Here is a 57,671-nt window from a genome sequence, read left to right as displayed (position 1 = left end):
TTTAAGCATGATAGATCCCTTAACCAGTTTGTATAATCGTCGTGGTCTGGAGAACAAACTCGAGACACTGTTGGCGCAATCCCCTGGCAATCATTATGTGCTGCTGCTCGATATCGACCACTTTAAAGCCTATAACGACAACTATGGTCACACGATGGGCGATCAAGCGCTGGTGCGGGTTGCTGCGGCAATTCGTGATGCCGTGCGTTCGCGGGATATCGTGGTGCGCTATGGTGGCGAAGAGTTTTTGGTGTTGCTGACACATGTGAGTGAAGAGTATGCCAGCCAATTGGCTGAGCGGGTGCGCCAGCGTGTATTAGGGCTTGATATACCACATGTTTTCAATCACAAAGTTTCCACGACTGTCACATTAAGCGCCGGTATTTCCCCACTGCAAGCCTACGATTTGGCCTCTTCACTCAAGGCAGCAGATGAGGCGCTCTATCGGGCTAAAAAAGATGGTCGTAATAAGGTTGCTTTTGCCGGGAAGAAATTCCCAAATGTGGAGTCTTCACCCTGATAAAACAGCAAAGCATGGCACTCGATTATTATTTTCTTAGTTAATAGTTGAGCTTAATAGTGCGACATTACTTTTCACTCTCATTTTGTTATTAAGCCGTGCCATCGCATATATAAAAATAAATTATTGGCTCATCCGTCGGCAGAAAACATCTATTTAAGCGAATCATTCCAACCCTCCAAGGGCAACATAATTAGTTATTGAATGATAGTGAATCTATTAATTCCATACTAATACCACCTGATCAACCAAGTAATTCACCCCTATCCCCTCAGTGCCGAGACTTGAATAGAACTCACCTTCTGGAATACCGTGCAATAATGATTATCATTTATATTAAAGCGCGATATTTCAAGGAAAGGGAGAACAACAGACAGGGGAAGCACAAGCCCAGCAGATGATTAACACACCGGGCTTAGCCAGACGGCTGAGTTAACAGCCGATTATTGTGAGGTCATCAGAAGGCGACAGACCCCTGCACGAAGAGGGTGCGTGGCTCGCCAACATACTTGCCGGAGTTGTTATCATTGGAACGTGTGAAATAGCGCTGATCAAACAGGTTTTTCACCCCAGCCCCCAGAGTCAGATTTGACCAGGCAGGCCCGAAGTTATATTCAGCCCGTGTATTCCATACCATATAACCTGGGATATCACCGAACTGACCATCCGCACTCTCCTGCGTAATGTATTGTGGGCCAGCCCCCGGAGAGCGTTGCTGGGATTGAGCATAGCTGTCCAGATTCCAGACCCAATTACCGGTTTCGTAGCGCGTCCCGACGGTATAGACCTGGCGGGAGTAGAAAGGTAAGTCCTTACCGGCAAAGTCACCGCTTTTAGTGCTGGCTTTGGTGTAGGTATAACTGGAGTAAACACTTACTCCATTCAGTACACGATTGAGTTCACTCAAGTCATAGCTAAATGCCAGCTCTACCCCTTCATGAGTGGTCGCGCCCATATTGGTCCAGCCGATATCATTGCTGATGTATTGCAGCTGGTTATCAAAATCGATGTAGAACAGTGTCAGTTCGCCGGTCATGATGGTGTCATCAAAGCGAGTACCGACTTCATAACTATGGGCTTTCTCCGCCGTCAGACCCGGTGCTGGCGCATTGCCACTCCCGCCCTTGCTCAACTGGAAATACTGCATGCTGCCAAAAGAGGTGTTGGCATTGGCAAACAACTTCCACTCGTCGGACACGTGATACATCACGTTCAGTGATGGCAATGGCTCGCTGTAGTGCTTCTCACGATGAGTATTGGCAAATGAGTCATCCACATTGGTGCGAATATTCTCATAGCGAATACCGGGAGTGATGGTCCAGTCAGAGATGTTAATGGCGTCATCGATATAGACCGCATGGGCTTCAGTGCCGCCCGAGGTGTGCTGATAATATTGCGGCGTGGAGGGAGTTGAAGAAACCGTGGCCGGATTATACCAAGCAGAGCGGTATGCCTTTTCGTCCATGGTTTCATTCAGGTATCGGTAACCCAAAGTGACTTCATGGGCGCTGCTACCCATTCTAAATAACTGTGAATAGCTTGGCTCGATAGCATAAGTGGTGTAATTGCGAGGATAAGCCACCATGCGTTTTTGACCGAGGCTCGCCCCCGTCCCTTCAGATTCAATGTTGCTGCCACGGAAACTTTTGGTGAAATAGGTCAGTAATTCAAACTGCTTATCATCTTCCTGATGAATATATTTGAATGACATATCACGGCGGCGGCCATCAAACTGATCGAAGGGGCGGGTTGATTGGAAAGGGTTGGCTGCATACTGCGCACTGGTTAACCCTCCAGGCATCCCGGCGTGTGCTTCGTAATAGTGGAAGTTAGCCTGCAACTCATCGTGTTCCGTCAGCTGATAGCGGGTTTTCAGCATAAAATCATCGATATCGGTGTTGTCATTGCTATCGCGGTATCCCTGCCCATGTAAGCCGGAATAGAGCAATGCTGCGCCAAAACCATTATCTGCCGTGCCGCCTAAGGAGGCGCTGCTCAGGGTTTTTAAGCCGCCATGGCTGGCACCTTGAGTTTGTGCGCTGACTGCACCGCTGAAATCTTGCGGGATCGCTTTGGTATTAAAGTTGATAATCCCGCCCACGTTTTGCGGCCCGTATCGCACGGCACCGCCGCCACGGATCACATCAATCGATTGCAGATTACCAATGGAGAGCGGAGCCATGGAGAGCTGTGGCTGACCATAAGGCGCAACCGCCAGCGGGATGCCGTCCATCAAAATGGTTGAGCGTGGAGATAAGCGAGAGGTTAATCCGCGTACACCCACATTCAGCGAGATGTCGCTGCCGCCGGTACCATTACTTTCGCGTACCTGTACACCGGGGATACCCCGCAGCGAATCTCCTACCGTCTGAGCACCCTTTTCGTGAATACGTTGCTGGGTAACAATGGTACGAGCGCCGGGGTGATTCAGGACCACAGTGCTGTTATCCGTATTATCAAGCCAGTTACCCACCACCGAAAGCTGGTCATTTTTATTAGTTTTGGTTTCAGCTGACGATTCAGTCACTGACGAAGAAGATTTTTCTGCGGCAAAAGCAGGCAGTGCCAGCACGACTGAGGCGGCCAGCAGGGACAGACGGGAAAACGTTAACATTTTTGGCCTATTGCGAAAGGAGCTGTGTCTAATTGTATTTTTTGGAAACGCTAATCTTAATGATTAGATTTCCCATGTAAATAAATTTTGTTGCAGCTAGGCAGCAAATGAACGAATCCCGATGAGCTTACATCAGTAAGTGATTTGGGTGAGTGAGTGCCGCTAACAACGCTGCGGCGTCAAGGACGAAGGGGAGTTGCCCAAAACACCCCACTATAACCAATAGCAGTAAACTTCTGATGAATCATTTCCAAATCAGCTTGCGGGTCCAGATCTGCGAACAATTCTGGGTGGAGGAATTTGGCGATGGCTTCTACCGCCACCACATTCAGTGGGCTGTCATAGAACTGGTGATAAACCGCCATCACTTTTTTGTCCTGCACCGATTTCAGCACACTGACACCGGTTCGCGTCATCAAGTGCGCTAATCTTGCCTGCGTGGCGGCAGTATCTGTACTGTAACCCAAAGGCACAGCGACGGAACCTTTGTGGCCACGGCTCCAGTCTGCACCAGTCATCAGATAAAAATCAGGGTTGCTGGTAATCAACTGTTCGACGTTAATCTCGCCACCCATTTCGGGGAACAGTCGGCTACCGATATTATTGCCACCCGCTTCGGCAATAAATTGCCCGAAACTGCCTTTGCCGAACGTAGAGCAGCAATCCTCACCAGTCATGCCAGCATGGCGTTCAATGAAAACAGTCGGGCGCTGCTCTGGTTTGAGTGTGGCGACCCGCTGACGGATCAGATCCAGCCGCTGCTGATAAAACTGAACAAAATCTTCGGCATTCTTCTCTTCACCGAATACCTTACCCAGCAGTTGCATACTCGGCACTGTATTGGTCAATGGTTGTTGGCGGAAATCAATAAACAGCACTGGAATGCCTGATTTATCCAACTGCGCTAATACCCCACTGGCTTTCAGCTTTGCCAACAGCCCAGTGTCAAAAATGATTAAATCCGGTTGCAGTGAGACTGCCCGCTCAACACTGAAATCAGTGACATAGGGATTATCGAACAGAGGGATATTATTCACTTCAGGGAATTTTTTGGCATAGGCATCCACCAGATCAGCAGCCTTGACCTTGAGTGAGTTATCCCAGGCAATAATCCCTTTTAGCGGAGTCTGCGGATGGAGAATATTCAATGCCATCAATGCCCTGGCATCGGCCAATATCACTCGTGAAGCGGGCTGGGCTAGTGTCACCTGCCGGCCTGCAATATCGGTCACCACTATCGGTGCGGCCAAAACAGAGCATGATGCCGTTAGCGTTAAAAATAGGGTGACAGATGATAGAAACCTGCTGAGAGTACAACCGAGCATGAAATGTCCTTGGGTAAAGTTGAACGCTAATGATAATCCATATCTTTTCATAAATTGAATCATTGTCTTCGGTGTCGCGATTAAATATTTTTTAATGTCGTCAATACCCTTACTTTTCTAGATTCTGGGGATGCCACGCAGTGAATCCCCTACCGCCTGTATTTGTTGGTATAAATATCAGCTAGTTACACTTTTAAACTGTCTGATTCAGGAGATCGCTGAGAACTTTGCACTGGCCTATGAGGGTAGCTATCAGTACATGAATCTGGGCCTAACTAAATATAAGCTACGTACATGCAAGGAATTACCGAAGCGGCAATTTTCGGGATTAACCTGCGCTTTATCAAATCCTTCCTGGCGAGGCAGGGGGCAGTTACAACTGCTTTGCGATCGTTGCAGCATCGAGATTTTTATCAATCAAGGCGGAGGGGTCATGACCTCATGCAACTTCCCGACAGAAGAACCGATAGTAATATTCAACGGAAATGCCGAACTGTGTGTGCGGCACTAGTTGTTGTCTTCACCCATGTTAGAATGAGTTATCTTTCAAGGCGACAGATTCACCCAGTGAAAAACAAGAAACGTATTACCATCAACGAGATTGCAACACAGGTAGATGTGCCGAAGTCCGCCACCAACCTAGTGCAGCCTCAATTGGATGATCTGATTGTCACCTCCAACCAACTCAATGATAGCGAATATCAAAAGATCCATGCCCATTTACCGATGGCCAAGATGGGCCAATTGAGTGATGAGCCAGAGTTGCCGCAAGTCATCACCGACGTAGTGGCCTTAAGTACCGCCTTGGTTGCCGTTGATACACCTGCGCTGATTGGCTCTTGGGAGCGCTGCCAAAAACTGATGCAAGCCCAGCAATGGCGAGCACCTCACCGCGCGGCAGGGGCCACGTTTCAGTCAATTTGTCAGCGCAAAAATGATCTATTGGTGTTAGGTCAGGCCGCACTGGAAGATGCTTATGAGTACATGGAATCACGCCACTGCGTACTATTAATTCTCGATGAAAGCGGCTGTACCTTATGGCAATGCGGCCATCCGCAGACCCTAAATCAGTTGCGGGAGTTGGGCATTGATTGTGGCAGTTATTGGACGGAAGGATTAATCGGTACCAATGCCCCCGCGCTGGCAATCGCTGAAGGGCATCCGATACAAGTCAGTGGGCAGCAACATTTTAAGCAAGCACTACATCCGTGGCGTTTTTGTGCCACTCCAGTGTATGACAACAGTGGTCGCCAACGCGCGGTGATTGTTTTGGGGAGCTTGCTGGCCGATAACGCCGCCAGTGACTTGCCGCTCACCTTGGCGATCGCCCGCGAAATTGGCAACTATCTCCATGCCGATACCTTACTGGCAGAAACCAACCGCCATCTAAATGAACTAAATGCCCTGCTAGATGGGGTGGAAGATGGGGTTATGGCGTGGGATCAGCGCGGCTACCTGCTGTATCTCAACCACCGCGCTGCCGCAATTTTGCAGCTTGATGAAACCAGCAGTCTCGGCAAGCCGGTCACGGATCTATTGACCCTCCCCGCTCTGCTGACCCAAGCGATTTTGCATCGTAACCCCCTCAGCCATGTGGAAGTGACCTTTGAAAATCGGCAGCAATTTATTCCCGCGCTGTTGACCCTCAAACCCATTCCCGATGGTGATCGCTGCGGTTTTATCGCCTTGTTGCACCCACAAGAATTGCTGCGGCGCATGGTATCCAGCCAATTGTGGCGAGCCAGTTATACGTTTGATGATATGCCGGTCGCGTCGCTGGAAATGCGCCGCTTAGTACGTTATGGCAAGCAGGCCGCCAAAGGCCATCATCCGATTTTACTGCACGGCGAAGAGGGGGTGGGTAAGCAGCAACTGGGGCAGGCGATTCATAATGCCAGCAATCAAGCCGATGGCCCTTATATCGTGCTGAATTGCCAGGCATTGCCACAAAACTTGATGGCGCGAGAGTTTCTCGGCAGCGATGCCAGCGAAGGTGAATCCGGCCAGCCCAGCAAGTTTGAACTGGCCAATGGCGGCACTTTGTATCTGGAGCAAGTCGAATACCTGTCGCCCGAAATGCAGTCCGCGCTGCTGCAAATCGTCAAAACCGGCATGGTGATGCGGATAAACTCCAATCGGGTCATCCCGGTGGATGTCCGAATTATTACCGCCACTGGCGCCGATCTGCCACTGTTGGTGAAACAAGGGCGTTTTCGTCGCCAGCTATTTTATACCCTGCAAGCTTTCGAGTTACATATTCCCCCTCTGCGCCAGCGCCAACAGGATATCCCACTGCTGGTCCAGCATACGCTGGCAAGTCTTGGGCAGCATTTCCACTGCCAGTATCAGCCTGATGACAGTGTTATCCGCCAGCTATGCCAATACCCATGGCCGGGTAATGATCAAGAGCTGAAAAGCGTGGTCGAGCGAGCAGCCATGGCCAGCCACAACAACCGCATTAATCTCAATGACTTGCCAGAGCACTTACTGGGGGAAAAACTGGTATTGGAACCCGATATGCCACAACCTCAGCCAGTCTTATCACTGCAAGAATTAGAAAGGCAGGCGATTATTCGTGCCGCGCTGGTGTGCCAAGGTCAATTAAATGAGATGGCGACCTTATTAGGCATCAGCCGCACCACATTATGGCGAAAAGTTAAACTTCACCAAATGGATATCCAGCAATTTAAGAGTGGTGAATCACTACCAGCTTAACCTCAATTCTTCTTCAGTTTAGGAAAATCATTGGCAAATTAGCGAGGGCATCTATTTCCCTTACCTTGCTTATTTCTAAGCATTTTATAGCAGTAGTAAATAGAACAGCCCATAGTAAAATATTATATATTAAGCATAATTAGCTTAATATACTGGCAAGTATGTATTTATAAATGCTTGCTGAAAATAAATCTTTGGGATATAAAAATACAGAAATAAAAAAACATGAACATATAATAAAACACATATGCATTAACCCATGATATTTCCGTGCTTTATATTAACTAGTCTAACAAATAAATAACACACTATTTTAATAGGATATTTTCGCCATGCAATTAAAGTATAAAATAATTAAATTTAATACAGATGAGTTTGGAATAAAGACAGAATCAATTAAAAACGAGATGCCATTTGAATTATTAATCTGGGATGTAAATGATATAAAAATATCTCAATTAAAACTATTAATAGAGCTCTACCCTGAAGATAAAGATGTCATTTTACAGGAGGCACAACACTACCTTGATAATCAATTAGCGCCAAAACATATCCAAAATTTGATATCAAGGCTATCAGATGTTGCTAGAAAAAAATTTTATGCCTATAAGCCCTTTAGGAAAAGGAGCATGAGTCGATTTATCGCTGAGCATATTAATAATCAATGGGAAGTGAATAATATTGACCTACTCGAATCAATCGGCTTTACTCAGCGGGCTGACCACCCATTAGATTTAAGGCAATTAATCCGAAAGTTCCCCCCCATGGCGCTGGCGACACGTCACTCGCCTATATTGAAAGCGCTAATTAAAAACTTCGTGGCGATAATATCTGAATGTGAACCCCAAAAAAAACCAACAAAAATTGAAGTCACCTGTCATCAGATGTCTCTACTTATTGATGGCTCAACACCTTCAGTTTGTAACTCACCTGAAGGCTTACATCAGGATGGAAGCGACTATATCGTATCCGCACTCGTTATTGATAAATACAACATTGAAGGCGGAATCAGTCAGCTCTATTGTGCTGAAAAAAAGGGGTTTATTAAATCGCATACATTAGAACCAGGTGAGGGATTATTCCATATTGATAAGAACTCGACAATTTGGCACCAAGTTACGCCGATAACACTAAGAGAACCCTCAATAAAAATTGGTTATCGGAACATACTCGGTTTTGATTTCAACTACATAGCGTAAATATAACATTATTCGAAACTAAACTAATGAATATTGAAAGTCCGCAGAAGAAACAAAGCATAATATTATCACTCCTTTTTTTCATTCATGGGATGGTCTATGCGAGCTTAGTCCCTTGGCTTCCTGAAATAAAGGAGCGCTTTGAGCTAAGTAACTCTATGGTTGGGATCATGGTATCAGCGATTCCAGCAGGCTCTATTACTTTTGGTTTACTCTCTAAAAAATTTATAAACTTAATCGGATTATACTGGGCAACAAATATAACTTTTCTATTTTTAATTATTTGTATATCAATAGTCCCTTTTTCATCATCATGGTATGGAATAACACTAACGCTTTTTCTATTTGGTGTTTTTGACTCTTGGGGTGATACCTGTATCAATGTGCAGGCCATTAATGTACAAAAATTATCGGGGCAGAGCCTTATTAATCGATTTCATGGTGCAGGCAGTATTGGCACAATTTGGGGGGGGTTAATTGCCGTATCTGCAATTGGCATTGGCCTCTCAATGGCGAAATTTAACATCATCGTACTTTTAATAAACTCAATAATGTTAATGGCTTATATTGTATTTTTTAGAAGTGAGAAAACACAAAGTGAAATATTTATTCGTGGAAATATTAAAGGGAATATAAGTTACTCAGAAAACCAACTGTACATCATTGCATTAATTTTACTTGTATTCACATGCGGCATAGAAGAAACAGCAAGTATCTGGGGCGCAATCTACATGAAGGACTATTATGCTGTCTCAGCAACTGTTTCCGGCTTGCCCTATTTAGGTTGTCAAATATGTATGGTTATTGGTCGTATTTTTGGTGATTATTTCACCAACAAATTTGGTAAGATAATCATATTAAAATGTGGGGTCATCATTGCTGCATTGGGCGTGTTAACTGTAATCAGTATTTCTTCCGCTGTTTTTACAGTACTCGGTTTTTCATTAATAGGATTGGGAATATCAGTTGTCTTCCCATTAATAATCTCATTTATTGGTCAACTACCGAATATCAATGCCACCAACGGGATCACCTTCGCCACTTGGACATCAAGAATTGGTCTGCTGCTCACCCCGCCTCTACTCGGTATGCTGGCAGACAGCACATCATTAAGAGCCGCACTAGTGGCAATACTTGTCGGCTGCTTATTTATTTTATTGTTAATCAATATCCTATCCGGGAAATTGAGTCAATTAGACAGTTAACCTCTGGAGATAGATAATGAAAAAAATGAAGTGGGCTATTATATCAGGAGATGGACTTCCAACGAGTGGGCTGCTAACCATATTTAGAAATGTAGCAGAGATAGCCATAAAAAATAATATCATTATTAACGAAATACCAGCAGATTTAGGGTTTTCATGGCGGCCGGATAAAAAACACTTTTTCCCGAACGGCAGTGAGAAATCGCATTATCCAACATGGATGAAAACCAGCTCTATTCATCAATATTCAACCTGTAATGATATTCACGAGAATAACTTTTCAAATATCAGATGTCAGATTGCAAAATATGATTTATTGACAAGCACAGAGATTAATGATGTTAAGGAGAAAATAACTTCAATTTCTGGGTTATATAAAGATTACTTTATTCATTGGTTTGAAAATAATACAGTTGATTGGGTATTTGCATTAAATCTAACGCTTTCTGATGCGGCACCGGTTAGCCTTGCACTCCATAACGCCGCAAAAAAATATTGGGGTAGAAAAGATGATGGCGGCATTATCTTCTGGGATCATGACCTCTTTGGCAGTTATGCCATTTATGAAAATGAAGAGAGATTATACCCGAAAGAGCCAAATCCATTGACACCGATCCCCCAAGATAATGCTTATACTAAATGGATAGTCGCCTCTGAAGCACTGGCAAATGAGAGCAGTCACTACCCAACAAAGATTAAGCCCGATGTTATCCCAAACATATTGCCAACAATTGAATTATCTGGCCTCAAAGAGGCGCATATTGCATTTTTAAGCCAATATAATATATCGCAAGGTTCAACTGTTGTTATTGTTCCTGTTCGGGTATTCAGAGTCAAAGGGATCGAAATCTCAATAAGCGTATTTAATGAACTAATTAATATTTATCAAGAGAAAACACTATGCGCACCAAAGTTACTGATATTCGGCAATATGAATGAAGATCCCGAGTATGCATCTGAGTTAAAAGCACAGGTAGAACACCTCAATCTTACGAATGAAATTATTTTCCTGGATGAAGTCCCGTTGCAAACTTATAGAGACAACGATAATAAGTGGCATTTAGATGAAATAGACTTACTGACTATTTGTCATGCTTTGTCTGGGGCGGTTTTATTTACGCCTAATGTAGAAAACGTCGAAAGTGTTGGTTTAGGCCCCGCTCTTGCTGCCATTGCCGAACTTCCCTGCGCAGTGACGCCGTATTCAGCCTTCACCGAGTTCTATGGTACTGGATATCATCATATAAAAGTAATTCCAAATCATCCAAGGGATGCTGCGCAGCAGTTGTTTGAGTGGATGCACCAGCATGCGGCTGGAGAAGAGAAGATTAAAAATTTATTAGCTCATAATAAGCAGCTTGTTCAAACAAAATTCCCTCAAGGTCCATGGGAAAAATTTATATATCAATTGCAGTAATGCCACATAGTTTCAGTAAAAAATAATTTTCAGGAAAAACACTGACTATTAAAGGAGAGGTAATGAATATTATAGATACTAATAGACTGAATAATATCCCCTCTGAAATAAACATTTTAATTCTCGGCGGTGGGATGTCAGGTTTGGAGTTAGCCAAGCATTTAAATCATCGAGCAGTTGAGAATATTGTCGTTATTGACGTGGGGCCAATGACCGATTGTCGCCATATAAATGCAGGTGACGAATATCAGCATGCCGATAAATTCTGGAAGAATGAGGAGTCAGATCAATACGCCTTCCGATCATGGCGATCGCTAAGTGAACCTCACTTCTCAAAAGGGAGCTGTCTCCGTCGAAGAGTAGGCGGCAGATCACTCTATTGGCATGGCGTGATTCTGCCAATAGAAGCCGATGCCCTTAAATTTTGGCCTTCACAGATTGTCAAAGATCTCACTGAGGATTGGTTAGGTGGCCCCTCACTCTATACTCAAGTACAGTCTGAAATATTGGCATGGGCCGAGAAAAGTTATCATGCTGACGACTCATTTATGTTTGCTGATTTTGAATTTAAAGTCACACCTCAGGCCACCCGTAATATGGGGTCATCTGACCGCTGGGAAGCCTATTCACCCTTATCCTACTGGAACGAAGCTGACCCATCAGAATGTCGCCCGCCCATTATTTCGGGATATGAAGCTATCGCGATTATGATTAAAAATGGGCACTGCATTGGCGCTAAATTACGAAATATTGAATCAAATGAGATACATCACGTATTAGCCGATAAGTGTATTCTCGCCTTGGGCACCATTGAAAACTCACGTTTATCCGCACAGGTACTTTATGATTCAGGGCATTTGATAGAGAAGAAAATGACCGGCCTTGTTGATCATATCGTACAGGGATTTAATGTGACGCTTGAGTCCCACACCGTGCCTGCAATGTTCAAGGCATTAATTGAAAAGCACCCCGATACTCTCTTTTTTAGTCGCAGTCTGTCAGGCGAACGATTCAATCTGTTCTTTACACTTAGCCAATCAAAATTTGGCGTTGAATTAGAAGTTTGGGCCATGGGTGAACAGATTCCATCGGTTGATGGGTATATCAAGGTGGAGAACCATGATGAAGCTATTCCGTTGTCAATTTCATGCCATCTCAGTAATGAAGACAATATATTAATCCATAAAGAGCAAGATGAATTAAATATGTTTTGGCATGAAATCTGCCAAAAAATTAATACACCCTTTTCTCCTTTAGTTTTTGATAGTGGTTTTAGTGTCCATGCCAGAACGATGGGGGATGTCTATTATGAGCTTCACTCTCCATCAAGAGTCGTTAATTATAATATCCCTGCAACATGGATAAGTCCGCTTGGAACAGAGAACCATGAAAGCAGCACCCTTCCTCTGGGAGAAATATTGAATGAAAAACATGAGTTTAATCATATCAATAACTTATATGCCATTGGGCCGAGTACCTTCTCGCGACCTGGTGCCGCTAACCCATCGTTAACGACACTCGCCCTATCCCGCCGGCTCGCCTATATTTTAGACTAATGCGATAATAAATAAGGATATTAATTATGTGCAAACCCATTTACATTCTCGGCACGGCCTTATCTCATGATGGTTCAACCTGTTTAATGAAAGACGGAGAGATTATCGTTGCCATCGAGAAAGAAAGATTATCCAGAGTAAAACATGATGGTTTTAATGATAATGCGACTATCCAATACTGCTTAGATGCCGCGGGTATTGAATATCATGACCTCTCACTAATCGTAGAACAAAACTCTTATAATCCACTCTTTTGCGAGCAATTAGAAAAGAGAAAAAATAGAGCCTTACCCCCAATGGTACCTACTGTGAGTATTTCTCATCACTTAGCGCATGCTTATAGTGCCGTAGGGACATCACCTTTTGATGAGATGGGCGTGGTGGTGATTGATGGACATGGCGGCAGTTTAGATAGCTGTAATGACATCACTGAGAATATTGACGCCGCAAACAGCATTCATATTAATAACCATTATCGCTACTGGGAAACCTGTAGCTACTATGTTTATCAAAATGGCAAGATGACGCCCATATGCAAAGACTTTTCCCGCTGGGTTAATCGAAAGGACCGCAGCAACTACCCTGTTTCAACCTGGGAGATAGAGAACTCTATTGGTGAGTTCTATGAAGGGATCGCGCAGTATATTTTTGGCGAGTTAGATTGCGCGGGTAAATTGATGGGGCTGGCCCCTTACGGCAGACCTCATATTATTGATTGGCAACCCTTCTTTTTTGACGCGGGCAAAATTGTACTGCGTAATGATTGGTGGGCGAATATCGATCCACTGCTCAATACCAGCCCGACTCATTTTAAGGATAATTTCCAATACTATTCAGATCTGGCCTATTGGGCACAATCTAAACTTGAGGAAGCGTTATTCTATCTGTTTGATTATTACTATCATCTTCATCCAATGAAGAATTTTGCTTATGCTGGGGGGGTGGCCTTAAATGCCACTGCGAATGAAAAGCTGATAAAAGGATGTAATTTTGAAGATCTCTATATTCAACCTGCGGCGGGTGACAATGGGCTGTCTATCGGTTGTTGTTATTATGGTTGGTCAGAGGTACTGAAAAAAGAGCGGGTAAGGCATTCGGGTTCAACCTATTTTGGTAAAATCTATGACGATATCACTGTCGCGCAAGCAGTTGAGGAGCATGCCGCGAGTATCGAGTACAGTTATTATGATGACATTGAAACTGTTGCGGCTAAATCCATTGCGGCTGGCAATGTTATTGCCTGGTTTCAGGGGGAGTCTGAATTTGGACCTCGCGCCTTAGGCAATAGAAGTATTTTGGCCGATCCCCGCAGTGCACATATGAGAGATCATATTAATGCTAATGTGAAGTACCGAGAGGACTTTCGACCTTTTGCACCAGCGGTTTTACACGAAAAAGTGCATGATTATTTCGAGTTAAATCATGACAGTGATTACATGTTATTTATCGCCTATGTCAAAGCGCAATATCAACCTGATTTACCCTCAATTGTCCATGTCGATGGCAGTGCGCGTGTGCAGACGGTCAAAAAGGAAATCAATAAAAAATTCCATAAATTGATAACGTCTTTTTTTGCAGAGACTAGAATACCGATCCTGCTGAATACTTCTTTAAATACCAAAGGGATGCCTATCGTTGAAACCCCCGGTGACGCCATCAATTTATTTTTAAGCTGCGGTTTAGATCTATTGTTTATCAATAATTACAGGATAGCCAAGAAAAGACCGACTTGATGACACCGGAAAAATCAGGCTATTAATCATATGACGTGATAAAAACATGAGGTTTTTATGTCGGGTAATAGGTTATCGGATAACGAAACAAAAAAACTGAAAATTGGTGTTATTCATTTAGCCACTGAAGGCATTCAACTGTTCGTGGGTGGCGTAGGTTCTTATATTCGAGGGCAGATTCAAGCATTGCCTGATATTATTGATTTGTTGGCTGATAATAATATTATTCTGGAACCTCATTTTATTGAGATTGCCTATAGCAGATATCATGTTTTCTTTGATAAGAATTGTCGCGCCCACCATATCAACCAGATTAACAAGATGGGGGGCACTTTTTCTACTCTACCCAATATGACTCAGGGGAAAGAAGCGGGTTGTTCATGGCCTTATGGTGATGCTTTTCTTGGTAACTTACAAAACTGGCAAATATCCTCTGCCGCAGGGGCAGCAAAAATTATGGATATCAGCGCAGATTATGATATCACTTTGGCTTTTTGTCATGAGATCCCCTTCTCGTTTACCCCTTTAATTGCGCGTCTGCATGCAGCGATGGAAAACGTAAATTTAAAAATTATCTATATCTCTCATGGCACTGCATTTAATCATGAAATGCCACTGCCTAATCCAGAACGTCTGATGGCAGAATCATTACCTATCCACTGGGCCAAGATCGATTCGAATATCAAACTCGGCCAGATTAGCCAGTTTATGGCTGCACATTTAGTGACAGAGTACGGTGCGGACCCGCAATCATTTGTACCTGTTTATGCAGGGATTAATATCGACGACTCTTGGTTTCGGATTCGCAGTGATCAGGAGATTAGCCACACACTGTCGCGCCATGGAATACCACTGGAACGCCCATTAGCCATAACTCTCGGACGAGGAGTGCCTTACAAGCGCCACGATTTATTACTCAAAGCGAGCTGTTATCTGGGTAATGACATTCATCCGGTTATTGTCAGCGCCCCTGTTTTGCCTGAATTATCGCTATTAGCCAGCCAGCTCACAATACAACCCTCAATCATAAATTCGTTCGATCGAGAACTTATGGCGTGCCTTATTCAATGGCGCAACACCCGTGTTTGTGTGCTTTCTGCCGAGAATGAACCCAATGGGTTAATTCCCATGGAAGCGCGGTGGTTAGCCAGAGAGCAGGGAGCTTTGTTAATTGTTGCCGACTCGGGAGGACTAAGTGAGCAAATCGAGCAAGGTATTGATGGATATCGGCATATTGCTGGAGATGCAGAAAATCTGGCAGAAGTGATACATCAGATTTGCCAATTATCTGAAGTTGAAATAGATAAAATTCGGCGGGCCGGTGCAACACGAATAAAAACTCAGTATCAGTGGAAAAAACAAATTTTGGCACCACTGGCATGTCTAATCCCTCAAATAGCAGCCCTTGATTGATGCTGGACTGCCTATTGAATTGACTATATTGGCGGTTATTTCTTACTGGAGTTTCAATACCCCAAGTGCAGTATCTAGTAAAGCGATTTGCCCATTACGGCTCGCCTCAAGGCAACCCACGGCACCGACGAGCATGGGAATATCCAGCTCTTTCGCCAAAATAGCACTATGAGACATAATATGCCCTTTACTTAAACAGAGACCTTTTACCTGTTCGGGATTTAGCCCAATCATCTGGGATGGCAACAACTCTTCCGCTAATAATATAATTTCGCCATCAACTGAAAGTGGAACCGGTGGTAGCCCCGTCAGGTGGCCTAATGCGCGATTGAGAATATCGCGGATATCCAGTTCACGGACGCGTAAATATTCATCATCTAGCGCTAAATAATCTGCCACCATCGCCAGCAGTTCATCCTGTAACGCGGATTCAGCACAGACGAGCTGACTCACGATCCGTGCATCCATCGCCTGATGCAGTTCTTCATCATCGATCAACATCCCGTGAGCATTGAAGATCGCCGCGGCCTCAGCGCTGATCTGCTGTTCTGCCAGCCGCATCAATTGTTGCAAATCTTCCGTTGTTTGCGCTAAAGCTTGGTGTAACCGCTGCTGCTCATTTGCAATTTGTCCGGCATTGATGGTGCGCGGCAAAAATACTGGGACTGCGGGTAGCCACTGCAACAGTGGTGCACTAATTGCCCGGCGAGGAACCATTACACCCGTGAATCCACTGTCGCTGGTTGTCGTCACCGACTCACCAAAGTGCTGTTGAGCCAGCTGCATAAAGGCATCCAGCGCTTCACCGGCTTGCGGACCACTGGCGAGCAATCGGATGGTATCGCCCTTACGCACTTGCAAAATCGCCAGTTGATTCAGGCTGCGTGGATTGACGCACTGCCCATTCTTCTCCAGCAGTAAATCAGCGGCGAAAGGGGCCAAGACTTCGACCAATTTAGCCGCAGGCCGCACATGTAAACCATTGGGATTGCGTACCACCCAACTGACACTCTGGGCATCTGGTGCTGATTTAGCCACCGCGCTACTGACAGGTTCCGCGACACTTTCCCCTAACTGCGCGGCCTTAGCCGTCAGCGCCCCCATGGCTTCAGTGCGAACATCGGCCAGTGAAGCGCCAGATGATGCTGCTACCACTGCGGCCAGCGTCCCTTCAACCAGTGGTGCGGCGCAGAGTTGCACGTGCTGCGCGATGTCGGGATCCAATAGCTCAAGTGCGGTTTCTGCACTGAGCAAGGCACTGCCTAAATCCATCAATACCAGCACACCCGATGGGGTATAAACCGATTCAATGGCTTCCATCACTTTAATGGCATCCGTGCCAATCGGATGATCTAGGTCGTCTACACCGGCGGCAACCGCCAGCTGGCAGCCCCCTTGTGTCATTTGCTGTGCCAGTTCGGCCACACCCTGAGCCAGCAGCGCGCTATGAGAAACTACAACGAGATTGACCATCTTTCCTCCTGATAAAGGTGTCGGTTGCGCCACATTAATGGCTGGCAACCTGCCATAACGCCTGCATCATCAGCATGGCTGATGTCGCCCCTGGGTCTTGATGGCCAATGCTGCGTTCGCCAAGATAGCTGGCGCGCCCCTTGCGGGCCTGCATGGTGATAGTCCCAGCCAGTGCTTGCTGGGCGCGATCAACCGTCTGTTGCAAAGCATCGACCAGCGGCACACCTTGCTGATTTGCCTGCTCAAGTTGCGCGACCACTGCCCACCAAACATCACACATGGTTTTATCACCCGGCTCAGCTTTACCGCGCATCACCACCCCTTCAACACCATCTTTGAACATCTGGCACAGGGCTGCCAGATCCAAACTCTGCTTAGCATTGGTGCTCTGCGCGGCGCGGATAAAGAAGGTGCCGAACAGCGGGCCACTGGCTCCCCCGACACTTGAAAGCAGGGTCATGCCGGTATTTTTCAGGATAAAACCAATGTCTTTGTCGGCAAAAGAGGGTAACTTTTCGACCACTTTATTAAAGCCGCGATTCATATTCAGGCCGTGGTCACCGTCGCCGATTTCGGTATCTAACTGCGTCAGAAAATCGCGTTGTTCACTGAAAACCTCAGCGCAAAGCTGTAACCAACTGACAATTTGTTGTTTGGTGAGTCCCATGATGTTCTCCAGGCACATTGTTGTTTTATAAAAATTTTCACATAAAAGAGTGCTGATTATGCCTAATAGATTTTAAAGGGCGGGTGTATTTACTGGCGCGTCCCACAACCCCAACAACTCATCATCCACTTTCAGCATCGTAATCGACATCCCCTGCATATCCAGTGAGGTGCAATAGGAACCAATCAGCTTACGTTCAATGATCAAACCAAAATCTGCGCAGCAAGCAGCCAGTCGATGCCAAACCCCATAAAGCTCTGACAGGGGGGTAGCCCCCAGATTATTCACCAGCACAATCACCCGATCGCCTTTTGCCAGTGGCTGCTTACTTTGGCAAGTCTCACACCAGACGCCAGCTTGTCGATCCCAATGGCGTAAAGTGCGCTGATAGCTACCGTGCTCAATCAGAGTCTGGAACATGGCATCAACGGTGTCATTTAGAGAGGTAAATGGCCGCCGTTCAATCCCAGGTTCGCCATGAATGCCAACCCCAAATTCCATCTCATTTTCAGCCAGCGTAAATGAGGGTTTACCCGCCGCTGGCACGGTACAAGCGCCAAGCGCGATGCCGATAGAGTGGCCCTGATTATTAATTTTCTGGCCGAGTGCGGCACATTCATCCAATGAATCACCACGAACCGCCGCGGCACCAAGTAATTTCTCAATAATGACGGTATTCGCCACTCCACGTCGCCCAGCGGTATAAAGGCTATCTTTAACCGCCACATCATCATCAATCACTAATGTCGCGACCGCCGTGCCATCGGCATGCAGCAGTTCGGCGGCAGTTTCAAAATTGAGAATGTCGCCGGTGTAATTCTTAATCAGCATCAGCACACCCTGCCCACCATCAATGGCTTGGCCGCATGCATACATTTGATCTGGGGTTGGCGAGGTGAAAATCTCGCCGGGGCAGGCGCCGTCCAGCATGCCTTCGCCGATAAAACCACAATGCATCGGTTCATGACCACTGCCACCACCGGACATCAAGGCAACTTTGCCCATAACGGGCGCATCTGCTCGAGTAATAAAAAGCGGTTCCTGATGCAATTTCAGCTCAGGATGAGCCTCAACGAGCCCCTGAATTTGTTCCTGTAACACACTCTCTACGCTGTTAATTAATTTTTTCATTTTATACTCCGCGAACGGGAATGGCTGGAGAACAGAGCTGCCGATGATGAGGGGCACCGGCAGACTCAGTCAGTTAACTTGCCTGTCTATCAATCAACTGGCTTGTCGAACAGTTTAGTTAAGAAACGCCTGGCCCAAGCTGTCAGCCACAATAATTGCGGCATAAACGCTGTCTGGTGTCACGGCAAACGGCATGTTGTGGATGGTTTCACCTTCCGCGCAACTGGCCTGTGCCACAGCCTGAATTTTGCGTTCGATATCCTGTGTGACACCCATTTCAGCCAATGTAATTGGCAGACCCAGTTGCTGACAGAATGAGAGCACGGTTTCGATCTCTTCCATGCTGCTGTTTTGTAACACGAGTTGTGTCAGCGTACCGAACGCCACTTTCTCACCGTGATAGAGGTGGTGGCACTCTTCTAATACCGTGAAACCGTTGTGAATAGCGTGAGCGGCTGCCAGACCACTGCTTTCAAAACCGATACCACTCAGATAAGTATTGGCTTCGATGATGCGTTCCACCGCTTCAGTGACCACTCCCGCTTCTACTGCCAGTTTGGCTTTGTAGCCTTCTGCCAGCAGGGTTTCGTAACACAAGCGAGCTAAGGTGACGGCCGCCAAGGTGGATGCGCCCCCCGCCATGCTGATGGCTTTGGCATCAAAACAAGCTTGCGCTTCAAAGTAAGTGGAGAGTGCATCGCCCATCCCTGAGATCAACAAACGCACCGGCGCTTTGGCGATAATGGCTGAATCCATCAGCACGATATCGGGGTTTTTCGGGTATATCAGGTACTCGGCAAACTCGCCTTGTTCGGTATAAATCACTGACAACGCACTGGTCGGTGCGTCGGTTGAGGCAATGGTCGGCACCACAATGACGGGGATATGCTGATAGTGAGCAATGGCTTTAGCCGTATCGAGGGTTTTCCCGCCACCAATACCAATCACCCCATTGCAGTGATGCTTTTTCAGCTCAACTGTCAGGCGTTCAATTTCCTGACGAGAGCATTCACCGTTAAAGCGGCTAAAGTGGTTTTCCAACTCACTGCCATGCAAGCTGGAACTGACTGTATCCGCCGTCAGCTTCATGACAAAATCATCGGCGATGATAAAATATTTATTAGCCAGTAACTTAGCAAACTCACCAATGGACTGTAATGCATTGGCACCTTGGATATATTTAGACGGAGATTGAATGACTTTCAGCATATCTTGCTCCTGTAGCGTAAGAGTTAAGGCAATAATGAATGATTTTTAGATTAATTAATGAAACTGTCATTACTATAAGCGCAAAAAATAGGCTGAGAATCGTTAGCGAAAACGTTCCATTATGGAACGTGGTTGCCTGAGTGAGGTTTCATATTGGAACGTGCGGAGTACCGCGTAGGGGCAGGAAGAGAAGTGGCGCACAGAATTATAAATGCTCACATTCAAATAACGTGCGCTTATCAAAGGGGGATGACGGGTTCAAGCTTGCGGGGCTGGATTTTAGGTATAAAAAGACGTCAGTCGCTGATGATAGTCATAAAAGATGATTACGATGTTGTTGGGTGGAAGTGCCCATCTCATTAGCCGCCCCGAAGGGCAGCTTTAGGTGGTTCTAACGCGATGCTAGCGGTTATTCGCTGACCGGCTCATCATGCGTCTTTTCTTTAGGTTCCGGATTCATGCTGCTGTAAATCACTGGCAGCACCAGTAATGTCAGCACGGTTGCAAAGCCCAGACCGAACATAATCACCACCGCCATACTTTGGAAGAAAGCATCGCTTAGCAGCGGTGCCAGCCCCAGTACGGTGGTAAATGCGGTCAGCATGATAGGTCGCAGACGGGCGGTAGAAGCATCGATAATGGCCTCGCGTAGCGGTTTTTCCTGCCGCTGTAAGCCAATCTCTTCCACCAACACAATGCCGTTACGTATCAACATGCCGCTTAGACTGAGCAGCCCCAGCAAGGCCATAAAGCCAAACGGGATACCGGTGAGCAAGAAGCCAAAGGTCACGCCGATTAATGCCAACGGGACAGTCAACCAGATCGCCAGCGCGTTACGCACTGAACTGAACATCAATACTGTCACCACAAACATAATCAGGAATGCGATAGGTAGACTGATGAAAATGCCCCGTTGCGCTTCCTTGGTACTTTCGTAGTCACCGCCCCATTCCAGTTCATAGCCGCGTGGCAGTTGAATCGCGTCAACGCCCGGTTTGATGCGCTGCAACAACTCGGAAGAGGTTTCGCCGCCCTGTTGAGTCGGGTCAGTCTGAACCGTCAGTGTGCGTTTACGATCCAGGCGCATAATCAGCGGATCTTCCCACTCGGTTTCAAAACTGGTGACCACGTTGTCGATCGGGATAAAGGCTTGTCGCGCTTGACTCCACACCATCACGTCGTTGAGCCGTTCAGCATTGAGCCGCTCTGAGTCTGGTGTGCGCAGGACAATCGGCATCAAGCGGGTACCATCACGGTATAGCCCGACCGGTAGGCCGCCAAAACTCATGCGTAATGTGCCATCAACCTCGCGTTTATCCACGCCCAGTTCACGGCCGAGATAATCGGAGAATTGTGGCCGGATCATTTTGCTACGATCCTGCCAGTCATGCCTTGCTCCATCGGACATCGGATCAGCAATGATCGCTTTCTCCGCTTGAGCAGCCAAAGTCCGCAGCACATCTGGGTCCGGCCCAATAAAGCGGGCTTCGATAGAGCTGTTGTTTGACGGCCCGAACATGATGCGCTTGATCTGCGCGTCAACCTGCGGGTATTCGTCATGCATGTAGGACTCGATTTCACTCACCAAGCCCGGTATTTGGTCCAGCTGTTCGGCACGAACCATCACCTGCGCATAGTTCGGGTAGTGGCGTTGGGCATTGTAGGTCAGCATAAAGCGCATCGCACCCTGACCAATGGTCGCCATGGTGTCCTCGACGCCTTTCTGCTGTTTGATATATTGCTCAACTTTGGCCGCAACATCTTCGGTATAGCCGATATCTGTGCCGTACGGTAGCCAGATATCCACGAAGAAGATTGGGGTGTTCGATGGCGGGAAGAAGCTTTGGCGAACATGACCAAAACCCACCACCGAGGCCACCAGCAGTGCCGCCAGCAACACTAAAGTGATACTGCGGTGTTGCAGTAACTTATTCAGGATGATGCGGTAGTAGCGGAATAACCAGCCATCATAAGGTTGCTTGGCCGGTTTGTCGGCTTCCTCTTTCGCCGGTTTTTGGCCCTGAAATGCCCATTTGGAGAAGACTGGCGTCAGTGTCAGCGCGGTAATCCAGCTCAACATCAGCGAGATCAGCAGCACCTGGAATAGCGATTTACAATATTCACCGGTCGCATCATTGGACAGGCCAATAGGTGCAAAGGCCAGAATCGCGATGACTGTCGCCCCGAGCAGCGGCATCATTGAGCGCTTCACCACATTGCCGATGGCCGTCGAGAGGCTTTCACCTCGCTGGCGACCCACCACCACGCCTTCCACTACCACAATGGCGTTATCCACCAACATACTGAGCGCGATAATCAACGCCCCTAGCGACACTCGCTGTAGCTCGATATTGAACAGCCACATAATCAGCAAGGTGCCGAGTACGTTAAGCGCCAGTGAGATGGCAATCACTACGCCGCTGCGTACCCCCATGAAGATCAGCAGAGTGACAACAACAATCAACAGCGCCAACAGGAAGTTAAGGATAAAGCCGTTAACCGCCCCTTCCACTTCATGAGATTGGTCGTAGAACACGTTGATGTGCATACCTGACGGGCGCTCACCTTCGAGCTGTGCCAGTCGGGCTTTGATGGCATTACCCACATTCACTACGTTGACGTTCGGGGCAAAGGAGATCCCCAAGGCCAGCGCGGGCTTACCGTTAGCACGATAGATATTGGTCGGCGAATGACCGAAGCCCTGCGTTACCGTCGCGATATCACGCAGATAGACGCTTTTTGGGCTGCCCGGCTGGCTGACTAATAGATTTCCCAGCTCTTGTACGCTTTGGAATTCACCGGTCGGATGCAAACGAATCGACTCACTGCCGACCTGTAGCTGACCGGCATCGGACACCACGTTTTGGCGGGCCAGTAAGTCGGATAATTGTTGTGGCGTGATACCAGCAGCGGTCATCTGAGCACGAGAGATCTCCACCTGCACTTCTTCCGGCAGAATCCCCACGATGCCCACTTTACCGACCCCCGGCACCAGTACCAGTTCACGGCGCAGTTGTTCGGCAAAATTGCGCAGATCCTGATTACTGTAGCCATCGCCAGTTAGCGAGAAGAAGAAGCCGTAGACATCGCCAAAGTCGTCGTTGACCATCGGCGCACTGGCACCCGGAGGTAAACGCACACTGTTATCATTGATTTTGCGCCGCAATTCATCCCAGATTTGCGGTAACTCATTCGCACCGTATTGTGCGCGGATATTGATGGTGATTTGCGATAAGCCAGCACTGGAGATCGAGGTCACGTCATCAACATAGGATAGCTCCTGAATGGCATTCTCCAGTGGCAGCGTGACCTCCTCCTCAACTTGTTGCGCCGAGGCACCATCATAGCGGGTGACAACCACCGCCGTTTTGATGGTAAAAGCCGGATCTTCCAGCCTACCTATATTGAGATAGGCAATAACACCACCAATACCCAGCAACAGAATCGTTAGCCAGATACGGGTGTTATTACTGATAAAATTATCAAGAACTTTCATCAGAGACCTCGCTCACGAACCCAAGCCCGGACGACTTGATTTGGGCGAAGTTCACCGGTGCCTGCGGCGACGATCTGTTCGCCATCAGCCAGGCCGGAAGTCACTTGAATACCGTTCGCTGTCAATTGGCCTACCTGCACTTTGCGTTCTTCCACGTGCATCTGACCATCATCATTTTTGATGACCCAGACGCGCGCATCATTTAGCTGGGCGCTGTCAGGGTTAAATACGGCTTCTACCGGCACCACAATGGTCGGATGGTCAGTGCCAGCCAAAGTACCGGAGTTGATTCTGACCCGACCACTGATACCCGAAAGCAGCGGCATATCAGCCGGGCGCTTCATGGTCAGTGTGACCTGGAAGGTCTGCGAGGCGGAGCTGGTCGAAGTGGTATGTTCTTTATATTCAGCAATAAATTCGCGCCCTGGCATATGATTGAGCAATACCGTTGGCTTGTAGTTGCGATTGCTGATGTCCAGCGTGGTAAACAGGCGCTCTGGCACACTAAACACCACATCCAGTGTGTCCAGTGCACTTAATGTTGCCACCGCCTGACCTGGGGCCATCACCTGATGGTTACGGGCCGTGACATTGGCGATAATGCCATCAAAGGGTGCGGTGATGGTCGCATCGCTGAGTTCTTTTTGTGCAATTTCCAGACCTGCACGGGCAGATTCCATCTCAGCGCGACGAACATCTAATTCGGCACGAGAGACAGCACGTTGGCCTTGCAAGGTATTGAAACGGTTGAATTGATCACGCGCCAGATTAAAGGTTGATTGGCGATCGCGAACACGTAAGTTGAGATCAGTGTCGTTCAGTCTGGCGATAACTTGGCCTTTCTTCACCTGCTCACCTTCACGCACCAGCAGTTGTTGCAGCTGCCCACTGCGTTTAAAGGAGAGTTGGGTTTCATCGCCAGCTTGTAGCCGTGCGGGGAAATATCGAGTCCCATTTTGTCCGCTGTCTTCGACGATAAATATCTTTACCGGACGTACACTTTCTACGACTTCAGGGGGAGTTCTGTCGCAGGCCGCGAGTAGAAACGTTACTAGCAGAGTGACTATTGTTTTTATCTTCACTATAAGATCTCATTGAGTCAGATTTTAAAAATTATTGCAGATTAGTTATTCACACTTTTTTTATCTGTTTTCTGGGCTACTTTGTCTGTGACAGACGGCGCACCAGCGTTTTATACCCTAAATAATTCGCGTTGCAGGAAGGCGATAATTGCGCAAATCCCCAGAAGCCGACTCAAGTCAGTGACTGGGGTGAACGAAAGCAGCCAACGCACATGCAGCTTAAAGTATGACGGATATATCAGTGTGATTAATAATCCCCCTGTAAATATTCCTAAAAGTAGATCAGCACAATTTGCACCGAAATGGGTAGTGTTATTTACGTGAAAAGTAAAGATAAGTTAACCGAACCGCTGTTTTGGAGGGTAAACAGTGTTGTCAGTGTCACTATCAGCAAAAAACAGACGCCATAAACCTATTTCAATCGAAAATCCTTTTCATCTCAGTGCATCACATTTCAACAGTAAAATGCCGATAGCAAGATAGCGCTGCGCAGCTACTCACCATCGGCTATTTTTTTAAGCGCAATCCAACTCGATGACCAAAACCCTATTGACGTTGCAACTGACGACTCTGCAACGTCAAGGGCGAAGGATATTAGTAATCAACGGCATCGCGGATAATCGGACAAGTCATGCAGTGACCGCCCCCGCGCCCACGGCCCAATTCGCTGCCCACAATCTCAATCACTTCCACCCCTTCTTTACGTAGCTGGGTATTGGTTTTTGTGTTGCGGTCATAAGCCAGCACCACACCCGGTGAGAGTGCGACCATGTTATTGCCGCTGTCCCACTGCTGACGTTCGGTGTCGTAATCGTTACCTTCGGTCTCAACCACACGCAGTTTTTTCAGGTTCAATGCACCGGCCACCGCTTCAACAAAGGTGCCTTTATCGCGGCTTAACTTGATGCCGGTCGGGCCGTTGTCTGGGCGCAGTGAGAAGGTTTGAATCTGATTAACAATCGCCGGATACAACGTCACCACATCGCGGTCGCAGAAAGTGAACACCGTATCCAAGTGCATGGCGGCACGCAGTTTAGGCATGGCAGCAATCATGACTCGCTCCACCTGCCCTTCGCTATTTTTAAACAGGGATTGTGCCAACTGAGTGATCGCCTGATGCGAGGTGCGCTCACTCATGCCGATTAACACTGTTTTATTGCCGATTGGCATCACATCGCCGCCTTCCAATGTGGCGGAGCCATGATGCTGTGTCGGGTCACCCCACCACACTTTCACATTGGCGTCGCCAAAATCTGGGTGGAATTTATAGATAGCGGAGGTCAGGATGGTCTCTTCGTGACGCGCCGGCCAATACAGAGGGTTCAGTGTTACACCGCCGTAGATCCAGCAGGTGGTGTCACGGGTGTAGAGGGTATTGGGCAGTGGTGGCAGCAGGTATTCAGTAATGCCCACCGCTTCGCGAATCAGCTTCAGCTCTTCTTTGTCGCATTTACCGTCATTATGCAGCTCAGTGGTAGATAAGCCGCCAATCAGCACTTCAGCTAATACGCGCGGTTCCAGACTCTCCAGATAGCTACGAGTTTCATGCAGAATGCCCAGTGACACTTCATTAGGGACAATTTGCTGATCCAGAATCCACTTTTTCGCCGCCGGAATTGCCACGGTTTCGGCCAGTAGATTGTGCATCTCAACCACATCGACACCACGTTCGCGCATTTTGGTCATAAAATCGAAGTGGTCGCGCTTGGCTCTCTCTACCCACAGCACATCATCAAATAATAATTCATCACAATTACTGGGGGTCAGGCGGTTATGGGCGCGGCCAGGAGCGCACACCATCACTTTATGCAGTTGCCCGACTTCAGAGTGAACGCCAAACTTGGTCTTGGCGTGAGCTTTCTTAGCTTTATCTGACATAAGAACTCCAATTAATTATATGGTGATAATACCGGTGGCGATGCTATATATCGCGGCAACCGCAGCAACAATCAGAACAATAAACAGTATTCTTTCGTAGCTATTAAAGGCTTTTTGATGCTGTTCACGTTTGGCAATCAGATACAAAATGGTGCCTGGGCCGTAAATAATGGCCGACAGCAGCAAATACTTCATGCCACCTGCGTAAATCATGAGAGCAGAGTAGAAAGTTGCAATGAGGGCAAAAATTAAGTCTTTTCTGTGACCCCGTTTGTTGGTTTCGTAGGTCTCGCCCGTCCATGCCAGTTTTAACCCGTAAGCCCCGACCAATAAATAAGGAATCAGGGTTAATGAGCTGGTTAATTCCAACGCCAATTGGAAAGCATAATCGGTAAACAGTGTCAGAATTAAGAACACTTGAATAAAGATATTGGTCAGCCAAACAGCTGCGGAAGGTACCGCATTGCTGTTTTCAGTCCCGAAAACTTTTGGCATACTTTTACTCTTAGCCGCAGAGAACAGCACTTCTGCTGCCAACAGTGACCAAGATAAATAAGCTCCCAATACTGAGATAATCAGGCCAATACTGATGAAGATTGCCCCCCAGCGGCCCACTATGGCTTCCAGTACACCGGCCATTGATGGCTGACGTAGTGCCGCCAGATCAGGGCGCAGCAGTACACCGTAAGACAACATGGTAATCAGCACCAACAGACACAGCACACCAATGAAACCGAGAACGGTGGCGATACCTACGTGGCTACGCTCTTTGGCATAACGTGAATAGACGCTTGCCCCTTCGATGCCCAAGAAGACAAAGACGGTGACTAACATGGTGCTACGCACTTGGGAGAAGAGAGATTCAGGCTCAACCGCCGGAGCCATGACTGCGGCAGCATGACCCACATAGCCATAATCATTCAGGTGGGACAAATCCACACTTTTAACGACATCAGGTGTGCCCCAGAAGTTCAGTGCGAACACATCACCTTTAAAGGCAAAAATCAGCACGATAACAAAAATGAAGATAGGAATTATTTTTGCGAAGGTGGCAATGGTATTAATGGCAGCCGCTTCTTTAACGCCCCGCAATATCAGGATATGGAATCCCCATAAAATAACGGAGGCGACTAATACGGCAGGAATGGTATTACCATCACCGAATATCGGGAAGAATGCCCCTAGCGTTGATTTGATCAGAACGAAGTAAGAGACGTTACCAATACAAGTCCCTGCCCAAAAACCTAATGCGGAGGCAAAACCCAGATAATCGCCGAAGCCCTCTTTGGCGTAAATGAATACACCGGAATCAAGATTAGGTTTACGCTGCGCCAATGTTTGAAAAACAAAAGCCAGCATTAACATACCACCGCCGGCAATACACCAGGCAATAAGAGCACCAAACCCACCCGTAGCTCGTCCAAATGTCGCTGGTAATGAAAATATACCCGCCCCGATCATTGACCCGACCACTAATGAGGTTAGGGCCGGTAAAGATAATTTATTCGCAGATGAATTGGCCATGATGATCTCAGTGACGTTGGATAAATTAAGTTAAATGTAAATTCTGTTTATCCCACAAACAGATTCGCCCGGACCCACTTATCAATATAAATACATAGTTATCATAGCTTCCTTTAAAATTATTGCATAACGTCGAGAAAGTAGACCAAAGATTAAAATATGTAAATTATTGAAAAAAAGTATCACATACATCAGAATATCTTAATAGTGACCCAAATCATCATTTTGTCCATCTAAAAAACCACCAACCAGATTAATTCACTGCATTAAAGCTATTTTATTAGCATAGATATCTATTTTTATTAAAAGTGTCATTTAAGATAAATCTTGGATGCCAATTCAGCCAATAATATAGAGGCGATAAGAATGCGGGCCAACTTGCCAGCCATACATTAATGGTCTAGGCTTAATAATTAGACCTTAATAATTACAGAGTTAATATTCATATTTTTCAATTAGTTAATAACTGGATATCTCTGTAAAAAAATAGGCCATATCTTATTAAAACTCTCTATTGGCTCACATTTATCGCCTTCATTTAGCCACCTTCTTGCTCGCCATAATTAGGTAATGACTACACATATCTATCGCATTTTTCTTTTTATAAAATGGGATGGAATGCCATTTTTACAGTGATATTAGAAATGTCTGATATTGCATGTTGAAATATCAGATAAATTTGTAGGAAGTTAATACTAAAAATAATGTATGAATTATCTTGGTCGTCTTAACACTAATGACATTTCGAAGAATACAACGAAAAACGGCTCCCATTTAGGAGCCGTTGTTTAGCCTGTCATGTTTGTGAGAATTTTGCGCTATTCGGTCAGCCGCTTATCCGATACTTGCTGAGTACCTGCGACTGAATAACCCGCTAGAATCGCCACGAATATCATAAACAGATGACCTTCAGACGAATCCAACAGGAATGAGTTAAAGAAGTTACACGCCATATAGCTGGTCAATACCGCCAGCAGCACATTACGCAGCAGCGGTGTTTGTTGCCAAATCACGCGGTAACAACAGACAATCCACGCCAGGAAGATCAGCAAACCAATCACACCTGAATGAACCATTTCGATAATATATTCATTATGTGGGTTATTAACGGAATAACCGGTCTCTGGGTTTCCGTAATAAAATCCGCCCGCACCGTGGCCTAAAATTGGGGCATCCTTAATCAACCGAGCAGCCTCAATCGCAAACGCAGAGCGCTGCCCCATTGAGGAACTACAAGCCTCATAGGCATCACTTGATGGAGCGGCAACACACACTTTTATTTCATTGACGCCCAGCACGATACGGTCAGTCGCTTTATTGGGAATAAAGACCAAAGCCGTGAAAGCCACGATACCGAGCACCACTAAGGTTAACCGCTGACGATTGCCCAGTGAGAAGAATAGCCACACACCTAAACCGACCACTAGCGCCACATAACCGGTTCTACCCAGTACCAAGAACAAAATACTGTAGCTGGCGGCGACGACCAGTAGACCGTAACCCCAGCGTTTCCAGCCCTGGTTCTGGAACGCCAGAGCTAACCAGAACAGTGCCGCCAGTGCCATAAAGAAGTTTTGGGTAATTTGCAGTTTAAAGATAGTTGGATTGGTCGGATCGACGCCGCTTAACGGAATATGTAAAACCCCTACCGTCAGAGATCCAGCCAATATCACCGCATTGGCGACCAGAAAGCCGGTACAAAACAGTTTGATTAATCGTGGCTGATGCACAAAGAACAGCGCCAGTGGCAGCACATAAAGGAGTTTCTTATATTTCCCGACCATCTCAGGGCCATAGCTATTGTGCTGATACAGCAACGATAGCGCCAGCAGTGCAAACATCGCAGCAGGCAGATAGACCAATGGGCTAGTTAAGAACGATTTAATATCAAGCGTTTTTCTTTTAATAATCAAACAAATAACAATCAACACCAATGAAATATTCATCAGCTGATTATTTGTTGATATACCAATACCCAACAGTAATGCAGCGACACTACACAGCGTTTCACTGCGACGATTAACCGGATTTGCCGGTGATAAAGTGGTCATAATTTTCTCAGCTCAGGCTGGTTGGGGGAAAACAAAGTGGATTATGCATTAATTTCCTTTGGCACTCGCCAGGAATCCACAGCATCTATTACCTCGTTAACCGGAATGGCGTTCAGATAACGGTCGGTGGTGTCGGTATCTATCTCATTAGGGTGTGGCAGAGTTCGGTAGTGTCCGGCCCATAACAAGGTGTGCGGAGCCTGCCACGGATGCCATTGGTTAAGGTTGCTAGGGCCAAACAGCACCACGGCGGGAGTTTGTAAAGCCGCGGCCATATGCATTGCGACTGAATCGACACCAATGAATAGCTTCGCGTTATCAATCAATACCGCCAGTTCTGGCAGCGCCAAGAGGCCCGATAGATTGATGACGTTGTCTGGTTGCGCACATCCTGCAATGATTTCGGCGATATAGTCCAGTTCAGCTTGGTCTTTGCCGCCAGTCAGTAATACCGTTTCACCTTGTTCAGTGAGATGGTTAATCAATTGACTGAATGATTCACTGGCCCAAGTTTTGAATTTCCAGCGGGCTGAAGGCTGAATCAAGATGTAATCGTTGATATTGCGCTGTTGGCACAGCTGTTTTACCCGCTCAATATCCTGTGGGCCATATGACATGGTGACATCAGTGATGATGTCGGTCAGTTGCAGTGGCGCGAGGATGTCGAGATTATTGAGCACCGTATGCCGTTCGGCGGCATGAGGGATATCAACGAGGGTGGAGTGGCAGTAGCGCCATAGCCAGGTGTCCCGCTTGGGATAGTGAAAGCCAATACTGAAGCCCGGTTTTAGTAAGCGGCAATAAGCGGCGGCTCGCCATTGATCGGATAAGTTGAGAATCAAATCATAATGGTGCGCTTTCAAAGCGGAAAACAGGGCTTTTTCGCCACTGATTTGTGCTGTTAAGCCCGCATGTTTGAGGCCACGATCGACAATAAACGCATGATTGACGGTGCTGTTCTCCCGCAGCATCTCCTGCGTTCCGCCATACAGCAGCACATCAATTTTTGCCTGTGGGTAGTTGGCTTTTAACGTACTCAAGAGTGGGGTCGTTAAGAGAACATCGCCAAAATGGCGTAACTTTATGACCAAAATGCGCTGAATATTGCTTTTCTCCCGCAACATCTCCGGTAAATGGGTTCCGGAGTGAACAGGAGCGGAAAGTTGCCCGTTAGGCGATTCTGTCTTATTTGATGTATTCATCATAGGATGCGCCATCATCGGCAACGAAAGGGGGCAATAATGCTATATCAGCCGTTTACTGCATGGCAATCGTTTATTTAATTCCCGGTGCTTTCCATAAGGACGTCGTCAACCCACTATCCACCAGCGTCAGCTGATCGGTATACACCGCTTGCCAATTGATTTTGGCCGCCTGATAGAGCGCTTGATGCTCGGTGTTTGGCGTGAACTCCCGCTCCCAGCGGACTAACCGTTCACCGGTGGTATCCAGCGCGTCATAAAGCCCGACACCGACCCCTGCTGCGATGGCACAGCCCAAGGCGGTAGCTTCTTTCACCACCGGCACGCGAACGGGAATACCGGTCACATCGGCCAAAATTTGGCTCCACAGTTTGCCTTTTGAACCGCCGCCCGCAAAGACCACCGAGGAGACTTTGACCCCAGAGAACTCCGCGATTTGTGCCAAATTGCAGGCCGAGACTATCGCGGCATTCTCTTCCAATGCGCGGAATAAGGTGGCTTTATTGCATTTTTCAGGGTCGAGGGAGAGGTTAATAAAAGAGGGTGCCGCGTGATACCAAGACTTAAAGCGCATGACATCAGAGAAAATCGGCATCACCCCGTAAGCACCAGCCGGTACCCGTGCTGCCATATCTTCCAGCAAACTGTAAGTATCAATACCCAGCCGCTGTGCCAGTAATTTCTCTTCTGCGCAAAATGCATCGCGGAACCAGCGCATGGTCAGGCCAGTAAAGAAGCTGATGGATTCCGCTTGCACCATGCCGGGAATGACATGTGGGTTAATCCGCGTATTCATATTGGGATCGATAATCGGCTGTGGCAAGTTAACCACCTGCTGCCAGAAGGTGCCGCCTAATACTGCCGTTTGTCCCGGTTTCACCACCCCCAGCCCTAAGCAGCCGAGCTGCACGTCACCGCCGCCCATCACCACCGGCGTGCCCACCAACAAACCACACTCTTCGGCGGCTTGCGCCGTGACATGGCCAAGCAAGGTACCCGTCTCTTTGACTGGCGATAAGATATCGGCACGTAACCCCGCCATCTCCAGCAAGTTGGGTTGCCAATTGCGGGTGACTAAATCCAACATGCCAGTGGTGCCGGCATTGGAGGGGTCGACCGCCAGTTCGCCACTGAGCATATTGGCCAGCCAGTCGCTGATCATGGTCAGAGTCCCCGCCTGACGATAGATATCGGGGCGATAGTGCGCCAACCACAATAGCCTCGGCATGGCGCTCAGAGCCAGCGTCTGGCCGGAACACTGATACACCTCGAATTCAAAACCGTTATCATGCAGCTCTTTCAGCTCGCTGACTTCGCGACTGGCGCGGGCATCCACATTGGCACAGGCCCAGATAGGTTTGCCGCTGCGATCGTAGAGCACAATGCCCTCGCGCATCGAACAAGCCGCCACGGCGCGGATAGCACTGGCGGGTAATCCGGCTTGATGCAGCGCCTGACGGATACACTGACAAGTCAGCTTCCAATTAGTGGTTAAATCAAACTCCATCGACCCTGGGACATCGGGCACAGGCAGATGCAGCCACTCAGCCTGTCCGGCGGCGATCTGATTACCGTTAAGGTCAAAGATCACAGCCCGAACACTGCCAGTGCCAGCATCCAGTGCCATCAGGTAGTCAGTCGATGAGCATTGATTCATTATTTGATCCTCAGCTTCGATGAGTTTTTATATAAATTCGTGAATAAATCCGTCCTCTACTGCCATCTGTCCGTTACTGCCATTTGTCCGTTACTGCCATAAAGAAAATCGGGTGAGAATAGCTGAAACCCTTGGCATGGTTGTCACCGCCAGATTAGGTGCGCACAGCTCAATCTCAGGCTGGCAAGCCATAGCCAATCAAATCAATTTAATCATCGTCCGGGCGGTCAGCTCATCGGTCACGAGGGCATTGACATACTTCCCTTTCAACGCGGCCACTATCGCTTCCGATTTCTCAACGCCACCCGCGACACCAATGACCGTCGGGATGTGGGTCAGGTCCGCCAGTGAAATACCAATTAACTCCTGATGAATCTGCATATCCGGCACCAACGCGCCATCCGCCTGCATAAAGTAGCCGAGGATATCGCCGACCGCGCCTTTGCGGCTGAACATCAGCTGTTCACCTTCACCGATATAGCCCGAGCGTAAAATGGTGGCTTCTTTTTGCTGATTAACCGAACCAATACCGACGACAGCGACATCAGCGGCGCGTGCTGCCAGCATCACATCGCGGACACTGTTCTCTTGGCGGAAAGTGTCGGCGACCTTGGCGCTGGAAGCGCGCAATGGCGCTGGAATGATGCTGACCTGACACGCCGCATCCAACTGACCAATGCCGGTCATATAAGAGCCGACGCCGCCAGAGAGTGTCACCAGCCGAACCTGTTGTGAGGCAATAAAGCCACTCAAATGCTGTAGTGCGCACATAGTGGTTTCACCAAAACCCACCGCCAAGAGTTGCTGCGGTTGTATCAGCGCCATCAATAAATGTGCAGCGCCAATCCCCAGCCGGCTACTGATGCTGAGATCAGCCAGCGAAGGCAGGATGCGGATATGCTTGAGGCCAAAATGCTGTTGCAGCTGGTTTTCCAGTTCCAGACACCCTTCATAGCGCGAATTAATCTGTACCCGAATGACCCCTGACTGACGGCCTTTCTCCAGCAATCTGGAGACCTTCAAGCGGGTCAGCCCCAGCAGTTCGCCAATATCCCCTTGTGTTAAGCCATCGTGATAATAAAACCACGCAATGCGAGCGAGCAGTTCCTCTTCACTCATGCTATTACCCGGATATTTGTATTCATCATTGGACGACATGGATTTTTCTTTTACTGCGACTAGCGATTTTTCTTTCATCATTGCTCTTTGGGTCTCTCGACTCAGAAACGACGTCATAAATGTTATTTATTCATTGATAACTACGCTAACAGCTTAGCCAATACATTTGAACATATTTTAATTTAAATTTTTTTATTCACAGAAATGTGATCTTGATTACGCCATAAATGGGAATATGCAGCTATCTTTTTTGAACACTTTTAAATTTAAATTATTTTTGTTCACACTGGGAGTTACTGATGCCGCATACCGTCGCCCCACCACCACTACTCCAAGTCCGTGGCATCAGCAAGCAGTTCTCCGGTGTTGTGGTATTGAAAAGTATCGACTTTACCCTGCAACCGGGTCAGGTCCACGCCCTGCTGGGGGGCAATGGGGCGGGTAAATCGACGTTGATGAAGATCATCGCTGGGGTACTTCCAACTGATAACGGCAGTATTGAGATCAATGGGCAGCCCTGCCTGAATCTCACCCCCGCCAAAGCCCATCAATTGGGTATTTATCTGGTACCGCAAGAACCCATGCTGTTTGCCAATCTGTCGGTGCAGGAGAACATTCTATTCCGCTTGCCTAAGCATCAAGCCGACAAAAAGAAGATGGTGCAGTTGCTCAACGATTTGGGCTGCCATTTGGATCTGTCGGTCAGCGCCGGTTCGCTGGATGTGGCCGATCAGCAGTTAGTTGAGATCATGCGCGGTTTGATGCGTGACTCGCGAATTTTAATTCTTGATGAACCCACCGCCTCGCTAACACCAGCGGAAACCCACCGTTTATTTAGCCAAATCAAAATGTTATTGCAGCAGGGCGTCGGGGTGGTGTTTATCTCCCACAAACTGCCGGAAATTCGCCAGTTGGCGGATTGGGTCAGTGTGATGCGCGATGGCGGTATTGCCCTGAGCGGCGCAACCGCCGACTTCTCGACCGACACCATTATTCAGGCCATTACGCCGCAAGCCAAAAACAGCGAATTATCCGATACCCAGAAACTCTGGCTGGAGCTGCCCGGTAACCGCCGCTCTCAAGCCCGCGCGCAATCTCAGCAGCCAGTGATTCAAGTGACCGACCTGAGCGGTGAAGGTTTTGCCCATCTCTCTTTTGAGGTGCATGCCGGTGAAATTCTTGGGCTGGCGGGGGTGGTTGGTGCAGGCAGAACTGAGCTGGCCGAAACCCTGTATGGCTTGCGCCCCGCCAGCGGCGGCAGTGTCCGGCTGGAAGATATCGATATCACCGCGATGAAAACCGTCAACCGCTTAGCGGCAGGTTTGGTCTATCTGCCGGAAGATCGGCAAGCCTCTGGCCTCTATCTGGATGCCCCGCTCAGTTGGAATGTCTGTTCACTGACCCAAGGCAGTCAGGGGATGTGGACTCATCCAGCACAGGAGGCGGCAATTCTGGAGCGCTATCGCCGCGCATTGAACATTAAATTCAGTCATCTGGAGCAGCCAGTGCGCACTCTGTCCGGCGGTAACCAGCAAAAGCTGCTGATTGCCAAATGTCTGGAAGCCAACCCATTGCTACTGATTATTGATGAGCCAACCCGTGGCGTGGATGTCGCCGCCCGCAGTGATATCTATCAATTGATCCGCAGCATTGCGGCGCAGCATGTGGCGATCATTTTTATCTCTTCTGACCTGGAAGAGGTCGTGCAGATGGTGGATCGCGTTTTGGTGATGCATCAGGGGGAAGTCAGTGGTGAGTTGCATGGTCAGGCAATGAATGTCGATACCATTATGCATTTGGCCTTTGGTGAAACTCATTCCACTGCCCCTCCATCGACCCAAAATGAGGGCGCATCATGTTGAAATTTATTCAAAATAACCGTGAAGGCACCGCGCTGCTGGCGATCCTTACCCTGTTTGCCCTACTCGGTGTGATCGACAGCAATTACTTCAGCGTGCAAACCTTCACCATGATCTTCAGCAGCGCGCAGATCCTGATCCTGCTAGCGATCGGTGCAACCCTGGTGATGCTGACCCGCAATATTGATGTCTCTGTCGGCTCCATTACTGGCCTCTGCGCGGTGACCGTCGGCATGGCACTCAATGCCGGTTTCGGGCTGGCGCTCTCCTGCTTGTTCGCCCTGCTGGTCGGCATGGTGGCGGGCTGCTTTAACGGTATTTTGGTGACTTGGCTACGTATTCCAGCGATTGTCGCCACACTGGGGACATTGGGGTTATATCGCGGCCTGATGCTGTTACTAACCGGCGGCAAATGGATCGAAGGATTACCGGCGGATCTGAAAAGTTTATCCACGCCAATTCTGTTTTCTATCTCGCCCATTGGCTGGCTGATTATGTTGCTGATCCTCGCCATGGCGGGATTGCTGGGTAAAACCGCCTTTGGTCGCAGCTTCTACGCCACCGGCGATAACCTGCAAGGCGCGCGCCAACTGGGTATCCGCACCGACAGTATTCGCATTTTTGCCTTCTCAATGAATGGCGTGATGGCGGCACTGGCGGGGATCGTTTTTGCCTCACAAATTGGTTTTATTCCCAATCAGACCGGCAGTGGACTGGAGATGAAAGCCATTGCGGCCTGCGTTCTTGGCGGCATCAGCTTGCTCGGCGGCACTGGGACCATCATCGGTGCCATTCTCGGGGCTTATCTGTTGACCCAAATCGATAGCGTGCTGGTGCTGCTGCGCCTACCCGCATGGTGGAATGATTTTATTGCCGGTTTGGTGCTGCTGGGAGTGCTGGTGTTCGATGGACGCCTGCGCTGCGCCATCGAACGCAATATCCGCCAGCAGAAATATGCCCGCTTTAATGCTCGTCCGGCAGCGAGTGATAAAAAAACCACCCCCACCCCGTCAAAGGCAACTGATAGCAAAGCGCCGAATGGCAAGTCATTCACTAAAAAAGAGGTGGCACGATGAGTCACTGTAAGCGTTATGGATGGGAACTGGCTCTGGCTGCACTATTGGTGCTGGAGATCCTGCTGTTTGGCTTATCAAATTCGCGCATGTTGGATATCAATGTGCTGCTGTTCAGCACCAGTGATTTTATCTGCATCGGGATCGTCGCCCTGCCGCTGACCATGGTGATCGTCAGTGGCGGCATCGATATCTCATTCGGCTCCACTATCGGACTGTGCGCCATATTCCTTGGTGTGATGTTTCAGGCCGGTGTGCCAATGAGCGTGGCAATCCCACTGACGCTGATCGTCGGCGCACTGTGCGGCTTGATTAATGCTGGATTGATTCTCTATACCGGCGTCAATCCGCTGGTCATCACCCTTGGCACCATGTATCTGTTCGGCGGCAGCGCCCTATTGCTATCGGGCATCTCGGGTGCCACTGGCTACGAAGGCATTGGCGGCTTCCCAACCGCCTTTACCGATTTCGCCAACCAAACCCTGTTCGGCCTGCCTATCCCACTGGTGATCTTTATGGTGTGCGTGCTGCTGTTCTGGCTGTTGATGCACCGCACTCACAGTGGCCGTAATGTTTTTCTGATTGGGCAAAATAGCCGCGTCGCTCGCTACAGCGCCCTACCCGTGGCCCGCACCTTGTGCCTCCTCTATGCCTTGACGGGCATGGCCTCCGCCATTGCCGCCGTCCTGTTGGTCTCTTACTTTGGCTCGGCGCGCTCTGATTTGGGAGCATCATTCCTGATGCCCGCCATCACCGCCGTGGTGCTGGGCGGGGCCAATATTTACGGCGGTTCCGGTTCCATCCTCGGCACGGCACTGGCGGTCTTGCTGGTGGGATATTTGCAGCAGGGGCTGCAAATGATCGGCACGCCAAACCAAATATCCAGTGCGCTATCCGGCGCGCTGCTGATTTTAGTGGTGGTCGGGCGCTCCATCAGCCTGCACCGACATTTGATTCAAGAATGGCTACAACGCCGTCGCAGTAGAAATACCCTGAGTTAATCGCTGTTTTTCTTTTATAGCGCAAGACCAACACCTCGATACCTCGATTCGGAGAGAGCAATGAAAACACCAAGATTAAAAAAGCTGGCACTGGTTTATGCCCTCGGATTTGCCTGTATCACTTTTGGCTCTATCAATGCCGCACACGCGGTGGAGCGCATCGCATTTATCCCGAAACTGGTCGGGGTGGGCTTCTTCACCAGTGGCGGTAAAGGAGCCGTCGATGCGGGTAAAGAGTTGGGCGTGGATGTGACCTACGATGGCCCGACAGAGCCCAGTGTTTCCGGTCAGGTTCAGTTGATCAATAACTTCGTCAATCAGGGCTATAACGCCATTGTGGTTTCCGCCGTCTCGCCAGATGGGCTGTGTCCGGCGTTAAAACGCGCCATGCAGCGGGGCGTCAAAATCCTCACCTGGGACTCTGACACCAAACCGGAGTGCCGCTCGATTTATATCAACCAAGGCACCCCGAATCAACTGGGTTCGATGCTGGTCGATATGGCGGCAAATCAGGTGAAAAAAGAGAAAGCCAAGGTGGCGTTCTTCTACTCTAGCCCGACGGTGACCGACCAAAACCAGTGGGTCAATGAAGCGAAGAAAAAAATCCAACAGGAGCACCCCGGCTGGGAGATCGTCACCACTCAGTTCGGCTATAACGACGCCACTAAATCGCTGCAAACCGCCGAGGGCATCTTGAAAGCCTATGGCGATCTGGACGCGATTATCGCACCGGATGCCAACGCCTTACCCGCCGCTGCGCAAGCCGCAGAAAACCTGAAACGCGACAATGTGGCGATCGTCGGCTTCAGCACCCCAAATGTGATGCGCCCCTATGTTGAGCGCGGAACAGTGAAGGAGTTTGGTCTGTGGGATGTGGTTAACCAAGGCAAAATCTCGGTGTATGTCGCCAATGAAATGCTGAAAAAAGGCGATTTGAACGTCGGCGATAAGCTGGATATTCCGAACATTGGCGTGGTTGAAGTGGTCGCGAACAGTGTGCAGGGCTATGACCATGAAGCAAAAGGCAACGGCATCGTGTTGCTGCCACAGCGGGTCATTTTCACCAAAGAGAACATCGACAAATACGATTTCTAATCTCAGCGGCCCGTCCCTGTGGCGGGCCAATACCCATAGTAAATGGAGTGATTACAGATGGCTGATTTAGACGATATCAAAGACGGTAAAGACTTCGGCATTGGCGTACCGCAGCAAAATCCTGCGTTTACGCTGAAAGGCTCCGGCTCACTGGATTGGGGGATGCAATCTCGTCTGGCGCGGATTTTCAATCCGAAAACCAATCGCACCGTGATGCTGGCATTTGACCACGGCTATTTTCAGGGGCCAACCACCGGGCTGGAGCGCATTGATATCAATATCTCCCCCCTATTTGAGTACGCCGATGTCTTAATGTGTACCCGTGGCATTTTGCGCAGTGTGGTTCCTGCTGCCGCCAATCGCCCTGTGGTACTACGTGCGTCCGGTGCCAACTCAATCCTGACGGATCTATCCAATGAGGCCGTGGCCGTGGCGATGGAAGATGCTTTGCGGCTCAACGCCTGTGCCGTGGCAGCGCAGGTTTATATCGGCACCGAGCATGAGCATCAATCGATTAAAAATATCATTCAGTTGGTCGATCAGGGGATGCGCTACGGCATGCCAACCATGGCGGTGACGGGGGTCGGCAAAGATATGGTTCGCGATCAGCGCTACTTCTCGCTGGCAACGCGAATCGCCGCCGAAATGGGGGCGCAGGTGATCAAAACCTATTATGTCGACAGCGGTTTTGAGCGCATTGCTGCCGGTTGCCCGGTGCCTATCGTGATTGCGGGCGGTAAAAAACTGCCGGAACGCGAGGCGTTGGAGATGTGCTATCAAGCTATTGATCAGGGCGCATCCGGCGTGGATATGGGCCGTAATATCTTCCAGTCGGAAGCCCCGATTGCCATGCTGAAGGCGGTTCATGCCGTGGTGCATCAAAATGAGAATGCAGCAGCGGCTTATCAGCTGTTCCTACACGAAAAAGGTTGAGCAGCGACAAGGAGGAAAGTATGCACGTGACTCTCGTCGAAATTAATGTGAAAGATGACAAAGTTGACCAATTTATTGAGGTTTTCCGCGCCAATCACCTCGGTTCTATCCGTGAAGCGGGCAATTTACGTTTTGATGTGTTGAGGGATGAGGTCCTGCCGACCCGCTTTTACATCTATGAAGCCTATACCGATGAGGCAGCGGTCGCAGCCCATAAAAAGACCCCCCATTACCTCGCGTGTGTCGAGCAACTGGAGGGGTTGATGACCGGCCCACGTAAGAAAACCGTCTTTATCGGCCTGATGCCTTAGCCGACACGGGCAGTTGATACCTATCGCTGCCCGTTCTGTTTTCCCTACAACAACACGCTAATTCCATATTTTTGTACAATTGAAAGCAGTTTAAGTGATAAACCATTGGGGTGCTTTGCGCCATTTTCCCATTTCTGAATAGTAGCCCCGATGCCGCACTATGGATAGTTTCAATATGAAGCCAATGACAATGAACCGGCTCGGATGTCATACAAACTTGCCTCTTAAGACAAAAACCCCCCCCTTATCAGACAACGCCTATCAGCAAAATGTATACAGTGCGGTATTCTTAGCGTTGGAGATAATAATTGGCAGTCTTTCTGGCCGTATCGCGCCTCATCTGCTGTGATCCACACCGTAAAACAGGAGTTTCTATGAACACCACTCATCGCTGGGTATTGGCCTTGGCTTGCTCCACCACACTGCTGAGCGGTGCGGCGAGCGCGAACAGCTTATTGGATTCAGTCAAAAGCGCCGCAGATCAGTACAGTAAATCAGGCGATAGCTCATCTTCACTGTCGTCACTGACCGGCTTACTCAATGGTAGCGATAAAGGTCTAAGTGCCAGCACCATGACCAATGCGGCGGGTATCTTGCAATATTGCGTCCAAAACAACGTGCTGTCGGCCAATGGCACCAGCGCCGTGAAAGACCAGTTGATGAGCAAGTTGGGGATCACCAGCACCGAAAATGCCAAGAGCCAAGATTACCAAGAGGGTTTGGGTGGCTTGCTGAAAACCGGTGAAGGCAAAAGCCTCAACCTGAACGATCTGGGTAGCGAGCAAATCACCGAAAAAATCAAAACCAAAGCCTGTGATTTGGTGCTGAAACAGGGCCAATCATTCTTGCTGAAATAGTGGGATGGATGATGACGGGGCGCAGCTAGAGCTGCGCTTTTTATTCTAAGAAAATATTCTGGCGGTGATAAGCCATCTGCCCTTCATCAGGGAGAAACTGAACCGGTAGCCGCAGTTTCCGCCCTTCATATTTAGCAAAACTGTCCTCACTAATACTGCTTTTAAGCTTTTTGATTTGTGTGGAGAGCACCATTTCAAGATGTGGGTTAAAGGTTATTAATCCCTGATCAAAAGCTCGGTCATGCAAACTAGAAAGGCATAGCCCATTGCTGGGATTAAGGCGGTGCTCGGCACCATGGCTCCAAGGACGGATATGGCTAGCCACTAATAACGTCGGCTCCTCCAGCCCAGTGATACAACAGCGATTCTCATAAACCTGCAAAACATTTTTACGAAACAGCTGCTGACCTAGAAACCATACAAATTACAAATCCCCCACAAAAAGCCATAACTTAAAAATATCCTGTTTTGGGATATTTTTAAGAGCATCGGATAATCAATCGAACACATAATAGGGAGGAATAAACGTTATGGATAAGCAAGACTGGCATCCGGCAGATATCGTGGCGGGCTTAAAAAAACGAGGTACATCAATGGCGGCTGTTTCCAGAGAAGCTGGGCTGGCTTCTTCAACACTGGCAAATGCGCTGCTACGCCATTGGCCAAAGGGCGAAAGATTGATCGCGGAGGTATTGGAACTTCATCCAGCAGAGATCTGGCCTTCCCGCTATCTAAAGCCCAAAAGGCCACAAAAGATATTGCCCAGCGAGTGAGTTAACTCAGGTCAATTCCGCTTCCTACGGAGAAAAGGGAGCGGGATTATTGGGGGTTGGTGAGGGTCGGTGTATTTACTCTATAATATGGCGTCTGGCTTTTGACTCGCCTGTGGATCAATATGTAGTGGCTGAATAGATCCTAGTTTCCTAGACGATTCCGAGTCTCACTGGAGTGGAGTGCTCCCGAGCCTATAGATACCCCCTTCACCACACTGAGATCTATGGGGTCTATCATGTCACTTTTCCAGCCCGTCCGATATCAGCTTCCAGTCTGCTTATAACTTTTGTTTTTAGCAGTCAATTCTGCTGCAGTTTTCATGGCCTTAACTAACTGTTCCGCTACCGCATGTATGACGTTCATACAGACCGAGTTTCCGAACTGCTTGTAGATCTGCCCATGGGAAACGGCATCTACGATATATTCCTCAGGAAACCCTTGGAGGCGTGCGCATTCGCGAGGGGTTAGTTTCCTCGGATTTTTTCCCTGATGAGATTGGTCGATCAAAATTTCAGAACCATCTTTGTAATAACGGGCACTGATGGTGTTGGTATATTCACTATTTTCGCCGAAAAGCGAATAGCCAAAACCATTGCCTTTTTTTTCATGTTCAAGTTTACGCTTTTGGTGACCTGCCCAGAGTTTGTCGGAGATTGTGTATTTGTCTTCTGATGCAGGTAATTTGCTCAAGTCCTCCAAAATGTCACCAACTTTAGTCGGCCGCATAGGTGGTTTTGGCCAATTAAAGACGCTGTCAAAATCCACCTCATCGAAATAATCTTTGTCAAAGCCGACAATGAAGATGCGTTCACGGTTCTGAGGAGCACCGAAATCTCTGGCACGGAGCACTTTGTAATCAACCCAATAGTTAAGTTTCACGGATAACGCCTGACGGGTATCCTCACTGATCGGGATATCACTCGGAATGTCATGGGAACCCTCACCCTTAAGGATGTCCAAAATCGTCTTCAGCGTACGCCCTTTGTCATGCCCTTGGAGTTGTTTGACGTTCTCTAACATGAATACTTTAGGACGTTTGACCGCTAAGATCCGCTGGATTTCGAAGAACATAGTTCCTCGTGTATCGTTGAAGCCTCTTTTCAGACCTGCTTGGGAAAATGCTTGGCAGGGGAATCCACCAAGAAGGACGTCATGGTCTGGAATATCAGAGGCTTTAATCTTAGTGATATCACCATGTGGCATTTCACCAAAATTAGTTAGATAAGTTTTCTGGGAAAATTTATCCCATTCGGAGGAAAAAACACAGTGACCACCTTGCTGTTGATAAGGTAAACGGATACCACCAATACCAGCGAATAGATCAATAAATGTAAATTCAGATTCACTTGCAGGCTGCTGGCGTAAAGGGGCTTTATCCAAGTATGAAACCATCTGTTGCTCAACCTCGAGAATCGCATGCCATTTTGTGGCAGAGGGAACATGTTCCTCCTCCTCCCAACCGCGAACAGTCCTCTCACCTGTTGAACTTAGCCCAAGCAGATTAGCAAATTCTGTACGACCAAGGCCTAATCTTTCCCTCAAATTTTTGATATACTGTGCTTTATTTTGATTATTCATTTAAGTTGATCTTATCCGGTTTCATTCCCGGCGAAAAGAATATCACTGTACACTTGATCAGTCAATACGCCTAATGGCGAATGGAATGGAAAACCAGCCACTCGGAGGAAACTATGTCACGAGAACAAATACAGCAACTACAAACTCAAAATGATAGATGGAATGGCATATCTGTTTTCAAGGTGATTTTCCTCAACACTGGTTCTTTTTTTGAGATCGAAAATTCGTCAGGCAAAGTTCATGACGTCTCATTTCAATGCATTCTCCAATCATTGAAAGACATCCGTGATAATGAAAAAGCCAAGCAGTTTATTATTTATTCAGTGGAAGTTCCTACTCGCATTAAAAACATTCAAACTGATGATCAGCGTACATTTGATAGCATCGAAACTTCAGGCCCAGTCGAGTGTACAGAATGGAAATATTTCGAAAAAATGATCCGAGTACTCGCAGGGAATGTACTTAGTTACCCTAGGGCAAAAGTTGTTGCAGGGGAACAGTCCAAGCTCTTTTTCAATGTAATCTCGAGAATCGTACATATTGCTACCAAGCAAGAACCACAAAATCTCGACGAGCTGATGCCGTTTAGCAATCAGAATATCCAAGCTGCAATTGATTTCCTTGAGCAAGTAATTTCCGACTTCACTATTTCAACACCTCCAGTAGGGACACAAGCATCGGCTTCGGACCTTGCAGTTCTGGGAAAAAAGAAGAACACAATTTACCTCGGGGCGCCAGGAACAGGTAAAAGCTACTCAATCGAACAGGAGACTAATGGAGCGACGAAAGTACGTACCGTATTCCATCCCGATATGCAATATAGTGATTTCGTAGGAAGTTTGAGGCCAAGAATGGTTAATGACGGTGAAATCAGAAGCATTCATTACGAATTTCGGCCAGGACCATTCACGAACGCTTATATTCAAGCAAAGAATAATAAAAACCAGAGTGTGTTCCTGATTATTGAGGAAATCAACAGGGCCCCAGCAGCTGCGGTATTTGGTGATCTGTTCCAACTGCTTGATCCTGATAGTATGTATGAAATTGATATCGACCCAGATATGCTAGATTATATTAACGAAAATATTTCGGAACAGATCGAAAAACTTTCTCTCCCTGCAAATCTGACCATTCTGGCAACAATGAACAGCAGTGACCAAGGAGTAAATTCATTAGATACAGCATTTAAGCGTCGCTGGGCTATAAAATATATGTCTATTGACTACACAAAGGCGACCCTAGGCACTTTAACTATTCCTGTGCAAGGAAGAACTTGTGAAATCGAATGGAAAAACTTTGCAAAAATAATCAACGAAAGACTAATGACACTAGGTGTTCCCGAAGATCGTCTCCTTGGTCATCGCTTCTTATCCGTAAATGATCTATGTGATAGCCAATCAGCATACGATACACTCTGTTACAAGCTCTTCGTGTACTTATGGGATGATGTGCTTCGCCACGGTAAGCGCCATAGTATCTTTGCAACTGAGAGTGGGGAATATGTACTAGGTACCTTCGGACAACTGGTTGCTGCATTTTCGGCAGGATTACCAGTTTTCGAATCCAGTATAGAAGAATCCTTAATAGCAGCAGCTACAGCCCAGATTGCAGATGGCGAGAAGCAATGAACATTATTCTTCATGAGGACAGATGTGCAGTTAGCAGCCTTCCGGAGCATGTTCGTACTGCGTTAGACTCGGAAAACTTGATCCGCAACGATCAGAGTAAACTGGATTTCTGTGGCATGGTCATGCAGGGAGACAGAACTGACGTATTCCTGCCAAGAAATAGTAGACAGGTTGCGTACAGCGAACAACAAAAACTCAGCGCATCTCTTATACACGCAATCCACAAATATGCCCTTAACAGAGATCGGCCTTCCTTTTCTGACGGGGCATCTGAGCAAATTGTGGGGGAATCATTCCTCGGACTAGCATTTACACTTCTGGCTGACTATGTCGAGCATGGAATCTATGTCAGGTGTACTTCTGATATCAAAAAAAATACGGGAAAAATAGACTGGAAACGAACCATCGGTAGGATAGAGAGTTATCCTTCAGCTGGCTCACAGGTCTACTTAGACACTCTCGGACGGAAAAAGACCACACACTTCGATGATGAGGTGACCCGCATTCATGCGCAAATCATCCGCGAGCTAGACCACCTTATCGGATGGATCTTCTTTGACAAAGATTCAAATATCCAATCAAAACTTGCCGATATCAAACAGCCTTCCGGAGGCCGCAAGGCTAAGATTGGGGTACTGGAAAGGGAACTGGGTGGTCTTTATGTTGACAGGAATATGAAGTTAATGACTGATCTGACGACATATCTTTCAAGGGAGACAGGTAATTCTGACCGCAATCTTGTAATCGGTATAAATAAATTTCATTCGATGTGGGAGCATATGATTGATTCCTGCATGGAGTCGAAATTTGACATAAATCGCCAGTTGGCCAAACCTTGTTACAGAATCAATGGTCATTACCAAATGGCTACCCAGAAAGGAGGCCGTACCGATACAGTTATTAGGAGTCCAGACACAACTACATTTGCCATTCTTGATGCCAAATATTACGGTGCAGAAAATCTGGAAAACCTTCCTGGATGGCCCGACCTAATAAAGCAATTCTTTTACGCATTAGCGCTGAAGGATATTTATCCAACAGCCATGGTATACAACTGGTTCATATTTCCAGGTAGTACAAGAACCGTAGAATCTGCACATCTGATGGCTCCGATCACAAGAGAGCTCCAAGACCACAAATATATGCCTATACAGTGCGATTATCTCGAACCGATGGCATTGGTTAATTGCTATATCTCAGGCAAAAAACTTATAGCTCTAGCAGAAAAATTTCTTCATATCTGAAACTGGGATATGAAGTGGTCGACAAAAACTGGCCACAGCTTTAGCATTTTTCCAGTATCGATTTTCCGATTCGTTGGGTGATAACCCGCCGTTATATTCGTGTGGCCTAAGCGCGCTGTAATATCCAACAATATAGTCTGTTATTTCATGGACAGCATCGCTGAAGCTTACGTAACCTGTCACGGGTACCCATTCATTCTTCAGACTCCTGAAGAACCGCTCCATCGGGCTGTTATCCCAGAAGTTTCCTCGTCGGCTCATGCTCTGTTTGATCCGGTAACGCCACAGTAACTGCCGGAACTGCCTGCTTGTATAGTGGCTACCCTGATCGCTGTGGAACATCACTTCGACTGGCTTGCCGCGAGCTTCCCATGCCATTTCCAGTGCTTTGACCGTCAGTTTGCTATCCGGGGGGAACGACATTGCCCAACCCACAGGTTTCCTCGCAAACAGATCGAGAACAACTGCAAGGTATGCCCAGCGCTTACCTGTCCAGATATATGTCACGTCGCCGCACCACACCTGATTTGGCTCTGTCACTGCGAACTGCCGCTCAAGGTGATTCGGGATAGCGATGTGTTCATGGCCGCCACGTTTATATCGATGAGTCGGCTGTTGGCAACTGACCAGCCCCAGCTCTTTCATCAGTCTGCCAGCAAGCCAGCGTCCCATCCGATAGCCTCTCTGGGTTGCCATTGTAGCTATGCTCCTTGCCCCAGCGGAACCATGGCTGATGTTGTGCAGCTCAAGCACCTGGCTTCGTAATACAGCCCGTCTGCCGTCTGGTTTTTGAGGACGGTTTTGCCAGTATTTGTAGCTGCTACGATGAACCCCGAACACGTGGCAGAGAGAGGCCACTGGATAACGCGCCCTGAGTTTCCCGATTAACGAGAACTGTTCAGGGAGTCTGACATCAAGAGCGCGGTTGTAGATTCAATCTGTCAACGCAACACCCCTTTCAATTATCTCTTTCGGTGTTTTGAACTTCAGTGTCTTTCTTGGTCTGTTGTTTAGCTGAGCTGCAACCTGATCCAACTCATGTTGAGTATATTGGGCAAGGCATGTCTTTTTGGGAAAGTACTGTCTAATTAGCCCATTAGTGTTCTCGTTTGTTCCCCGCTGCCAGGGACTCTGAGGATCGCAGAAGTAAACTTTAACTCCGGTGCTGCCAGTAAATTCCAGATGCCTGGCCAGCTCCATTCCTCTGTCCCATGTCAGTGATTGCCGGAGTTCAGGCGGCAAGCTCAGGAATTTGTCGGTAAGAGCCTGATTCACTGAGAAAGAATCTTTGCCCCTGAGTCTAAGGATGATCGTATAACGTGATTTTCGGTCTACAAGTGTGGCTATATGCGAGTTTTTTGTGCCTGATACTAAATCGCCTTCCCAGTGCCCCAGAGAGCGTCTGTTATCGATATGCCGGGAGCGTTCGTGAATTGGCGTTCCGTTCACTATGTTGATCGTACCTCTTTCACCTTTGCGGGTATGGCGTCTGCCATGACGAAGGCTATGCGACCGGCGCAGATGCTTTACATTCAGGTGGTGTAGCGCTTCACGGCTACGAAAGTACAGCGTTTTATAAATTGTCTCCGGTGATATTCGCAGTGTTTTTTGACGCGGCTTCGTTCGCCTTAACCATCCTGATATTTGCTCAGGAGACCACTTCATCTCCAGCTTTTCCAGAACAAGCTCTCGCAACGGTAAATTCTGATCCAGTAAGCACGGTTTTGGTCTTTTCGCCATCCTGCTGGCCCGGTTATTAGCATCAACAGCTTTGTAATAGCGCCTGCCTCGATTACGCTGAACTTCACGTGAGATCGTCGAAGGACTACGATTCAGCGCAGTAGCTATCGCACGAATGCTCATTTTGGCTGACAAACCGGCTCGTATTTCCTCGCGCTCAGACAGCGTCAGGTGAGCTACAGCCCGCTTGCGCTCATTGGGTTTTATGCCGCCAGTATCTCTTAACATAGTGAAGATTGTTCCTGGTTTCGAACCCAGGATATTAGCTATTTCACTGAAGCCTGTTCCGTTCTTCCACAGTTCAAAAACAGATGCTTTTTCCTTTGCTGTAAATGTCCGTCTCATTCAAAAACCCTCCGCAACCCCATGTTTTCACATGACTGTTGCGTTGACCAATTGAATCTACAGTAGCCTTTTTTAATATTTCATTTTCCATTTCAATACGTTGTAGTTTTTTCTTTAGCTCACGTATTTCGATTTGTTCCGGTGTGATAGGAGAGGTTTTTGGCGTTTTGCCCTGCCGTTCATCACGCAGCTGTTTTACCCATTTAGTCATCGTGGAAAGACCTACATCCATAGCCTTAGCGGCGTCAGAAACGGTGTAATTTTGGTCGACAACTAACTGAGCGGATTCACGTTTGAATTCAGGACTTAAATTTCTTCTTTTCATTGGTGCACCTGTGTTGTTCTGAGGTAAGCATATCACCTCTGTTCAGGTGGCCAAATTCAGTAAACCACTTCAGTTATCACGAGGATAGGGATTTAATCCCTTGGGTGTGGATAGGTACCCGCAAATGTACCCACATCAGTCAGTTGATGTAGATTGAATCAGGTTGACTTATATTGACTGAAAAGCGGGGCAAAGCCTTGCGGGGACTGGATTTTAGGCAAAAAAAAAGCCACCTTGCGGTGACTTGATTTTCATACTAATGGTGCCGAAGGCCGGAATCGAACCGGCATGCCTCGCGGCGGTTGATTTTGAATCAACTGCGTCTACCGATTTCGCCACTTCGGCACTGAAGTAGTATGCGGAGAACGAGGTGAATTATACCTACCAATGATCCGCATGCAACTGTTATCCCATCAAGTTTAGTCTAAGTGTTGAAAAAACCGCCATCAACGCCGTTTTAGCAGCAAATAAACACTGATTAGGAGGAAAAGTATACTTGGCAGCAGCGCGCCAATGACGGGCGGGATGCTGTAAACCAGGCTCAGTGGGCCAAAAATCTGATCCAGTACGTAGAAAACAAAGCCAAAGAAGATGCCGGTGACAACCCGGACACCCATCGGCACACTGCGTAATGGGCCAAAAATAAATGACAGCGCCATCAGCATCATTACCGCCACCGAGAATGGTGCAAATATCTTGCCCCACATATTCAGTTCGTAGCGGCTTGATTCCTGACCACTTTGCCGCAGGTATTTACTGTAATCATGCAGCCCACTGATGGAGAGTGAATCTGGATTCATGGCAACTACACCCAGCTTCTCAGGTGTCAGGTTGGTCTTCCACTCGCCGGTCAATGTCTGCGAGCCCGTCACCTGAGTCGGGTTGCTTAAATCAGATTCATCAACTTGCGATAAGCGCCACAGATTACCTTCGTAAGTGGCTGTCGCCGCATAACGAACCGACAACAGGCGATCTTGTTTATCAAAGTGATAAATATTGACGCCCGTCAGCTCCTTGTCACCCGACACCCGCTGAATATAGATAAAATCAGAGCCATCTTTTGCCCACAAACCAGACTGGGTTGACAGCAGTGAGCCACCGTACATCTGCTGTGCGCGGAAGTTGCGCGCCATCTGCTCGCCTTGCGGTGCCACCCATTCGCCGATTGCCATGGTCAGCAACACCAGCGGAATAGCGGTTTTCATCACCGCAGCAGCGATTTGCATGCGGGTAAATCCCGATGCCTGCATGACCACCAGCTCACTGCGGGTCGCTAATGTGCCAAGGCCCAGCAATGCGCCTAACAGTGCCGCCATCGGGAAGAATATCTCGATATCCTTTGGGACACTGAGCAAGGTGTACATGCCAGCGGACGCCGCTGAGTAATCGCCCTGCCCGACTTTACGCAACTGATCGACAAACTTGATGATGCCGGACAGTGATACCAGCATGAATAACGTCATCAGGATGGTATTGAGGATAGTCCGTCCGATATAACGGTCTAATACACCAAACATCAGGCAGCACCTCTCAATCGAGCACGTAACTTACGAGCCGGCAGGCCATCCCACAGGTTCAATATCACCGCAATCGCCAGATAAATGCCATTCACGGTCCACATCCAGAGCAGTGGGTCTAGCTTGCCGTTACCTGCATTCGAGCGCAGGGAGCTTTGCAACAGGAAGAAAATCAAGTACAGCAACATCGCGGGTAGCATGCTGAGGACACGGCCCTGACGCGGGTTAACCGCACTTAGCGGCACGACCAGCAGCGCCATGATAACTACCGATACAATCAGGGTTAGCCGCCAATGAAACTCGGCACGGGCGTCCGCTTCATTCGAGCGCCACAGCTGTTTCATGGTCATCTGCTCGGCCACATTACTGTTTTGCTGCACTTCTTGATGCCCAATAATTGCCTGATAGTCGACAAAATCGGTGATGCGGAAATCACGCAGCAGCGCGGTACCCTCATAGCGGGTGCCTTTGTTGAGGATAACCACTTGCGAGCCATCCGGCCGCTCGGTCATATGGCCGCTGTCAGCCACCACCACAGAGGGGCGCTGATTACCGTTTGGCCGCAATTGTGCCAAAAATACGCGGTTGAACTCTTTGCCCGTCACATTCCCGATAAATAAGGCCGAATTGCCATCGGTTGAGGATTTAAATTGCCCCCCCGCCAATGCGGCGAGACTGGGGTTAGCTCTGGCTTCATTCAGCACTTCGTCTTGATGTTTGGACGACCAGGGGCCAAGCCAGATGGTATTGACCGCCGCCAGCGCAGAAGTGCCCAGCGCCAGAATCAATGCCGCCAGAATCAGGGATTTTTTGCCCATGCCGCAGGCATGCATCACGGTGATTTCACTCTCCGTATACAATTTACCTAAGGTCATCAACAAGCCCAGAAATAGGCTTAATGGTAGGATAAGTTGTGCCATTTCCGGCACACCGAGCCCCAAAAGGGATAAAACCAGATTTGTGGGGATTTCACCGTCAACCGCAGCGCCTAATATCCGTACTAACTTCTGACTAAAGAAGATTAATAGCAGGATGAACAGAATCGCAATTTGGCTCTTAAGTGTTTCCCGTACCAGATATCTAATGATGATCACGCTAATACGCCTGTGAAAACTTGTCTTTTTGCAGGAAAATCGATAGTTTCATCGTTAATCCGCCATTTATTCTCATCATATGGCAACCTTCACAGCTAAAATAGTATTACAGCATCTAGCGTTTAGGTGTCCTATAGGAACATGCTTATAGTCGCCAAAACAAAACAACTTATCCCGTTAAGGTTAACACACGTCGTTAACACAACGGAGCAGAGATCGTTGCGGAGCGCTACATTCTAGCGATAGCGTCCGCCTTTGTCTTTAAGATTCAGGAGAGTGCATGGAGTTCAGTGTAAAGAGCGGCAGCCCGGAAAAACAGCGCAGTGCCTGTATTGTAGTCGGCGTTTTCGAACCTCGTCGTCTATCTCCCATTGCCGAACAACTCGACAAAATTAGTGATGGCTACATCAGCGCTTTATTGCGCCGTGGTGAACTTGAAGGCAAAGTCGGGCAGACGCTGTTACTGCACCATGTGCCGAATATTCTCTCCGAGCGCATCTTGTTAATTGGCTGTGGCAAAGAGCGCGAGCTTGATGAACGCCAGTACAAGCAAGTGATCCAGAAGACCATCAATACCCTTAATGACACCGGTTCAATGGAAGCGGTCTGCTTCTTGACTGAGCTGCATGTAAAAGGCCGCAATACTTACTGGAAGGTGCGTCAGGCGATAGAAACCGCCAAAGAGACGCTTTACACCTTCGATCAGCTTAAAAGTAATAAAACTGAACCCCGCCGCCCGCTGCGTAAAATGGTGTTCAATGTGCCAACTCGCCGCGAACTGACCAGCGGTGAGCGCGCAATCCAGCACGGTCTGGCAGTGGCATCCGGTATCAAAGCCGCCAAAGACTTGGGCAATATGCCGCCCAACATCTGTAACGCCGCCTATCTGGCGTCGCAGGCGCGTCAACTGGCCGATGCATTCAGCACCAATATCGTCACTCGCGTGATTGGCGAGCAGCAGATGAAAGAGCTGGGTATGCACTCTTATCTGGCGGTTGGCCATGGTTCGCAGAACGAATCATTAATGTCGGTGATAGAATATAAGGGTAATCCGAACCCTGACGCTAAGCCAATTGTGCTAGTCGGCAAAGGGCTAACCTTCGATTCCGGTGGTATTTCCATCAAGCCAGCCGAAGGCATGGATGAGATGAAATATGACATGTGCGGGGCGGCAACCGTTTATGGCGTGATGCGTGTCGTGGCTGAGTTGCAACTGCCATTGAACGTGATTGGTGTGCTGGCAGGCTGTGAAAACATGCCGGGCGGCCGCGCTTATCGTCCGGGTGATATTCTGACCACCATGTCTGGCCAAACCGTTGAAGTGCTGAATACCGATGCGGAAGGCCGTCTGGTGCTATGCGATGCGCTGACTTACGTTGAGCGTTTCGAGCCAGAGTTGGTGATTGATATCGCGACGCTGACTGGCGCGTGCGTGGTGGCGTTAGGCCATCACATCACCGGTTTGATGTCGAACCATAACCCATTGGCGCATGAGCTGATTGGGGCATCAGAGCAAGCAGGTGATCGTGCATGGCGCTTGCCGCTTGGTGATGAATACGCCGAGCAACTGGACTCCAACTTTGCTGATATGGCGAATATTGGCGGCCGTGCCGGTGGCGCGATTACTGCGGGCTGCTTCTTGTCGCGCTTTACCCGTAAATATAGCTGGGCGCACTTGGATATCGCGGGTACTGCATGGCGTTCAGGTAAGAACAAAGGCGCAACAGGCCGTCCAGTCGCGTTGTTGTCTCAGTTCCTGCTTAACCGCGCAGGGTTAAACGGCGACGATTAATTGTCAGGTTTTAGCTAAGTTATCTGAAGGGCACGTTGCGTGCCCTTTTACGTCATGGTTGTTTCGTTAAAATCATAAAAACAGGTTACAGCATATAACATCATGAAAAACGCCACCTTCTACCTACTCGAACACGACACGCCCGCCGGTGAGCTGCGCGCTCATGAAGCATTGGCCTGCGAGGTTGCGGCTGAACGTTGGCGGGCAGGCAAACGGGTGCTGATCGCCTGTGAGAGTGAAGAGCAGGCCCAGCGGCTAGATGAAGCCCTGTGGCAGCGCGCACCTGACCAGTTTGTGCCGCATAATCTGGCCGGTGAAGGGCCAAAATATGGCGCACCGGTTGAATTAGCTTGGCCAGAACGGCGTGGGAATTCCCCTCGCGACCTGCTGATTAGCCTGCTACCCGAGTTCGCAGGTTTTGCCACCGCTTTCCATGAAGTGGTAGACTTCGTCCCTTACGAAGAAAATTTGAAACAGTTGGCGCGCGACCGATATAAGTCTTATCGCAGCGTCGGCTTCCACTTGACCACGGCAACGCCGCCAACTCATTGAAATAAAAAGAAAATGGAAAACACACCTTCTAGCATCGACAAAACTGAGCCGTCCCTCGATAAGACATACAGCCCGCAAGAGATTGAACAGCCGCTGTATGAGCACTGGGAAAAACAGGGTTATTTCAAGCCGAGCGGCGATACGAGCAAAGAAAGCTACTGCATTATGATCCCGCCGCCAAATGTGACTGGCAGCCTGCACATGGGTCATGCTTTCCAGCAGACCATCATGGATACCTTGATTCGCTACCAGCGCATGCAGGGGAAAAACACTCTGTGGCAAGCGGGTACTGACCACGCCGGTATCGCCACCCAAATGGTGGTTGAGCGCAAGATTGCCGCCGAAGAGGGCAAAACTCGCCACGATTACGGCCGTGAAGCCTTTATCGATAAAATTTGGCAGTGGAAAGGCGAGTCAGGCGGCACCATCACTCGTCAGATGCGCCGTTTGGGCAACTCCGTGGATTGGGAACGCGAGCGTTTCACCATGGACGATGGCCTGTCTAATGCGGTTAAAGAAGTGTTTGTTCGTCTGCACAAAGAAGATCTGATTTACCGTGGCAAACGCCTGGTGAACTGGGATCCGAAACTGCGCACTGCCATCTCTGATCTGGAAGTGGAAAACCGCGAATCTAAAGGCTCAATGTGGCATCTGCGTTACCCGCTGGCCGATGGTGCCAAAACCGCTGAAGGCAAAGATTATCTGGTGGTGGCAACCACCCGTCCGGAAACCGTGCTGGGCGATACCGGTGTTGCCGTCAATCCAGAAGATCCACGCTATAAAGATCTGATCGGCAAAGAAGTGATCCTGCCACTGGTTGGCCGTCGTATTCCGATCCTCGGTGACGAACACGCCGATATGGAAAAAGGTACCGGTTGCGTAAAAATCACGCCAGCCCACGACTTTAATGACTATGAAGTGGGCAAGCGCCACGCCCTGCCGATGATCAACATTCTGACCTTCGACGGTGATATCCGCGCCGAAGCAGAAGTGTTTGATACCCATGGTGAAGCGACCGATGCCTGCAGCGGCGCAATTCCAGAGCAGTTCCAAGGTCTTGAGCGCTTTGCGGCCCGTAAAGCGGTAGTCGCTGAATTCGATAAACTCGGCCTGCTGGAAGAGGTTAAGCCGCACGACCTGACGGTGCCTTATGGTGACCGTGGTGGCGTGGTCATTGAGCCAATGCTGACCGACCAATGGTATGTCCGCACAGCCCCGCTGGCGAAAGTCGCCATTGAAGCGGTGGAAAACGGCGAGATTCAGTTCGTGCCTAAGCAGTACGAAAACATGTATTACTCATGGATGCGCGACATTCAGGACTGGTGTATCTCCCGTCAATTGTGGTGGGGTCACCGTATCCCAGCGTGGTATGACGAGCAGGGTAAAGTGTACGTGGGCCGCGATGAAGCTGAAGTGCGCCGCGAAAACAGCCTCGGCCCTGAAATCGCCTTACGCCAAGACGAAGATGTGCTGGATACCTGGTTCTCATCTGGCCTGTGGACCTTCTCTACACTGGGCTGGCCTGAGCAGACCGAAGCACTGAAAACCTTCCATCCGACCAGTGTGGTCGTCAGTGGCTTTGATATCATTTTCTTCTGGATTGCCCGCATGATCATGCTGACCATGCACTTTATGAAAGATGAAAATGGCAAGCCGCAAGTGCCATTTAAAACCGTGTACATGACTGGCCTGATCCGCGATGACGAGGGGCAGAAAATGTCCAAGTCGAAAGGCAACGTCATCGACCCACTGGATATGGTTGACGGCATCTCGCTGGAAGAGTTGCTGGAGAAACGTACCGGCAACATGATGCAGCCGCAGCTAGCAGAGAAAATCCGCAAGCGCACCGAGAAGCAGTTCCCGAACGGTATTGAGCCACACGGTACTGACGCCCTGCGCTTCACACTGGCAGCACTGGCCTCTACGGGCCGTGATATCAACTGGGACATGAAGCGTCTGGAAGGGTATCGCAACTTCTGTAACAAGCTATGGAACGCCAGCCGTTTCGTGCTGATGAATACCGAAGGGCAAGATTGCGGGCAGAATGGCGGCGAAATGGTGCTGTCACTGGCTGACCGCTGGATTCTGGCTGAATTCAATCAGACCATCAAAGCCTACCGTGAAGCGATGGATACTTACCGCTTCGATTTGGCGGCCGGTATTCTGTACGAATTCACCTGGAACCAGTTCTGTGACTGGTATCTGGAGCTGACCAAACCGGTGATGAACAGCGGTTCTGAAGCTGAATTGCGTGGGACTCGCCATACACTGATTGAGGTATTGGAGGCGCTGCTGCGTCTGGCACATCCGATCATTCCTTACATCACTGAAACCATCTGGCAGCGGGTTAAAACCCTAAAAGGTATTACGGCAGACACCATTATGTTGCAGCCTTTCCCTGAATATGACGCCAATCAGGTTGATGAGAAAGCGCTGAGTGATTTGGAATGGATCAAGCAGACCATCATTGCCGTGCGTAATATCCGTGCAGAAATGAACATTGCGCCGGGTAAACCACTGGATGTGATGCTGCGTGGCGCGAGCGCTGAAGCTCAACGCCGAGTGCTGGAAAACCAGAGTTTTATCCAGTCGCTGGCTCGCTTGTCCTCTCTCACCCTGTTAGCTGACGGTGATAAAGGCCCAGTCTCAGTGACCAAGTTGGTTGAAGGTGCAGAAGTACTAATCCCAATGGCGGGCTTGATCGATAAAGCCACCGAGTTGGATCGTCTGGCGAAGGAAGTGGCGAAGCTGGAAGCGGAAATTGAGCGCATCGAAGGCAAACTCAGTAATGAAGGTTTTGTGGCGCGCGCGCCAGAAGCCGTGGTTGCCAAAGAGCGCGAGAGAATGGCCGCCTGTGCTGAAGCCAAACAGAAGTTAATTGAGCAGCAAGCGACTATCGCCGCACTGTAATCTTATCTGACATAAAGTAAGTACTCACTGGGGGCCATGATCATCTGGCCCCCAACTTTTTACCATTGCATTAATTCAGTGTCATACCTTAAATAATTTGAGTTGTAGGAAGGCGGCCAACGCACATGCAGCTTGAAGTATGACAGGTATAGATGGTATTACAGATTATGACTAAGTTATTACCTTTGGGCTTATAGAGCATGACCACAGCTATATCTCTCCACCTGCTGGTGCGCCCCATCACCGCAGCAGACAATCTCGCTATCGCCAATGTTATCCGCGACGTCTCGGCTGAGTTTGGTCTGAGCGCAGATAAAGGCTATACCGTGTCTGATCCGAATCTGGATCACTTATATGAGCTGTATAGCCAGCCGCGCAGCGCTTACTGGGTGATTGAAGTGGACGGCAATATTGCCGGAGGTGGGGGTATCGCTCCGTTGTCCGGGGGTGAAATCGATCTGTGTGAATTGCAGAAAATGTACTTCCTGCCAATATTACGCGGTAAGGGTTTGGCAAAGCAATTGGCCTTGCAGGCGCTAGAGTTTGCTCGCCAGCAGGGTTTTGGCCGCTGCTATCTAGAAACCACCGCCAGCCTGACCAGCGCGGTAGGCTTATATGAAAGATTAGGTTTTGAGCATATCGGCGGGCCGATGGGCAACACCGGTCATGTGGATTGCGAAGTGACAATGCTGAAAATGCTTTAACTTCCTCTCGCTACAATATCAGGATGCATGACCTCTGAGGTTATTGAAAATGCACCCGTAGCGGAGAGAACAGGCAGATCGTAAAGACGCCGTAAATCCGTCCCTGGAGGCTCGTTCCGCCTGTCCTCACCGTTCTAGATTGCATCATCGGGG

General features: G+C 48.5%; 40 protein-coding genes, 1 tRNA gene and 7 pseudogenes (1 of these 48 cut by a window edge). 23 read left to right on the top strand and 25 right to left on the bottom strand.

All coding sequences use genetic code 11. The features are described 5' to 3' along the window. Positions 1 to 520 carry the 3' end of a GGDEF domain-containing protein gene (locus tag ACZ76_RS11955; RefSeq protein WP_048619127.1) on the top strand. Its footprint begins 581 nt before the window's first position, so 520 of the gene's 1,101 nt are visible here — the last part of the coding sequence; its start codon lies beyond the left edge, outside the window; it ends in the stop codon at positions 518 to 520. A 457-nt stretch (positions 521 to 977) separates the two neighbouring features. On the opposite strand, the gene ACZ76_RS11950 is transcribed toward ACZ76_RS11955, so the two are convergent. Beyond that, positions 978 to 3,134: a TonB-dependent receptor family protein gene (locus ACZ76_RS11950; RefSeq protein WP_048619126.1), complete on the bottom strand. Its 2,157-nt coding sequence runs from the start codon at positions 3,132 to 3,134 to the stop codon at positions 978 to 980. A 179-nt stretch (positions 3,135 to 3,313) separates the two neighbouring features. Next, a complete protein-coding gene (locus tag ACZ76_RS11945; protein ID WP_048619125.1) occupies positions 3,314 to 4,459 on the bottom strand; it encodes an ABC transporter substrate-binding protein in 1,146 nt (381 codons plus the stop codon). A 355-nt stretch (positions 4,460 to 4,814) separates the two neighbouring features. Between ACZ76_RS11945 and ACZ76_RS19695 the strand changes: the two are divergent. From ACZ76_RS19695 to ACZ76_RS11910, 8 genes and pseudogenes are all read left to right on the top strand, one after another. Further along, positions 4,815 to 4,970: pseudogene (locus ACZ76_RS19695) on the top strand (GH32 C-terminal domain-containing protein); the annotation flags it as partial. Positions 4,971 to 5,320: 350 nt separating this feature from the next. Further along, a complete protein-coding gene (gene dhaR, locus ACZ76_RS11940) occupies positions 5,321 to 7,174 on the top strand; it encodes a dihydroxyacetone kinase operon transcriptional regulator DhaR (protein ID WP_235428220.1) in 1,854 nt (617 codons plus the stop codon). 332 nt (positions 7,175 to 7,506) lie between these two features. Next, entirely contained in the window at positions 7,507 to 8,373 is an 867-nt protein-coding gene (locus tag ACZ76_RS11935) for a 2OG-Fe dioxygenase family protein (RefSeq protein ID WP_048619124.1), read from the top strand. Between the two features lie 26 nt (positions 8,374 to 8,399). Beyond that, on the top strand, positions 8,400 to 9,578 hold the full coding sequence (locus tag ACZ76_RS11930; RefSeq protein WP_048619123.1) for an MFS transporter: 1,179 nt from the start codon (positions 8,400 to 8,402) through the stop codon (positions 9,576 to 9,578). A 16-nt stretch (positions 9,579 to 9,594) separates the two neighbouring features. Next, positions 9,595 to 10,995 (top strand): glycosyltransferase family protein, encoded by a 1,401-nt coding sequence (locus ACZ76_RS11925; protein ID WP_048619122.1) that lies wholly within the window; start codon positions 9,595 to 9,597, stop codon positions 10,993 to 10,995. A gap of 62 nt (positions 10,996 to 11,057) precedes the next feature. Further along, complete coding sequence (locus tag ACZ76_RS11920; RefSeq protein ID WP_048619121.1) at positions 11,058 to 12,551, top strand: hypothetical protein; 1,494 nt, start codon at positions 11,058 to 11,060, stop codon at positions 12,549 to 12,551. A gap of 26 nt (positions 12,552 to 12,577) precedes the next feature. Continuing rightward, positions 12,578 to 14,284, top strand: a complete 1,707-nt coding sequence (locus tag ACZ76_RS11915) for a carbamoyltransferase family protein (RefSeq protein ID WP_048619120.1) — start codon at positions 12,578 to 12,580, stop codon at positions 14,282 to 14,284. Positions 14,285 to 14,341: 57 nt separating this feature from the next. Continuing rightward, on the top strand, positions 14,342 to 15,697 hold the full coding sequence (locus ACZ76_RS11910; RefSeq protein WP_080987248.1) for a glycosyltransferase family 4 protein: 1,356 nt from the start codon (positions 14,342 to 14,344) through the stop codon (positions 15,695 to 15,697). A 42-nt stretch (positions 15,698 to 15,739) separates the two neighbouring features. Here the strand turns inward: ACZ76_RS11910 and dhaM are convergent, their stop codons facing one another. From dhaM to lsrR, 13 genes and pseudogenes are all read right to left on the bottom strand, one after another. Then, a complete protein-coding gene (dhaM, locus tag ACZ76_RS11905) occupies positions 15,740 to 17,170 on the bottom strand; it encodes a dihydroxyacetone kinase phosphoryl donor subunit DhaM (RefSeq protein WP_048619119.1) in 1,431 nt (476 codons plus the stop codon). A 34-nt stretch (positions 17,171 to 17,204) separates the two neighbouring features. Further along, on the bottom strand, positions 17,205 to 17,837 hold the full coding sequence (gene dhaL, locus ACZ76_RS11900) for a dihydroxyacetone kinase subunit DhaL (RefSeq protein WP_048619118.1): 633 nt from the start codon (positions 17,835 to 17,837) through the stop codon (positions 17,205 to 17,207). A 72-nt stretch (positions 17,838 to 17,909) separates the two neighbouring features. After that, entirely contained in the window at positions 17,910 to 18,968 is a 1,059-nt protein-coding gene (dhaK, locus tag ACZ76_RS11895; protein ID WP_048619117.1) for a dihydroxyacetone kinase subunit DhaK, read from the bottom strand. A 114-nt stretch (positions 18,969 to 19,082) separates the two neighbouring features. Then, entirely contained in the window at positions 19,083 to 20,177 is a 1,095-nt protein-coding gene (locus tag ACZ76_RS11890) for a glycerol dehydrogenase (RefSeq protein WP_048619116.1), read from the bottom strand. Between the two features lie 409 nt (positions 20,178 to 20,586). Continuing rightward, positions 20,587 to 23,673, bottom strand: a complete 3,087-nt coding sequence (locus ACZ76_RS11885) for an efflux RND transporter permease subunit (RefSeq protein ID WP_048619115.1) — start codon at positions 23,671 to 23,673, stop codon at positions 20,587 to 20,589. Further along, complete coding sequence (locus ACZ76_RS11880) at positions 23,673 to 24,755, bottom strand: efflux RND transporter periplasmic adaptor subunit (RefSeq protein WP_048619114.1); 1,083 nt, start codon at positions 24,753 to 24,755, stop codon at positions 23,673 to 23,675. Before ACZ76_RS11880 ends, ACZ76_RS11885 begins: the two co-directional genes overlap by 1 nt. 236 nt (positions 24,756 to 24,991) lie before the next feature. Continuing rightward, positions 24,992 to 25,140, bottom strand: a pseudogene (locus ACZ76_RS18455) (LapA family protein); the annotation flags it as partial. Positions 25,141 to 25,349: 209 nt separating this feature from the next. Beyond that, positions 25,350 to 26,633, bottom strand: coding sequence for an arginine deiminase (arcA, locus tag ACZ76_RS11875; protein WP_048619113.1), 1,284 nt, complete (start codon positions 26,631 to 26,633; stop codon positions 25,350 to 25,352). Between the two features lie 15 nt (positions 26,634 to 26,648). After that, on the bottom strand, positions 26,649 to 28,157 hold the full coding sequence (locus tag ACZ76_RS11870) for an amino acid permease (protein ID WP_048619112.1): 1,509 nt from the start codon (positions 28,155 to 28,157) through the stop codon (positions 26,649 to 26,651). Between the two features lie 818 nt (positions 28,158 to 28,975). Continuing rightward, positions 28,976 to 30,208 (bottom strand): O-antigen ligase family protein, encoded by a 1,233-nt coding sequence (locus ACZ76_RS11865; RefSeq protein ID WP_048619111.1) that lies wholly within the window; start codon positions 30,206 to 30,208, stop codon positions 28,976 to 28,978. Positions 30,209 to 30,249: 41 nt separating this feature from the next. Beyond that, a complete protein-coding gene (gene rfaQ / locus ACZ76_RS11860; RefSeq protein WP_048619110.1) occupies positions 30,250 to 31,413 on the bottom strand; it encodes a putative lipopolysaccharide heptosyltransferase III in 1,164 nt (387 codons plus the stop codon). 70 nt (positions 31,414 to 31,483) lie between these two features. Beyond that, positions 31,484 to 33,067 carry an autoinducer-2 kinase gene (gene lsrK / locus ACZ76_RS11855; protein WP_048619109.1) on the bottom strand — a complete coding sequence of 528 codons (1,584 nt, stop codon included), beginning with the start codon at positions 33,065 to 33,067 and terminating at the stop codon, positions 31,484 to 31,486. A 198-nt stretch (positions 33,068 to 33,265) separates the two neighbouring features. Further along, positions 33,266 to 34,267, bottom strand: a complete 1,002-nt coding sequence (gene lsrR, locus ACZ76_RS11850; protein ID WP_172684433.1) for a transcriptional regulator LsrR — start codon at positions 34,265 to 34,267, stop codon at positions 33,266 to 33,268. A 218-nt stretch (positions 34,268 to 34,485) separates the two neighbouring features. Between lsrR and lsrA the strand changes: the two genes are divergently transcribed. Genes lsrA through lsrG form a run of 6 tightly spaced genes read left to right on the top strand, consistent with a single transcriptional unit; the run spans position 34,486 to position 40,458 of the window. Next, positions 34,486 to 36,048 carry an autoinducer 2 ABC transporter ATP-binding protein LsrA gene (lsrA, locus tag ACZ76_RS11845; RefSeq protein ID WP_048619107.1) on the top strand — a complete coding sequence of 521 codons (1,563 nt, stop codon included), beginning with the start codon at positions 34,486 to 34,488 and terminating at the stop codon, positions 36,046 to 36,048. Then, positions 36,042 to 37,121, top strand: a complete 1,080-nt coding sequence (gene lsrC, locus ACZ76_RS11840; protein ID WP_048619106.1) for an autoinducer 2 ABC transporter permease LsrC — start codon at positions 36,042 to 36,044, stop codon at positions 37,119 to 37,121. Before lsrA ends, lsrC begins: the two co-directional genes overlap by 7 nt. After that, positions 37,118 to 38,119 (top strand): autoinducer 2 ABC transporter permease LsrD, encoded by a 1,002-nt coding sequence (gene lsrD, locus ACZ76_RS11835; RefSeq protein ID WP_048619105.1) that lies wholly within the window; start codon positions 37,118 to 37,120, stop codon positions 38,117 to 38,119. The genes lsrC and lsrD overlap by 4 nt, the downstream gene beginning before the upstream one ends. A gap of 60 nt (positions 38,120 to 38,179) precedes the next feature. Beyond that, positions 38,180 to 39,214: an autoinducer 2 ABC transporter substrate-binding protein LsrB gene (lsrB, locus tag ACZ76_RS11830; RefSeq protein WP_048619104.1), complete on the top strand. Its 1,035-nt coding sequence runs from the start codon at positions 38,180 to 38,182 to the stop codon at positions 39,212 to 39,214. 57 nt (positions 39,215 to 39,271) lie between these two features. After that, positions 39,272 to 40,147 carry a 3-hydroxy-5-phosphonooxypentane-2,4-dione thiolase gene (gene lsrF, locus ACZ76_RS11825; RefSeq protein ID WP_048619103.1) on the top strand — a complete coding sequence of 292 codons (876 nt, stop codon included), beginning with the start codon at positions 39,272 to 39,274 and terminating at the stop codon, positions 40,145 to 40,147. Between the two features lie 20 nt (positions 40,148 to 40,167). Continuing rightward, entirely contained in the window at positions 40,168 to 40,458 is a 291-nt protein-coding gene (lsrG, locus tag ACZ76_RS11820; RefSeq protein ID WP_048619102.1) for a (4S)-4-hydroxy-5-phosphonooxypentane-2,3-dione isomerase, read from the top strand. Positions 40,459 to 40,502: 44 nt separating this feature from the next. On the opposite strand, the pseudogene ACZ76_RS18450 reads toward lsrG, so the two are convergent. After that, positions 40,503 to 40,604, bottom strand: a pseudogene (locus ACZ76_RS18450) (helix-turn-helix domain-containing protein); the annotation flags it as partial. A 228-nt stretch (positions 40,605 to 40,832) separates the two neighbouring features. On the opposite strand from ACZ76_RS18450, the gene ACZ76_RS11815 reads away from it, so the two are divergent. Further along, complete coding sequence (locus tag ACZ76_RS11815) at positions 40,833 to 41,315, top strand: YjjA family protein (RefSeq protein WP_048619101.1); 483 nt, start codon at positions 40,833 to 40,835, stop codon at positions 41,313 to 41,315. Between the two features lie 40 nt (positions 41,316 to 41,355). Here the strand turns inward: ACZ76_RS11815 and ACZ76_RS11810 are convergent. Continuing rightward, positions 41,356 to 41,727 (bottom strand): annotated as a pseudogene (locus ACZ76_RS11810) (HNH endonuclease); the annotation flags it as partial. 118 nt (positions 41,728 to 41,845) lie between these two features. Between ACZ76_RS11810 and ACZ76_RS11805 the strand changes: the two are divergent. Then, positions 41,846 to 42,088 (top strand): helix-turn-helix domain-containing protein, encoded by a 243-nt coding sequence (locus ACZ76_RS11805; protein ID WP_048619100.1) that lies wholly within the window; start codon positions 41,846 to 41,848, stop codon positions 42,086 to 42,088. A 262-nt stretch (positions 42,089 to 42,350) separates the two neighbouring features. Here ACZ76_RS11805 and dcm read toward each other — a convergent pair whose 3' ends face one another. Next, positions 42,351 to 43,667 carry a DNA (cytosine-5-)-methyltransferase gene (gene dcm / locus ACZ76_RS11800; protein WP_048619099.1) on the bottom strand — a complete coding sequence of 439 codons (1,317 nt, stop codon included), beginning with the start codon at positions 43,665 to 43,667 and terminating at the stop codon, positions 42,351 to 42,353. Between the two features lie 113 nt (positions 43,668 to 43,780). Between dcm and ACZ76_RS17965 the strand changes: the two genes are divergently transcribed. Both ACZ76_RS17965 and ACZ76_RS11790 read left to right on the top strand, forming a co-directional pair. After that, complete coding sequence (locus ACZ76_RS17965; protein WP_053082176.1) at positions 43,781 to 45,295, top strand: McrB family protein; 1,515 nt, start codon at positions 43,781 to 43,783, stop codon at positions 45,293 to 45,295. Further along, on the top strand, positions 45,292 to 46,539 hold the full coding sequence (locus ACZ76_RS11790) for an LlaJI family restriction endonuclease (protein WP_048619098.1): 1,248 nt from the start codon (positions 45,292 to 45,294) through the stop codon (positions 46,537 to 46,539). The genes ACZ76_RS17965 and ACZ76_RS11790 overlap by 4 nt, the downstream gene beginning before the upstream one ends. Here the strand turns inward: ACZ76_RS11790 and ACZ76_RS11785 are convergent. The 6 genes and pseudogenes from ACZ76_RS11785 to lptF all read right to left on the bottom strand — a co-directional run. Beyond that, positions 46,513 to 47,463, bottom strand: a pseudogene (locus ACZ76_RS11785) (IS3 family transposase); the annotation flags it as partial. The gene ACZ76_RS11790 and the pseudogene ACZ76_RS11785 sit on opposite strands and share 27 nt — an antisense overlap. Positions 47,464 to 47,472: 9 nt before the next feature. Then, positions 47,473 to 48,624 carry an IS30 family transposase gene (locus tag ACZ76_RS11780; RefSeq protein ID WP_048617478.1) on the bottom strand — a complete coding sequence of 384 codons (1,152 nt, stop codon included), beginning with the start codon at positions 48,622 to 48,624 and terminating at the stop codon, positions 47,473 to 47,475. A gap of 67 nt (positions 48,625 to 48,691) precedes the next feature. Then, positions 48,692 to 48,949 (bottom strand): annotated as a pseudogene (locus tag ACZ76_RS18845) (transposase); the annotation flags it as partial. Between the two features lie 260 nt (positions 48,950 to 49,209). Continuing rightward, positions 49,210 to 49,294 (bottom strand) — tRNA-Leu (locus tag ACZ76_RS11770). A 101-nt stretch (positions 49,295 to 49,395) separates the two neighbouring features. Next, positions 49,396 to 50,466 (bottom strand): LPS export ABC transporter permease LptG, encoded by a 1,071-nt coding sequence (lptG, locus tag ACZ76_RS11765; RefSeq protein ID WP_048619095.1) that lies wholly within the window; start codon positions 50,464 to 50,466, stop codon positions 49,396 to 49,398. After that, positions 50,466 to 51,560, bottom strand: coding sequence for an LPS export ABC transporter permease LptF (lptF, locus tag ACZ76_RS11760; RefSeq protein ID WP_048619094.1), 1,095 nt, complete (start codon positions 51,558 to 51,560; stop codon positions 50,466 to 50,468). Before lptF ends, lptG begins: the two co-directional genes overlap by 1 nt. Before the next feature lie 280 nt (positions 51,561 to 51,840). Between lptF and pepA the strand changes: the two genes are divergently transcribed. From pepA to ACZ76_RS11740, 4 genes are all read left to right on the top strand, one after another. Then, a complete protein-coding gene (pepA, locus tag ACZ76_RS11755) occupies positions 51,841 to 53,352 on the top strand; it encodes a leucyl aminopeptidase (protein WP_048619093.1) in 1,512 nt (503 codons plus the stop codon). Positions 53,353 to 53,454: 102 nt separating this feature from the next. Further along, on the top strand, positions 53,455 to 53,904 hold the full coding sequence (locus tag ACZ76_RS11750) for a DNA polymerase III subunit chi (protein WP_048619092.1): 450 nt from the start codon (positions 53,455 to 53,457) through the stop codon (positions 53,902 to 53,904). A 12-nt stretch (positions 53,905 to 53,916) separates the two neighbouring features. Then, positions 53,917 to 56,814, top strand: coding sequence for a valine--tRNA ligase (locus ACZ76_RS11745; protein ID WP_048619091.1), 2,898 nt, complete (start codon positions 53,917 to 53,919; stop codon positions 56,812 to 56,814). Between the two features lie 200 nt (positions 56,815 to 57,014). Next, entirely contained in the window at positions 57,015 to 57,518 is a 504-nt protein-coding gene (locus tag ACZ76_RS11740; protein WP_048619090.1) for a GNAT family N-acetyltransferase, read from the top strand. A 36-nt stretch (positions 57,519 to 57,554) separates the two neighbouring features. Here ACZ76_RS11740 and ACZ76_RS19690 read toward each other — a convergent pair. Then, positions 57,555 to 57,620, bottom strand: a pseudogene (locus tag ACZ76_RS19690) (gluconate 5-dehydrogenase); the annotation flags it as partial. Positions 57,621 to 57,671 lie beyond the last annotated feature (51 nt).

The organism is Yersinia aleksiciae (genome assembly GCF_001047675.1).
Lineage (GTDB): Bacteria > Pseudomonadota > Gammaproteobacteria > Enterobacterales > Enterobacteriaceae > Yersinia > Yersinia aleksiciae.
This window is presented reverse-complemented; position numbering and strand designations above follow the sequence as displayed.

What these genes read in the sequence shown, in the direction of transcription:
- ACZ76_RS11870 (WP_048619112.1), bottom strand. Translation starts at nt 28,157, where the DNA reads ATGGCCAATTCATCTGCGAATAAATTATCTTTACCGGCCCTAACCTCA.
- dcm (WP_048619099.1), bottom strand. Translation starts at nt 43,667, where the DNA reads ATGAATAATCAAAATAAAGCACAGTATATCAAAAATTTGAGGGAAAGA.
- lsrD (WP_048619105.1), top strand. Translation starts at nt 37,118, where the DNA reads ATGAGTCACTGTAAGCGTTATGGATGGGAACTGGCTCTGGCTGCACTA.
- rfaQ (WP_048619110.1), bottom strand. Translation starts at nt 31,413, where the DNA reads ATGATGAATACATCAAATAAGACAGAATCGCCTAACGGGCAACTTTCC.
- ACZ76_RS11910 (WP_080987248.1), top strand. Translation starts at nt 14,342, where the DNA reads ATGTCGGGTAATAGGTTATCGGATAACGAAACAAAAAAACTGAAAATT.
- lsrB (WP_048619104.1), top strand. Translation starts at nt 38,180, where the DNA reads ATGAAAACACCAAGATTAAAAAAGCTGGCACTGGTTTATGCCCTCGGA.
- lsrF (WP_048619103.1), top strand. Translation starts at nt 39,272, where the DNA reads ATGGCTGATTTAGACGATATCAAAGACGGTAAAGACTTCGGCATTGGC.
- dhaM (WP_048619119.1), bottom strand. Translation starts at nt 17,170, where the DNA reads ATGGTCAATCTCGTTGTAGTTTCTCATAGCGCGCTGCTGGCTCAGGGT.
- ACZ76_RS11865 (WP_048619111.1), bottom strand. Translation starts at nt 30,208, where the DNA reads ATGACCACTTTATCACCGGCAAATCCGGTTAATCGTCGCAGTGAAACG.
- ACZ76_RS11745 (WP_048619091.1), top strand. Translation starts at nt 53,917, where the DNA reads ATGGAAAACACACCTTCTAGCATCGACAAAACTGAGCCGTCCCTCGAT.
- ACZ76_RS11930 (WP_048619123.1), top strand. Translation starts at nt 8,400, where the DNA reads ATGAATATTGAAAGTCCGCAGAAGAAACAAAGCATAATATTATCACTC.
- ACZ76_RS11790 (WP_048619098.1), top strand. Translation starts at nt 45,292, where the DNA reads ATGAACATTATTCTTCATGAGGACAGATGTGCAGTTAGCAGCCTTCCG.
- ACZ76_RS11780 (WP_048617478.1), bottom strand. Translation starts at nt 48,624, where the DNA reads ATGAGACGGACATTTACAGCAAAGGAAAAAGCATCTGTTTTTGAACTG.
- ACZ76_RS11925 (WP_048619122.1), top strand. Translation starts at nt 9,595, where the DNA reads ATGAAAAAAATGAAGTGGGCTATTATATCAGGAGATGGACTTCCAACG.
- dhaR (WP_235428220.1), top strand. Translation starts at nt 5,321, where the DNA reads ATGCAAGCCCAGCAATGGCGAGCACCTCACCGCGCGGCAGGGGCCACG.
- ACZ76_RS11885 (WP_048619115.1), bottom strand. Translation starts at nt 23,673, where the DNA reads ATGAAAGTTCTTGATAATTTTATCAGTAATAACACCCGTATCTGGCTA.
- ACZ76_RS11815 (WP_048619101.1), top strand. Translation starts at nt 40,833, where the DNA reads ATGAACACCACTCATCGCTGGGTATTGGCCTTGGCTTGCTCCACCACA.
- arcA (WP_048619113.1), bottom strand. Translation starts at nt 26,633, where the DNA reads ATGTCAGATAAAGCTAAGAAAGCTCACGCCAAGACCAAGTTTGGCGTT.
- pepA (WP_048619093.1), top strand. Translation starts at nt 51,841, where the DNA reads ATGGAGTTCAGTGTAAAGAGCGGCAGCCCGGAAAAACAGCGCAGTGCC.
- lptG (WP_048619095.1), bottom strand. Translation starts at nt 50,466, where the DNA reads ATGTTTGGTGTATTAGACCGTTATATCGGACGGACTATCCTCAATACC.
- lsrG (WP_048619102.1), top strand. Translation starts at nt 40,168, where the DNA reads ATGCACGTGACTCTCGTCGAAATTAATGTGAAAGATGACAAAGTTGAC.
- ACZ76_RS11945 (WP_048619125.1), bottom strand. Translation starts at nt 4,459, where the DNA reads ATGCTCGGTTGTACTCTCAGCAGGTTTCTATCATCTGTCACCCTATTT.
- lsrR (WP_172684433.1), bottom strand. Translation starts at nt 34,267, where the DNA reads ATGATGAAAGAAAAATCGCTAGTCGCAGTAAAAGAAAAATCCATGTCG.
- lsrA (WP_048619107.1), top strand. Translation starts at nt 34,486, where the DNA reads ATGCCGCATACCGTCGCCCCACCACCACTACTCCAAGTCCGTGGCATC.
- ACZ76_RS11750 (WP_048619092.1), top strand. Translation starts at nt 53,455, where the DNA reads ATGAAAAACGCCACCTTCTACCTACTCGAACACGACACGCCCGCCGGT.
- ACZ76_RS17965 (WP_053082176.1), top strand. Translation starts at nt 43,781, where the DNA reads ATGTCACGAGAACAAATACAGCAACTACAAACTCAAAATGATAGATGG.
- ACZ76_RS11915 (WP_048619120.1), top strand. Translation starts at nt 12,578, where the DNA reads ATGTGCAAACCCATTTACATTCTCGGCACGGCCTTATCTCATGATGGT.
- dhaK (WP_048619117.1), bottom strand. Translation starts at nt 18,968, where the DNA reads ATGAAAAAATTAATTAACAGCGTAGAGAGTGTGTTACAGGAACAAATT.
- ACZ76_RS11920 (WP_048619121.1), top strand. Translation starts at nt 11,058, where the DNA reads ATGAATATTATAGATACTAATAGACTGAATAATATCCCCTCTGAAATA.
- lsrK (WP_048619109.1), bottom strand. Translation starts at nt 33,067, where the DNA reads ATGAATCAATGCTCATCGACTGACTACCTGATGGCACTGGATGCTGGC.
- ACZ76_RS11805 (WP_048619100.1), top strand. Translation starts at nt 41,846, where the DNA reads ATGGATAAGCAAGACTGGCATCCGGCAGATATCGTGGCGGGCTTAAAA.
- ACZ76_RS11935 (WP_048619124.1), top strand. Translation starts at nt 7,507, where the DNA reads ATGCAATTAAAGTATAAAATAATTAAATTTAATACAGATGAGTTTGGA.
- lsrC (WP_048619106.1), top strand. Translation starts at nt 36,042, where the DNA reads ATGTTGAAATTTATTCAAAATAACCGTGAAGGCACCGCGCTGCTGGCG.
- ACZ76_RS11740 (WP_048619090.1), top strand. Translation starts at nt 57,015, where the DNA reads ATGACCACAGCTATATCTCTCCACCTGCTGGTGCGCCCCATCACCGCA.
- ACZ76_RS11890 (WP_048619116.1), bottom strand. Translation starts at nt 20,177, where the DNA reads ATGCTGAAAGTCATTCAATCTCCGTCTAAATATATCCAAGGTGCCAAT.
- dhaL (WP_048619118.1), bottom strand. Translation starts at nt 17,837, where the DNA reads ATGGGACTCACCAAACAACAAATTGTCAGTTGGTTACAGCTTTGCGCT.
- ACZ76_RS11950 (WP_048619126.1), bottom strand. Translation starts at nt 3,134, where the DNA reads ATGTTAACGTTTTCCCGTCTGTCCCTGCTGGCCGCCTCAGTCGTGCTG.